The 57671-nt window shown below is 43.2% G+C and carries 59 protein-coding genes, 1 pseudogene and 1 riboswitch (2 of these 61 running past the window's edge); of the genes and pseudogenes, 30 read left to right on the forward strand and 30 right to left on the reverse strand.

The genetic code is table 11. The features are described 5' to 3' along the window. The 9 genes and pseudogenes from CYCPU_RS11785 to CYCPU_RS12135 form a co-directional block, all read left to right on the forward strand. A protein-coding gene (locus tag CYCPU_RS11785; protein ID WP_096910809.1) for a YgiQ family radical SAM protein crosses the window boundary here: on the forward strand, nucleotides 1-411 show its end. It extends 1749 nt beyond the left edge of the window; the window shows 411 of its 2160 coding nt (coding positions 1750-2160); the start codon falls outside the window, past its left edge; its stop codon occupies nucleotides 409-411. 78 nt (nucleotides 412-489) lie between these two features. Continuing rightward, nucleotides 490-900: a type 2 periplasmic-binding domain-containing protein gene (locus tag CYCPU_RS0110970; RefSeq protein ID WP_015006930.1), complete on the forward strand. Its 411-nt coding sequence runs from the start codon at nucleotides 490-492 to the stop codon at nucleotides 898-900. Next, the gene (locus tag CYCPU_RS0110975; protein ID WP_015006931.1) at nucleotides 875-2083 is read left to right on the forward strand and encodes a porin family protein; all 1209 of its coding nucleotides are present in this window, start codon (nucleotides 875-877) and stop codon (nucleotides 2081-2083) included. The genes CYCPU_RS0110970 and CYCPU_RS0110975 overlap by 26 nt, the downstream gene beginning before the upstream one ends. Before the next feature lie 27 nt (nucleotides 2084-2110). Then, nucleotides 2111-4552, forward strand: a complete 2442-nt coding sequence (locus CYCPU_RS0110980; RefSeq protein ID WP_015006932.1) for a bifunctional diguanylate cyclase/phosphodiesterase — start codon at nucleotides 2111-2113, stop codon at nucleotides 4550-4552. 19 nt (nucleotides 4553-4571) lie between these two features. Beyond that, complete coding sequence (locus tag CYCPU_RS0110985) at nucleotides 4572-5954, forward strand: SLC13 family permease (protein WP_015006933.1); 1383 nt, start codon at nucleotides 4572-4574, stop codon at nucleotides 5952-5954. A 208-nt stretch (nucleotides 5955-6162) separates the two neighbouring features. Beyond that, the gene (locus CYCPU_RS0110990) at nucleotides 6163-6414 is read left to right on the forward strand and encodes a DUF4212 domain-containing protein (RefSeq protein WP_015006934.1); all 252 of its coding nucleotides are present in this window, start codon (nucleotides 6163-6165) and stop codon (nucleotides 6412-6414) included. Continuing rightward, nucleotides 6389-8245, forward strand: a complete 1857-nt coding sequence (locus tag CYCPU_RS0110995; protein WP_232228638.1) for a sodium:solute symporter family protein — start codon at nucleotides 6389-6391, stop codon at nucleotides 8243-8245. Before CYCPU_RS0110990 ends, CYCPU_RS0110995 begins: the two co-directional genes overlap by 26 nt. Nucleotides 8246-8260: 15 nt before the next feature. Further along, nucleotides 8261-8719, forward strand: coding sequence for a YaiI/YqxD family protein (locus CYCPU_RS0111000; protein ID WP_015006936.1), 459 nt, complete (start codon nucleotides 8261-8263; stop codon nucleotides 8717-8719). 51 nt (nucleotides 8720-8770) lie between these two features. Continuing rightward, a pseudogene (locus CYCPU_RS12135) lies at nucleotides 8771-8890 on the forward strand (IS3 family transposase); the annotation flags it as partial. Between the two features lie 229 nt (nucleotides 8891-9119). Here CYCPU_RS12135 and CYCPU_RS0111005 read toward each other — a convergent pair. Next, entirely contained in the window at nucleotides 9120-11402 is a 2283-nt protein-coding gene (locus CYCPU_RS0111005) for a bifunctional diguanylate cyclase/phosphodiesterase (protein ID WP_083923792.1), read from the reverse strand. 292 nt (nucleotides 11403-11694) lie between these two features. On the opposite strand from CYCPU_RS0111005, the gene CYCPU_RS0111010 reads away from it, so the two are divergent. The 4 genes from CYCPU_RS0111010 (at nucleotide 11695) to dbpA (ending at nucleotide 14906) form a co-directional block, all read left to right on the forward strand. Continuing rightward, nucleotides 11695-12522: a DNA ligase gene (locus CYCPU_RS0111010; protein ID WP_020162730.1), complete on the forward strand. Its 828-nt coding sequence runs from the start codon at nucleotides 11695-11697 to the stop codon at nucleotides 12520-12522. Between the two features lie 85 nt (nucleotides 12523-12607). Beyond that, nucleotides 12608-13174, forward strand: coding sequence for an elongation factor P-like protein EfpL (gene efpL, locus CYCPU_RS0111015; RefSeq protein ID WP_020162731.1), 567 nt, complete (start codon nucleotides 12608-12610; stop codon nucleotides 13172-13174). 13 nt (nucleotides 13175-13187) lie between these two features. Continuing rightward, nucleotides 13188-13517, forward strand: coding sequence for a HopJ type III effector protein (locus CYCPU_RS0111020; RefSeq protein ID WP_015006939.1), 330 nt, complete (start codon nucleotides 13188-13190; stop codon nucleotides 13515-13517). Between the two features lie 6 nt (nucleotides 13518-13523). Next, nucleotides 13524-14906 carry an ATP-dependent RNA helicase DbpA gene (gene dbpA / locus CYCPU_RS0111025; protein ID WP_015006940.1) on the forward strand — a complete coding sequence of 461 codons (1383 nt, stop codon included), beginning with the start codon at nucleotides 13524-13526 and terminating at the stop codon, nucleotides 14904-14906. Nucleotides 14907-14945: 39 nt separating this feature from the next. Here the strand turns inward: dbpA and CYCPU_RS0111030 are convergent, their stop codons facing one another. After that, the gene (locus tag CYCPU_RS0111030) at nucleotides 14946-16661 is read right to left on the reverse strand and encodes a bifunctional ornithine lipid synthase OlsF (protein WP_020162732.1); all 1716 of its coding nucleotides are present in this window, start codon (nucleotides 16659-16661) and stop codon (nucleotides 14946-14948) included. A gap of 292 nt (nucleotides 16662-16953) precedes the next feature. On the opposite strand from CYCPU_RS0111030, the gene CYCPU_RS0111035 reads away from it, so the two are divergent. After that, nucleotides 16954-18510, forward strand: a complete 1557-nt coding sequence (locus CYCPU_RS0111035) for a SulP family inorganic anion transporter (protein ID WP_015006942.1) — start codon at nucleotides 16954-16956, stop codon at nucleotides 18508-18510. 15 nt (nucleotides 18511-18525) lie between these two features. On the opposite strand, the gene recQ is transcribed toward CYCPU_RS0111035, so the two are convergent. Then, on the reverse strand, nucleotides 18526-20640 hold the full coding sequence (recQ, locus tag CYCPU_RS0111040) for a DNA helicase RecQ (protein ID WP_020162733.1): 2115 nt from the start codon (nucleotides 20638-20640) through the stop codon (nucleotides 18526-18528). A 186-nt stretch (nucleotides 20641-20826) separates the two neighbouring features. On the opposite strand from recQ, the gene CYCPU_RS0111045 reads away from it, so the two are divergent. From CYCPU_RS0111045 to CYCPU_RS0111060, 4 genes are all read left to right on the forward strand, one after another. After that, on the forward strand, nucleotides 20827-22710 hold the full coding sequence (locus CYCPU_RS0111045) for an ATP-binding cassette domain-containing protein (RefSeq protein ID WP_026362677.1): 1884 nt from the start codon (nucleotides 20827-20829) through the stop codon (nucleotides 22708-22710). Between the two features lie 142 nt (nucleotides 22711-22852). Beyond that, nucleotides 22853-23086 (forward strand): VF530 family protein, encoded by a 234-nt coding sequence (locus tag CYCPU_RS0111050; protein ID WP_016390824.1) that lies wholly within the window; start codon nucleotides 22853-22855, stop codon nucleotides 23084-23086. Between the two features lie 89 nt (nucleotides 23087-23175). Next, complete coding sequence (locus CYCPU_RS0111055) at nucleotides 23176-24258, forward strand: NAD(P)/FAD-dependent oxidoreductase (RefSeq protein WP_020162735.1); 1083 nt, start codon at nucleotides 23176-23178, stop codon at nucleotides 24256-24258. Then, entirely contained in the window at nucleotides 24239-24808 is a 570-nt protein-coding gene (locus tag CYCPU_RS0111060) for a tRNA 5-(aminomethyl)-2-thiouridylate-methyltransferase MnmM (protein ID WP_015006947.1), read from the forward strand. Before CYCPU_RS0111055 ends, CYCPU_RS0111060 begins: the two co-directional genes overlap by 20 nt. A gap of 116 nt (nucleotides 24809-24924) precedes the next feature. Here the strand turns inward: CYCPU_RS0111060 and CYCPU_RS0111065 are convergent, their stop codons facing one another. The 16 genes from CYCPU_RS0111065 to CYCPU_RS0111145 form a co-directional block, all read right to left on the reverse strand. Next, nucleotides 24925-25329 carry a VanZ family protein gene (locus tag CYCPU_RS0111065; protein ID WP_232228639.1) on the reverse strand — a complete coding sequence of 135 codons (405 nt, stop codon included), beginning with the start codon at nucleotides 25327-25329 and terminating at the stop codon, nucleotides 24925-24927. After that, on the reverse strand, nucleotides 25304-26179 hold the full coding sequence (locus CYCPU_RS0111070; RefSeq protein ID WP_015006949.1) for a dihydroorotate dehydrogenase electron transfer subunit: 876 nt from the start codon (nucleotides 26177-26179) through the stop codon (nucleotides 25304-25306). Before CYCPU_RS0111070 ends, CYCPU_RS0111065 begins: the two co-directional genes overlap by 26 nt. Continuing rightward, a complete protein-coding gene (locus CYCPU_RS0111075) occupies nucleotides 26179-27450 on the reverse strand; it encodes a dihydroorotase (protein ID WP_020162736.1) in 1272 nt (423 codons plus the stop codon). Before CYCPU_RS0111075 ends, CYCPU_RS0111070 begins: the two co-directional genes overlap by 1 nt. Next, entirely contained in the window at nucleotides 27447-28460 is a 1014-nt protein-coding gene (locus CYCPU_RS0111080; protein WP_015006951.1) for an aspartate carbamoyltransferase catalytic subunit, read from the reverse strand. The genes CYCPU_RS0111075 and CYCPU_RS0111080 overlap by 4 nt, the downstream gene beginning before the upstream one ends. A gap of 5 nt (nucleotides 28461-28465) precedes the next feature. Next, a complete protein-coding gene (pyrR, locus tag CYCPU_RS0111085) occupies nucleotides 28466-28978 on the reverse strand; it encodes a bifunctional pyr operon transcriptional regulator/uracil phosphoribosyltransferase PyrR (RefSeq protein WP_015006952.1) in 513 nt (170 codons plus the stop codon). Between the two features lie 2 nt (nucleotides 28979-28980). Next, nucleotides 28981-29406 (reverse strand): Holliday junction resolvase RuvX, encoded by a 426-nt coding sequence (gene ruvX, locus CYCPU_RS0111090; protein WP_015006953.1) that lies wholly within the window; start codon nucleotides 29404-29406, stop codon nucleotides 28981-28983. Then, entirely contained in the window at nucleotides 29406-29969 is a 564-nt protein-coding gene (locus CYCPU_RS0111095; protein WP_015006954.1) for a YqgE/AlgH family protein, read from the reverse strand. The genes ruvX and CYCPU_RS0111095 overlap by 1 nt, the downstream gene beginning before the upstream one ends. Nucleotides 29970-29994: 25 nt before the next feature. Beyond that, a complete protein-coding gene (locus CYCPU_RS0111100) occupies nucleotides 29995-30846 on the reverse strand; it encodes an energy transducer TonB (protein ID WP_016390818.1) in 852 nt (283 codons plus the stop codon). A gap of 2 nt (nucleotides 30847-30848) precedes the next feature. Further along, entirely contained in the window at nucleotides 30849-31790 is a 942-nt protein-coding gene (gene gshB, locus CYCPU_RS0111105) for a glutathione synthase (protein WP_016390817.1), read from the reverse strand. 43 nt (nucleotides 31791-31833) lie between these two features. Further along, nucleotides 31834-32406: a hypothetical protein gene (locus tag CYCPU_RS0111110; protein ID WP_016390816.1), complete on the reverse strand. Its 573-nt coding sequence runs from the start codon at nucleotides 32404-32406 to the stop codon at nucleotides 31834-31836. 502 nt (nucleotides 32407-32908) lie between these two features. Further along, nucleotides 32909-33640: a 16S rRNA (uracil(1498)-N(3))-methyltransferase gene (locus CYCPU_RS0111120; protein ID WP_020162739.1), complete on the reverse strand. Its 732-nt coding sequence runs from the start codon at nucleotides 33638-33640 to the stop codon at nucleotides 32909-32911. Nucleotides 33641-33642: 2 nt separating this feature from the next. Further along, nucleotides 33643-33939, reverse strand: coding sequence for a YcgL domain-containing protein (locus CYCPU_RS0111125; RefSeq protein WP_015006959.1), 297 nt, complete (start codon nucleotides 33937-33939; stop codon nucleotides 33643-33645). Next, a complete protein-coding gene (gene metF, locus CYCPU_RS0111130) occupies nucleotides 33936-34784 on the reverse strand; it encodes a methylenetetrahydrofolate reductase [NAD(P)H] (RefSeq protein WP_020162740.1) in 849 nt (282 codons plus the stop codon). Before metF ends, CYCPU_RS0111125 begins: the two co-directional genes overlap by 4 nt. Nucleotides 34785-34786: 2 nt before the next feature. Next, entirely contained in the window at nucleotides 34787-36190 is a 1404-nt protein-coding gene (gene ahcY, locus CYCPU_RS0111135) for an adenosylhomocysteinase (RefSeq protein ID WP_020162741.1), read from the reverse strand. Nucleotides 36191-36230: 40 nt separating this feature from the next. Next, nucleotides 36231-37394, reverse strand: a complete 1164-nt coding sequence (gene metK, locus CYCPU_RS0111140; RefSeq protein ID WP_015006962.1) for a methionine adenosyltransferase — start codon at nucleotides 37392-37394, stop codon at nucleotides 36231-36233. A gap of 127 nt (nucleotides 37395-37521) precedes the next feature. Next, a riboswitch (S-adenosyl-L-homocysteine riboswitch) is annotated at nucleotides 37522-37598 on the reverse strand. A 72-nt stretch (nucleotides 37599-37670) separates the two neighbouring features. After that, entirely contained in the window at nucleotides 37671-38393 is a 723-nt protein-coding gene (locus tag CYCPU_RS0111145) for a methyltransferase family protein (protein ID WP_020162742.1), read from the reverse strand. A 114-nt stretch (nucleotides 38394-38507) separates the two neighbouring features. Between CYCPU_RS0111145 and CYCPU_RS0111150 the strand changes: the two genes are divergently transcribed. The 7 genes from CYCPU_RS0111150 (at nucleotide 38508) to CYCPU_RS0111180 (ending at nucleotide 44249) form a co-directional block, all read left to right on the forward strand. Then, nucleotides 38508-39065 (forward strand): DUF4202 domain-containing protein, encoded by a 558-nt coding sequence (locus CYCPU_RS0111150; protein WP_015006964.1) that lies wholly within the window; start codon nucleotides 38508-38510, stop codon nucleotides 39063-39065. After that, on the forward strand, nucleotides 39065-39679 hold the full coding sequence (locus CYCPU_RS0111155) for a hypothetical protein (RefSeq protein ID WP_020162743.1): 615 nt from the start codon (nucleotides 39065-39067) through the stop codon (nucleotides 39677-39679). Before CYCPU_RS0111150 ends, CYCPU_RS0111155 begins: the two co-directional genes overlap by 1 nt. 24 nt (nucleotides 39680-39703) lie before the next feature. Then, nucleotides 39704-40618 (forward strand): MBL fold metallo-hydrolase, encoded by a 915-nt coding sequence (locus CYCPU_RS0111160; protein WP_020162744.1) that lies wholly within the window; start codon nucleotides 39704-39706, stop codon nucleotides 40616-40618. Between the two features lie 136 nt (nucleotides 40619-40754). After that, nucleotides 40755-41660, forward strand: coding sequence for a phospholipase A (locus tag CYCPU_RS0111165; protein WP_020162745.1), 906 nt, complete (start codon nucleotides 40755-40757; stop codon nucleotides 41658-41660). Nucleotides 41661-41714: 54 nt separating this feature from the next. After that, nucleotides 41715-42104, forward strand: coding sequence for a peptide-methionine (R)-S-oxide reductase MsrB (gene msrB / locus CYCPU_RS0111170; protein ID WP_020162746.1), 390 nt, complete (start codon nucleotides 41715-41717; stop codon nucleotides 42102-42104). A gap of 1 nt (nucleotide 42105) precedes the next feature. Next, complete coding sequence (locus tag CYCPU_RS0111175; RefSeq protein ID WP_015006969.1) at nucleotides 42106-43392, forward strand: M18 family aminopeptidase; 1287 nt, start codon at nucleotides 42106-42108, stop codon at nucleotides 43390-43392. 5 nt (nucleotides 43393-43397) lie between these two features. After that, entirely contained in the window at nucleotides 43398-44249 is an 852-nt protein-coding gene (locus tag CYCPU_RS0111180) for a 2-keto-4-pentenoate hydratase (RefSeq protein WP_020162747.1), read from the forward strand. A 43-nt stretch (nucleotides 44250-44292) separates the two neighbouring features. On the opposite strand, the gene CYCPU_RS0111185 is transcribed toward CYCPU_RS0111180, so the two are convergent. Beyond that, complete coding sequence (locus tag CYCPU_RS0111185; RefSeq protein WP_020162748.1) at nucleotides 44293-44853, reverse strand: cytochrome b; 561 nt, start codon at nucleotides 44851-44853, stop codon at nucleotides 44293-44295. A gap of 80 nt (nucleotides 44854-44933) precedes the next feature. Here CYCPU_RS0111185 and CYCPU_RS0111190 point away from each other — a divergent pair, with 80 nt between their 5' ends. Further along, nucleotides 44934-45743, forward strand: a complete 810-nt coding sequence (locus CYCPU_RS0111190) for a DODA-type extradiol aromatic ring-opening family dioxygenase (RefSeq protein WP_026362680.1) — start codon at nucleotides 44934-44936, stop codon at nucleotides 45741-45743. Between the two features lie 118 nt (nucleotides 45744-45861). On the opposite strand, the gene CYCPU_RS0111195 is transcribed toward CYCPU_RS0111190, so the two are convergent. Genes CYCPU_RS0111195 through CYCPU_RS0111230 form a run of 8 tightly spaced genes read right to left on the reverse strand, consistent with a single transcriptional unit; the run spans nucleotide 45862 to nucleotide 52443 of the window. Beyond that, nucleotides 45862-46680, reverse strand: a complete 819-nt coding sequence (locus CYCPU_RS0111195; protein WP_020162750.1) for an SDR family NAD(P)-dependent oxidoreductase — start codon at nucleotides 46678-46680, stop codon at nucleotides 45862-45864. Beyond that, on the reverse strand, nucleotides 46677-47435 hold the full coding sequence (locus tag CYCPU_RS0111200; protein WP_015006974.1) for an SDR family NAD(P)-dependent oxidoreductase: 759 nt from the start codon (nucleotides 47433-47435) through the stop codon (nucleotides 46677-46679). Before CYCPU_RS0111200 ends, CYCPU_RS0111195 begins: the two co-directional genes overlap by 4 nt. A gap of 30 nt (nucleotides 47436-47465) precedes the next feature. Next, nucleotides 47466-48008 carry a 3-phenylpropionate/cinnamic acid dioxygenase subunit beta gene (locus tag CYCPU_RS0111205; protein ID WP_015006975.1) on the reverse strand — a complete coding sequence of 181 codons (543 nt, stop codon included), beginning with the start codon at nucleotides 48006-48008 and terminating at the stop codon, nucleotides 47466-47468. Continuing rightward, the gene (locus CYCPU_RS0111210) at nucleotides 48001-49356 is read right to left on the reverse strand and encodes an aromatic ring-hydroxylating oxygenase subunit alpha (protein WP_020162751.1); all 1356 of its coding nucleotides are present in this window, start codon (nucleotides 49354-49356) and stop codon (nucleotides 48001-48003) included. The genes CYCPU_RS0111205 and CYCPU_RS0111210 overlap by 8 nt, the downstream gene beginning before the upstream one ends. Before the next feature lie 50 nt (nucleotides 49357-49406). Then, entirely contained in the window at nucleotides 49407-50066 is a 660-nt protein-coding gene (locus tag CYCPU_RS0111215) for a glutathione S-transferase family protein (protein ID WP_020162752.1), read from the reverse strand. Between the two features lie 25 nt (nucleotides 50067-50091). Beyond that, nucleotides 50092-50871: an SDR family NAD(P)-dependent oxidoreductase gene (locus CYCPU_RS0111220; protein ID WP_020162753.1), complete on the reverse strand. Its 780-nt coding sequence runs from the start codon at nucleotides 50869-50871 to the stop codon at nucleotides 50092-50094. Continuing rightward, nucleotides 50868-51218 (reverse strand): hypothetical protein, encoded by a 351-nt coding sequence (locus tag CYCPU_RS0111225; RefSeq protein ID WP_015006979.1) that lies wholly within the window; start codon nucleotides 51216-51218, stop codon nucleotides 50868-50870. The genes CYCPU_RS0111220 and CYCPU_RS0111225 overlap by 4 nt, the downstream gene beginning before the upstream one ends. A gap of 1 nt (nucleotide 51219) precedes the next feature. Continuing rightward, entirely contained in the window at nucleotides 51220-52443 is a 1224-nt protein-coding gene (locus CYCPU_RS0111230; RefSeq protein WP_016390799.1) for an aromatic ring-hydroxylating oxygenase subunit alpha, read from the reverse strand. Between the two features lie 308 nt (nucleotides 52444-52751). Here CYCPU_RS0111230 and CYCPU_RS0111235 point away from each other — a divergent pair, with 308 nt between their 5' ends. From CYCPU_RS0111235 to CYCPU_RS0111245, 3 genes are read left to right on the forward strand one after another with little or no spacing between them, the layout of a single operon-like run. Continuing rightward, nucleotides 52752-53378: an FMN-dependent NADH-azoreductase gene (locus CYCPU_RS0111235; protein WP_015006981.1), complete on the forward strand. Its 627-nt coding sequence runs from the start codon at nucleotides 52752-52754 to the stop codon at nucleotides 53376-53378. Beyond that, nucleotides 53378-54166, forward strand: coding sequence for an SDR family NAD(P)-dependent oxidoreductase (locus tag CYCPU_RS0111240; protein WP_020162754.1), 789 nt, complete (start codon nucleotides 53378-53380; stop codon nucleotides 54164-54166). The genes CYCPU_RS0111235 and CYCPU_RS0111240 overlap by 1 nt, the downstream gene beginning before the upstream one ends. Before the next feature lie 17 nt (nucleotides 54167-54183). Further along, nucleotides 54184-55071: a prenyltransferase gene (locus CYCPU_RS0111245; RefSeq protein WP_020162755.1), complete on the forward strand. Its 888-nt coding sequence runs from the start codon at nucleotides 54184-54186 to the stop codon at nucleotides 55069-55071. 25 nt (nucleotides 55072-55096) lie between these two features. On the opposite strand, the gene CYCPU_RS0111250 is transcribed toward CYCPU_RS0111245, so the two are convergent. After that, complete coding sequence (locus CYCPU_RS0111250; protein ID WP_020931891.1) at nucleotides 55097-55609, reverse strand: disulfide bond formation protein B; 513 nt, start codon at nucleotides 55607-55609, stop codon at nucleotides 55097-55099. 617 nt (nucleotides 55610-56226) lie between these two features. Between CYCPU_RS0111250 and CYCPU_RS0111255 the strand changes: the two genes are divergently transcribed. Beyond that, nucleotides 56227-56910 (forward strand): PhoH family protein, encoded by a 684-nt coding sequence (locus CYCPU_RS0111255; RefSeq protein WP_015006985.1) that lies wholly within the window; start codon nucleotides 56227-56229, stop codon nucleotides 56908-56910. A gap of 259 nt (nucleotides 56911-57169) precedes the next feature. On the opposite strand, the gene CYCPU_RS0111260 is transcribed toward CYCPU_RS0111255, so the two are convergent. Next, on the reverse strand, nucleotides 57170-57671 hold the end of the coding sequence (locus CYCPU_RS0111260) for a nucleotide sugar dehydrogenase (RefSeq protein WP_020162757.1). 674 nt of this gene lie beyond the right edge of the window; only the last 502 of its 1176 coding nucleotides appear in the window; the start codon falls outside the window, past its right edge; the stop codon is at nucleotides 57170-57172.

Genomic DNA, 57671 nt, shown 5'->3' on the forward strand with positions numbered 1-57671 from the left:
GTCAACCTAGCTTTATGGCTGAAAAAAAATAAATTTCAAGCCGACCAAGTGCAAACCTTCTATCCATCGCCGATGGCCACCGCAACGGCGATGTATCACACTGGGAGAAACCCGCTTAAAGGCCTCAGCTATAAAAGCGAAAAAGTGAACACCGTCAGAAAGATTGAGCAGCGTCGTTTACACAAAGCACTGCTTCGTTATCATGACCCTGCTAACTGGAAGGTCATCAAAGATTTACTGTTAAAATCTGGCAAAAAACACCTCATTGGCGAAGCCCCCAACTGCTTAATACCTAGCAAACCTGTTGGCACAAAGAACTTTAAAAAGAAAGGTGTGCAGAAGTTTGTTACTAAGCACACTAAACAAGGTTACAAACCATTGACTACTAAAAAAGGAAAAAATAAGCTTTAACCCCTTTCCTTTGGCCAAGCATTGCCAAATCTATAAAACGTACTACACTGAAAACTAATACTTTCAAGAACCGTGTTCATGGAAAGAGTACGTTTTATTATATTTTGCCTTATTTGCCAACTATCGCCCCTTTCTCAGGCGGTTGAACTTATTGCGCACCCTAGCGTACCTGTTGATACGCTATCCGCTACAGCAGCCCGTAACATCTTTACCATGCGCACCCTATATTGGCCCAGTGGCCGCCCCATAAAAGTTTTTGTGTTGAGCGATGAAAACGCTCTTCATCAACAATTTTCAAAAACAAGCCTACATGTTTTCCCTTATAAACTTAGGCGTATATGGGATAGAAACATTTATTCTGGCACAGGGGAGGCCCCCATCACCGTCGACAGTGAAGAAGAAATGCTGAAAGCCATTTCTTCTTCTCCCGGTGCCATTGGCTACGCTAACAAAGGAAATGATAATGTGCGTATTATTAAAATCGATTAAACATCGTTGCTGGGCTTTACTGGTTATTAGTAGCCAACTGCTAACCAGTTTCAGCCCCGCTCATTCTTTTGAGCCGTTAGACGACTTTCAAATACATGGCTTTGCGAGTCAAGGTTATTTTTTAACTACTGCAAATAATATATATGGTCAAAGTAGTAAACACCGTGGAACCTTAGGCCTTACAGAAACTGGCATTAATGTTTCCTTTCGCCCCCTAGATAACATACGAGTAGCTGCACAAGGGATATATCGACATGCTGGTGATGTAAGCGAAGAAGCGGGGATCGATTTTGCCTTGATCGACTGGACGATTATAGATAGTTACAGTCTGCGCATGGGTCTTCGCTTAGGGCGCATCAAAAACCCTTTTGGCTTTTATAATGAAACGCGTGACGTAGCCTTTACACGACCTTCAATAACCTTACCCGGCATAAACTACGAACGCTCTCGTAACCTACTTCTAAGCACCGATGGTGCTCAAATTTATGTCGATAAAACTCTAGATATTGGTTACTTTTCGTTTCAACTTAATGCTGGAGAATTAGGTGATGATTTAGACGAGCTTGAAATCGCTATTTTGACATTCGATGCCCCCGGCCACTTAGAAAATATGCCTAGCTACATCACTAAAATTGGCTATGAAAGTATCAGTGGCGCAACACGTTTAGCATTTAGTTATGCGAATGCTGATATGGAGTACAAACCCAGCGGGCTAGGCGACTTTTTTGACAATGGTGATTTAGATTTTGAACAGTTTATCTTGTCTGCCCAACAACGTTTTGGCGATATTACCTTAACTGGGGAATACCTTAGACAAGAAAATACTTTCAAAAACTTTGGCCCTTTCTACCCTGATGCATCGCCAGTAACTGAAAGTTACTACCTTCAAGGGGATTATTATTTCACCAACCGTGTGAAAGGCTATGCGCGTTATGATGCTTTATTCTTAGACAAAGATAACCGAAACGGTAGAACCAGCGTACCTAATTCACTTCGCAGTGCTGCTTTTACTAAAGATTATATGCTCGGCCTAGAGTGGAGCCCCTCAAGCCAATGGATGATTCAAGCAGAGTATCATCGCCTCAATGGCACCGCCATTTTGTCGTTTGCCGACAACCCAGACCGACTAGCCACAAAAAAGCATTGGAGCCTGTTTGCGCTGCAAGTCTCGTATCGCTTCTAATTTAATTAGCAAAGCAGCCAAAATCTTATGCGTCGAAAAAATAACTTATTTTTTAGCATCAAATGGAAAGCTCTATTACTTTTCGGCCTGTTGCTCAGCATTACCCACGCCATCCAATATGGCACCAGTTATAAGCAAATTACTGAGCAGTTTGAACGCCAGCATCATCAGGAACAACAATACCAATTATCTATCGTTAAAGCACTCATCGGCCAATCTGCAAGGCTTATCGAACAAATAGCAGAATTGAACACCACACAGCGTAGCAACACTCCCACTCAGTTTGAAGAACAGGCTATTAAAGCTATCACTCAGCAATGGGGGAGCCTACAAACCAACTGGGGCTTAGTGTCTATATCGTTTTACAACCAAGAAAGCCAACTAAAGGCACTCTGGGGGTCAAACGTGACGGCGGTCATACCCAATGAAGACTTAACGAACGTCCTAAGACTAGAAAAACCCAGTTATAAGCTATTTTGCCAAATCCAATGCTACCAAATTGTCTACATCCCTGTCCTTGCTGATTCAATGGGCGAGCAGAACGCTTTATTTGTCTTTGTTCGCTCGTTGGCCGACATTATCATTACATTTAAAGAAGCAACACGTACAGATATCGCCATCCTAAGCCGCTCTTCAACTACTGAGGACAATGAATACGGGCCGCTCAATATTGTGGCTAGTACTAACCCATATAAGCTTAAGCAACTTCTTACAAATTTTTATAAGGCCCACCCAGAGCAAAACCTTGCCGATACCAACGGCAGTCATTTAGATCTAGGGCAGCAGCAATTTAGCTTACGCCTGTTTAATTTAGTCGAGCCTTCTCATTCAAATAGCCCACAGCTTCTAATCGCTACCGACCTTTCTGAAGACTATCTCTTAATTGAGCAATCTAAAAAAGAAGCGCTTTATGCCATCTTACTGGCGCTAATCGCCTCTGTTGTGATTCTTTTACCTATTTTGCTGAAGGCTACTCATCGATTAATAACGGTCAGCAATGCATTGCCTGCTCTATCTAAAGGGAACTTCCATCAAGCAAGAGTCTATTTGCAACAAACGCGTAGGCATAAATATAAAACTCAAGACGAGTTAGTCACACTCGAGCAATCAGCCACTATGGTGATTGATCAATTAGAAAAAGGCAGTCAGTTAATTAGAGAAAAAGAACAAAACCTTGTTTGGCTCGCAGACCATGACTCTCTCACCAAGCTCTTTAATCGCCGCCGCTTCCAACTTGAGTTTGAGCAGCAATTAAAGATTTCTCAACGTTATAGAAGCAACGGCGCTATTCTTTATTTAGATCTCGATCAGTTTAAATACATTAATGACACCAGTGGCCATGGCGCCGGCGACCTTTTATTAAAACAAGTCGCTGAGACCATACAACAAACTATCCGCTCATCCGATATCTTAGCTCGCTTAGGGGGCGATGAATTTGCCTTACTGTTACCCAATATTGATGCTCATGGCGCCACTCAATTCGCTCAAAAAATTATAGAAAAACTGCGTTTAATGCGATTTGAATACAATGGCACGCAACATAATATTAGCGCCAGTATTGGTATCGCTATGTTCCCCGAATATGGTTTGACTGTTCAGAATTTTATGTCAAATGCCGATATCGCAATGTACCAAGCTAAAGAAAGCGGCCGTAGTAAGTCACACCTATACTCCCAAAAAGAACAAACCAAAGAATTACTAAAAACACGCATTTTATGGAAAGAAAAAATTGAAGCGGCTCTTGCAGATAAGCGGCTTTGCCTACATTTTCAACCAATTTTAGATATTAAAACTAATCAAATCTCTCATGCTGAAGCTCTCGTTCGAATGATCGATTTGGACGGTGAAATTATTATGCCTAACAGCTTCATCCCCATTGCCGAACAGTCTGGACTCATCAACCAAATTGACTTAGCTGTTTTACAGCTGGCCTTTGAAACATTACGTTTCTTACAGACACAAAACAACCCTTTAAAACTATCGATTAACCTGTCGGGCAAAGCTTTTAACAATACCCTCCTTATCAGCACCCTTAAAGAGGGGCTCAAGCAGCACGATATTAACGCTAAAAAACTAATCATAGAAGTCACCGAAACCACCGCTGTGGCGAACATCAATACAGCCGTCAACCTAATGAACGATATCAAGGAAACCGGTGCTAAGTTTGCACTTGATGACTTCGGCGTTGGCTATGCGTCCTTCTTTTACCTACGCCAATTACCCGTTGATTATATAAAAATAGATGGCTCCTTCATTCAAACACTTGAAAAACATAAGGAGGATCAAGTGTTTGTTAAAGCAGTGTCTGAAATATCCCAACTATCTGGATTAAAAACCATTGCTGAGTTTGTTGAAAATCAAACCATTTTAGATTTGCTTGCATCGTATAATATTGATTATGCTCAAGGCTACCATATAGCAAAGCCCTCGGCGACGCTCCCTAATAACAAACTAATCCTCAGTCACTAATCAGCCTAATATCTATACATTGACCTCGCCCTTATCGTTAAAAACCTTAAGCTTAATCGCTGGCCCAATTCTATCTTGTGTGCTGTTTTTCAGCTTTCATGGAAAGCTGCCTGAGCCTCTTATCATTACAGCAGCTATCGCTGTTTGGTGTATTACTTGGTGGATTTTTGAACCAGTGCCGATCCCCATCACGTCACTGTTACCAATTGCTATTTTTCCACTAACAGGCGTCTTAACAAGTGAGCAAGTAGCTGCCGCTTATGGCAATAAGCTTATCTTACTATTACTAGGCGGCTTCTTACTGTCTACGGCTATTTCTCATTGTGGCGCTCATCGCCGTATAGCACTTACCATGGTCCATTGGTTTGGTAACAACAACCCGAAACGATTAGTATTGGGGTTTATGGTCGCCTCGGCCACACTTAGCATGTGGATTTCCAATACAGCTGCAACGATCATGCTACTTCCCGTTGTGCTAGCCGTCGTTGATAGCACTGACAATAAAAAGCTAGCCATTCCTTTATTACTAGGCCTCGCTTATTCTGCCAGCATCGGTGGCATCGGCACACCCATTGGTACCCCTCCAAATTTAATTTTCATGCAGGTTTATGAAGAGAACACCGGCTTGCAAATTAGCTTTACCCAATGGATGAGCTGGGCGCTACCGTTAGTAATCACTTTTATTCCCATCGTCTGGCTTTGGCTCACCCGACACCTACAGGGTACAGGCGAATTTTCCTTACCTGCTGTGGGCGCATGGACAACACACGAACGACGAGTCACACTTGTCGTTGGGCTTACCGCGTTGCTATGGATCACTCGCCGAGAGCCTTTTGGTGGTTGGAGTGGTTGGCTAAATTTACCGCACGCTAATGATGCATCTATCGCATTACTGGCCGTTATCGTCTTATTTATTACCCCAAATGGCAACAAGCAAAAACTCTTAGACTGGAAAGCAGCTCAGCAAATACCTTGGGGTATTTTATTATTGTTTAGCGGAGGCATTTGTCTGGCCAAAGCTTTTGTTGCCTCGGGTCTAAGCAACCAACTAGGTGAACAACTATCCGCTGTCACCGCCTTTAGCCTTATAGTGATGATAGCCATTATTGCGTTAAGCGTGACCTTTATGACCGAAGCGACCAGCAATACCGCCACCACAGCCATGCTGATGCCCATACTCGCCGCCACCGCCATTAACGCTGACATTGACCCCTTATTATTAATGGTTCCCGCCGCATTCAGCGCCAGCTGCGCCTTTATACTCCCTGTTGCTACTGCCCCGAACACCATTGTGTTTAGTAGTGGGTACATCCATGGTGATCAGATGGCAAAAGAAGGCTTTATATTAAACTTGCTTGGCACCCTTGTTATAACAGCCATCTGTTGGTTCGTTTTACTCTAAATTGCGCCTTGCTATATTGCAGGTTCCGCCATTAAAACGTCTACCAAAATGATGAGAGAAACATTCCAGTGATGACATTCTCTTCATTCATTGCATCGCACCGCTTAATCCTCAATAATACAACACAATAAAAACACTTACCCTACAAAGGGGATACACACCAATCAATTCACACACGGTGTCATTAAAAATAACTTGGAGGGGTGTTATGTCGGCTAATACTGACCATTACTGGACGGATAATATTCGTCTCATTTTGAAGCTGCTATTTATTTGGTTTCTTGTCTCTTTTGTGTTCGGCATCATTTTAGTTGAGCCACTTAATAGCATTGAATTTGCTGGCTTTAAGTTAGGCTTTTGGTTTTCTCAGCAAGGCTCCATTATTTCTTTTGTTTTTTTAATTTTTTATTACATTAAAAAAATGAGCGCACTAGATGCTAAATACGGCGTGGATGATTGATATGGAATTACAAACACTTATTTACTTAGTAGTTGGGGCCACATTCGCGCTGTATATCGGCATTGCTATTTGGGCCAATGCAAAAACAACAGGCGATTTTTATATTGCTGGCAAAGGTGTTCACCCTATCGTTAACGGCATGGCGACAGGAGCTGATTGGATGTCAGCGGCGTCGTTTATCTCAATGGCTGGTTTAATTTCATATTTAGGCTACGAAGCCGGTGTGTATTTAATGGGTTTGACAGGTGGCTATGTACTTCTTGCCATGTTACTGGCGCCATATTTACGTAAATTCGGCAAATTTACTGTGCCTGAATTTATTAGTGATCGCTATTATTCACGTGCCGCTCGTGTCATTGCTGTTCTGTGTTTAATTTTTATTTCTTTTACCTATGTCGCGGGGCAAATGCGCGGTGTTGGTATCGTCTTTTCGCGCTTTTTAGAATTACCTATAGATCAAGGTTTATACCTTGGCATGGGCATTGTGTTTATCTATTCGGTCATTGGTGGCATGAAAGGCATCACCTACACGCAGGTTGCACAGTATATTGTGTTGATGTTTGCCTATTCTGTACCGGCTATTTTTATGGCCATACAATTTACAGGCAACCCTATTCCACAAATTGCGTTTGGCAGTCAAATGTCAGATGGCTCTGGGTTTTTATTAGATGCCTTGGATAAAACACTACTTGATTTAGGCTTTGGTGCCTACACCGAGCCGTTTAACGATAAATCAATGATCGACGTTGCCGCTATTACCTTAGCCTTAATGGTCGGCACGGCTGGTTTACCGCATGTTATTGTGCGCTTTTTTACCGTTCCTAAAGTCTCTGATGCAAGAAAATCGGCTGGCTGGGCGCTTATTTTTATCGCCTTGTTATATACCACCGCGCCAGTTGTTGGCTCCTTAAGCCGTTTAAGCATTATCAACAGTATTAATGGACCTGATAACGCCGGCACCGCCTACACTGATATGCCCAGTTGGTTCCAAACGTGGGAAAGCTCAGGCTTACTCGGCTGGTTTGATCATAACGGCGATGGTAAATTGCAATACGCTGCAGGCAAGGCGTTTGCCGGCGAAGGAAAGCCTGTATTCGATGCTGAACAACGTGGCGCTTTAGGTGAACGCATCATTACTAATCCGTCTGAAGGCAAGGTAGTGAATAACGCACCATTTGCTAATGAAATTTACGTTGATCGCGACATTATGGTACTGGCTAGCCCAGAAATCGCCCAATTACCCAATTGGGTCATTGCATTAATCGCTGCTGGTGGTGTTGCCGCTGCTTTATCCACGGCTGCTGGTTTATTATTAGTTATTTCCGCCAGTATTTCGCACGATTTATTAAAAAGCACCTTTATGCACAAGATCAGCGAGAAAAATGAATTACGCGCTAGTCGAATTACCTCGGCCTTCGCGATTCTCGTTGCTGGTTATTTAGGCTTGCACCCACCCGCTTTTGTTGCTCAAGTCGTTGCGTTTGCCTTTGGCTTAGCTGCATCGTCCTTGTTCCCGGTGCTGATTATGGGTATTTTTAGTAAGCGCATGAATAAATACGGCGCCATTTGCGGCATGCTCACCGGGCTGGTGTTCACGATGGGCTATATCATTTATTTTAAAGGCATTTTTATAGAGCCAATGGCGGCTAATACCGCTGAAAACTGGCTGTTTGGTATTTCACCGGAAGGCATTGGTGCGATTGGTATGTGCTTGAACTTCTCCGTCGCCTTTATTGTGTCCAGCCTAACGCCTGCACCGCCTCAAAGTGTACAGAATATGGTTGAACGAATTCGGCTGCCCAATGCAGCCGCTGCCGCTCACGATCACTAAGAAGCGATAATAACGATGCTTAACACTATTTGGGTAGATGCCGACGCCTGCCCTGTTGTCATAAAGGACATTTTATTCCGCGCCGCAGAGCGCACAAACACTCAAATGACCTTGGTGGCCAACCAAGCCATCCGGGTGCCGCCTTCTGCTTATATTTCTTTTTTACGCGTTAATCAGGGTTTTGATGAGGCCGATAATGAAATTGTTAAACGAATGCAAGCGGGAGACTTAGTGATTACTGGCGACATTCCGTTAGCTGCTGATGTCATAGAAAAAGGTGGCACGGCCTTAAACCCGCGTGGTGAGCTATACACAAAAGAAAACATTAAAGACCGTCTTAATATGCGCGACTTTATGGAAACCATGCGTTCCAGTGGCTTAGAAATTGGTGGCGGCCCACCGCCTTTAAATAATACCGACCGACAAGTATTTGCAAATCAACTCGATAAACTTTTAACTCAAGCCAAACGTTGACGTTAGTGTTTTTTTATTGTCTTACTACAGGTCTTACTGAATAGAAAACAGCCGCTTAGCCGTTATCGTGCAGATCGGTTGATGAAGCCCTATCAATTTAATAGCTGCCAGCAACCTAAACATGCTTATAAACGGGCTACACAAGAGCATGTGGCGATACCTAATTACCTTAGATGCTAAAAAGTATATAGGAAGAGATAACCATGAAAAGTAGATATACAATTTAGTAAAAGAGACTTTCATATCACAGCATGCCTTTTAGATACACATAACGTTTAATTTAAAGGTTGGCGTCCTCTTTAGCTGTGATGGCTTCATTGGTTTAGCATTCAGCCTTATCCTTTCTAATCACCAAAAGTCATTCATCTCATACACGATGGGCTATTAATATAGCCCGTGCTCACTTTGACATAAATACAATAAGATCCTTTTTATTAAGTGGTTTTGAAAAGTAATACCCCTGAAAAAGGTCACAACCATTTTCACTTAAAACGTCCACTTGCTCCACTTCCTCAACACCCTCAGCGATAACCGACATGCCCAGGCCGCTCCCAAGCTTAATAATACTTTTTATTAACTGGAGGTCTTGATTGTTATTAAGGATATTCTCAACAAACACTTTATCTATTTTCAGCTCACTAATGGGCAGCCCGCTCAGTACGCCTAAGGATGAGTAGCCCGTACCAAAGTCATCTAAAGAGGTGAGGATGTTTTTTTCCTTTAATGCTAAAAGAATTTTTTTTGCCTGCCCAACATCTTCGATGAACAAACTCTCTGTCACTTCAATCATCAGCTCTATACTAGAGCAATCATGTCGTCTCTGTAGCTGGAATATAGACATCAAGAAAGCTGGGTGAAAAAGTTGCTGAACCGACACATTAATCGACAAGCGTAATTTCTTCTTATTTTTTTGAACTGAACGACAAACACTAATAAATTCGGCCAGTGCCGTTTCAAATACAAATAAACCAATCTCATGAATAAGCCCTATTGATTCGGCTATCATAATGAATTCATCAGGAGGAACTAAGCCTAAACTTGGGTTATCCCAACGCAACAACGCTTCAACCCCTATAATTTCTTTTGAATAAGCATCAACCTGTGGCTGATACACGACAAAGAGCTCTTCTCGTTCTACCGCATGAAGCAGTTCTTTTTCAATCATGGCTGTGCGTTGCATTTTTTCTTGCAAGCCTTCGGAGTAAGAAAAGAAGCCGCACCGCAATCTTTTAGCTTCATACATTGCCATATCCGCTTTACTCAATAACTCATCCAGCTTATCCCCATCTTTGGAGTGTTTTACCACTCCTATACTCGCTTGAATAGAAAACTCAAGCCCATCCAGCACAAAGGCCTTATTCAATTGAGTTAAAAAGTGTCGGCATAAGTTAAGGTTGTGTACGTTGTCACGTGAGCGTGTAAGAACAATAAACTCATCTCCTCCTTGTCTAATGCACAGGCAATCATCAAAGTTGGCTGTTACTCGAGCGGAAACCTCAAGTAATACCTGATCTCCTATAGAGTGCCCGTATAAATCATTAATCCCTTTGAAGTTATCAAGGTCAATAAAAAAAATAGCGAAGCCCTTTGGATGTTTCTGTTTCCATGCATCAAAACTTTCTAACAAATAGCGTCTATTCGGTAGTTTTGTTAATTGGTCGTGCGTCGCTTGAAACTCAAGTGCTTTTTTCGACCTACCTTGACTAGAAATATTCATCCTAAAAAGAAAGTACAAAGTGAGGTTGAAAAGCAACAAGAGGGAGATATACCAAGCAAGCCTCTGGCATAATTTATTTAATACAAGCGTTTTATTAAGGCTTGTAGCTGAAAAGAAGTGGTATTTATCATTATAAGACAAAGACGTTATAACCTTTTCCCCTTGGTAATTTTTTGTCTGCAACACTACAGGTTTGCCGCTGCCCTCACCTTTGATGAAGTTATAACCAACTTGATCTATCATACCCTCCGTAAAATGCTGGATAATTTGCTCCGACACAGGCATTTTAAATAAGTAGTCGTAATCACTTTCGTCAGCATATGAAACGTAATAACGATAATACTCATCACTAATAAGGGTCACATCTGCACCAGGAACACTTGATTGGTCAGCCAGCATTTTTTTTAAGAAGCTTAATTTAACACCACTCGTCATAACGGCGACAACGCGCCCATCTGCATCTAAAATTCGTTTTCTTAATGGGATAAGCCACTGCTTCAAGGATGTCATATAATAGGTCCGGCCCATCACCATTTCATCCGAATGCCGGGCTGCCTTAAATGATTTACGCGTATCTTCTTTATCTAACAAGTTTGGTAGCTTGCCTGAGGAAAAGTTCGAGCTCGTTACAATCAGCTGACCGGAAGGAAGCGCTAGCCCTAGGCCTGCTAACTCAGGATTACTCTTCAACATAGCATCCAGTAGAGTGGATGACTTAGCTTTATTCATAATGCCTGCTTTTACTAGTTTCTTACCTAGTGCGTCTAACAATAGCTCCTGCTTATCGAGCAAATTATGAATTGAGTGCGTGACAAGGGCATTCGAATATTTAAGCTCATTTCTAGCACTCTCCTCAATGCGTTGATAGTCAACAAAAGTAGCCGCTGCAGTAAATAAAACAGACATTGAAGCAATAAAAAAATACGTTTTCCATAGCGGATTGATTCTTAAGGAGGATCTGTTCATTTGGACCTTGAGTTAATTGTCAGGCAAACTAAATAATAACGTAGAAAGTGTATTTTTCATACGCTTGTACTGGTAACTCAAACAAGGCACATTAATTAGAGATTTTTCATAATTAATCAATACCCCCATTCCAAGTACACAGCCGATCAAGGTTGTAATATTTCATATATACAGCTATATCTTGCTAAACAGAAACAACCTCACTTGCAGTGTATCTACTATAAATACTAGAGTATATGGGCAGAATCATCGTCCATACATCAATATCACCAACGCTAGGAAGCAATGGAACATGAAAAAACGGATCTTTTTTATATTAATAAGCCTTATATCGCTAACTGCTTACGCAGCTAAACCGGCTATATTTTTACTTAAAAACTACCATCAAGATATTCCTGTGACGGGTTGGCTTATGAGCGAAAAACTCGATGGTGTGCGCGGCTATTGGGATGGAAAAAACCTCATTAGTCGAGGGGGAAAAATACTTAGCCCACCAGCATGGTTTACCCAGAACTACCCACCTTTCCCAATAGATGGCGAACTATGGACCCAGCGAGCCGACTTTGAAAACATCAGCTCAATTGTTAACAGCCAACATGCTGGTGAACGATGGAAACACATCACCCATCAAATATTTGATGTGCCCAATCAAACAGGTAATTTACATAAACGGCTACAGGTTTTACAAAACTATCTAGATAAGAACCCTACGCCGTACATTCAGATCATTCAGCAAACAACCGTTAACAATAAAAAACAATTACAGCGCTTTTTACACTCTATTACTGCTAACCAAGCTGAAGGCGTTGTGGTTAGGGACCCTAATCAAGCCTATCAAACAGGTCGTTTATCTTCAGCATTGAAACTAAAGGAATACACCGACACAGAATGTACCGTGCTAAAAGTCCTCCCCGGAAAAGGACAATATCAAGGCAAAATGGGCTCTATACTCTGCCTGACTTCACAGGGCAAACAGTTAACCATTGGTTCTGGTTTTTCAAATAAAGACAGAACTAACCCGCCCCTTATAGGCAGTCAAATCACGTTTAAATATTATGGCCTAACCAAAAAAGGGCGCTATCGATTTCCTGTCTATTTAAGACCGTTTAACAAACCTTAGTAATCAGTAAATCAAACAGAAGAGTTTTCCATTGCGCTTTTCATGTTGGCGTATAATTACGCCTAATCAAACACATGGAACACACATGCCTAAAGCCAGCGATTTAAAATGCGGAATGGTTGTTGAAGTCAATGACGAACCTTATGCGGTTAAAAGTATCGACGTACGCAATCCATCATCTCGTGGAGCTTCTACCCTTTATAAAGTTCGCTTTAATCACCTTAAAACCAAGCAAAAACGTGATGAAACGTTAAAAGGTGATGACTTTCTGAAGGATCTCGATTGCGAAAAAGCCAATTTACAATTTTCTTATCAAGATGGTAACGCCTATACCTTCATGAATTTAGATACCTATGACCAATACACATTAGACGGCGAAGACATTGAAGAGCAAGTTAAATACCTAAGCGAAGGGCTCGATAGCCTAGTGGGTATTTTACTAGAAGAAGCCCTGGTTGCTATTGAATTACCGGCCACTATTAGCTTACAAATAGTGGATACCGCGCCCGGTTTAAAAGGTGCCTCAGCCTCTGCTCGAACCAAACCAGCTACGCTAACCACTGGGCTAGAAGTTCAAGTGCCGGAATATATCGACACTGACGAATTTATAAAAATAAATACCAGCACCGGCAAATTTATGTCACGTGCTTAACAAGGAGAAACCAATGAACCGTATTGAAGCTATCAAAAACAACCCTTCTATTGATGTTGAAACCGTCATTGAGCTGATCGACACCCTCTATGATTACCACCCTGTGGATTTTAAAAATGGAGAGGTCTCTAATGCAGCCGGCACCAATGATATTACCTGCAAATTATTTGCTTTTGCAAAGCTCAATGACTTCACGCAAGAGCAAACCCTTGCCTGTTTCGGGCATTACTACCAAGATGTTCTCAACACCCCTGATGCGGATGATCACCAAAATATTCGTAACTTTATGCAACATAGTTGGGGTGGCGTCAGTTTCTCAGGCACCGCATTAACTGAAAAATAAAAACTCATGCCAAATAAAAACTTTTCCACGTTAGCCATTGCCCCTGCTCAGCTTAAAAACTTAGCGAGCCTAGGCTATCAACAGATGACACCCATACAAGCCCAAAGCCTGCCTCAGGTCTTAAAAGGCAAGGATGTTGTTGCCCAAGCTAAAACAGGTAGCGGCAAAACCGTTGCCTTTGGGGTTGGTTTACTGGAAAAAATAAATCCGCGATTTTTTGGCACTCAGGCTTTAATACTCTGCCCTACCAGAGAATTAGCCGATCAAGTCGGTAAAGAGCTTCGTAAACTCGCCCGTAGTGTGCCTAATATAAAACTGGTACTGCTGTGTGGAGGCAAACCTTTTGGACCACAAGTCGGTTCATTAGAACATGGCGCACATATTGTGGTGGGTACACCCGGCCGTATTCAGGATCATCTGAAAAAACGTACTTTAAATATCGGTCAGTTGAAAACCTTAGTATTAGACGAAGCCGATAGAATGCTAGACATGGGCTTTGCCGACGTGATGACAGATATCATTGGGCACACGCCTAAGTCTCGTCAAACATTACTCTTTTCAGCCACTTACCCAGATGAAATTAAGGCCATGTGCCGCTCTATTCAACGTGACCCTGTCGCCATCACCGTTGAATCAGATCATCAACAAAATGTGATTGAGCAGTTGTTCTACCAAGTTAAAAAACACGAGCGTAATAATACGTTGCTTGCACTGTTTGAGCACTACCACCCAAATACAGCCGTTGTTTTTTGCCATACCAAGGCGCAGTGTAGTGAGATGGCTGAGTTTTTACGCGAGCATAATATTGAATCATTAGCGATACACGGCGACCTTGACCAGCGTGAGCGTGACCAAGTACTGGTTCGCTTTGCTAATAATAGTTGCTCCGTACTGGTTGCAACCGATGTGGCTGCTCGTGGGCTCGATATTAAATCCATCGGCATGGTCATCAATTACGAACTGCCTCGCGATCCTGAAATTTACGTGCATCGTATCGGAAGAACCGGCCGTGCCGGCGAAACTGGGCTCGCCATGAGCTTATTTGCTGAACATGAGCAAGTGCGTGTGAAAGCAATTGAAGAATATCAACACAAACCTTGTTTAATAGATAGCCCTTTATCGTTGGACCGCGATAGTAGCTACAAGCTCTACCCGCCAATGGTTACCATTCAAATTGATGGCGGCCGTAAAGATAAAATTCGCCCCGGCGATATTTTAGGGGCACTAACCGGCGATGCTGGCTTAGAAGGCAAGCAAATCGGCAAAATAGATATTTTTGACCGCTCCAGTTATGTGGCGCTTGAACATGAGGCTGTGCGACAAGCACTGAACTACCTCGCCAATGGGAAAATTAAAGGCCGCCCGGCTAAAGCACGGAAGGTTCGCTAATTAAAACGGATGTCTACTCTTGTAGAGCGGTTAGTAGCATTAACCGCCTACATAACGTAAACGCTTTTTAGCTTTTAGTTTATGCATATCGGTCATGATCAGCCCATCTATACAGTGTCCAAAGTTCGCATCTACATTAAAATCAATGTAGCGAACACCGCCTTCATCACATAAATCGGCGTATTGCTTGTATAAGGTTGGTACGGTGACATTCATATGCGCTAAGTGTTCTTTCATGACTCTAAAGTCGTCACTTTGATTATTGCCAGTCAGCACATTTGCCACCTGCTTTTTTATTTCTGGCCTCATAATATAGGGCGTTCGAGAGGTGGCTAAGCAATCGGCATCAGGAAAGTAATGCTGATAGAACGTCACAATCAACGCTTTAGCTAGTTCAGGGTAAGCATCACTTAAGCTAACAGGGCCAAATAAGTAGCGTGTTGATGGGTACTTCCTAAGGTAGGCGCCAATGCCATACCATAAGTGGTCTAAGCTGCGTTTACCCCAATACTTAGGGCTGACAAAACTACGGCCAAGTTCTATACCCTGTTCAAAATAAGGAGCAACTTTCTGCATGTTATAGTCAAAAAGTTCTTGGCTATAAATGCCTCGACCCTTGTCTAAATCCATTAAGCGTTTTACTTCAGCGAGTCGATAAGAGCCTACAATTTCAAGTTCTTGCTCATCCCACAAAATAATATGGCGATAATGCTTATCATACCGATCAAGATCTCGGCTTTTGCCTGTGCCTTCACCGACACGCCGAAAAGTCATTTCCCTTAAGCGCCCAATTTCATTCATGACCGCAGAGTCCGGTCGATAATCAAATAAGTATATTTTCTTTTCATCGGCTGTTTCGCCCAGTAACTCACCCTCTTTTAACTCATTTTTCAGGGCCTTTCGATCACGCGGGTGAATAATGGTCTGTTCTGTTTCCAGCAGGCTCTTTTTTCCTTTACCTAGCAAGTAAGCATGGCGACGAACCAATCGCGCAATTTCTTTACGTTTTAATGGCAAACTATCTATAAAACGGTATGGGATGGGAGCGCCCACCTTGAAGCTTATCGTTTTCGAGTTTTTATTAAAAACCTCATGCGCTAACAACATGCTTGATAAAGGCTTGTAGAACATTGAACTGCTATAAAAAAGAGATGAGTTCCGCGCCTTAACGTAAATTGGCAAAATAGGAGCTTGGGTTTTCTTAGTAAAACTTAAGAATCCGCTCGACCATTTTCCGTCACGTACTCCGTTCGGTCTCATTCTTGACACTTCGCCTGCAGGAAAAATAATAACGGCTTCTTCATTATTTAAACTCTGCAAAATACGCGAAATACTACTCTTTTGCGTTGATTTTCTTAAATTATCAACGGGTAATAATAGACTGTCTAGCGCCTTAAACTCCATTAACATGTCATTAACCACTATTTTTACATCGCGGCGCACCTCACCAACAAGCTTTAATAACGATAATCCATCGAGCGCACCCAGTGGGTGATTAGCAACAATAATTACGCGGCCACTGGCGGGGATATTAGCCCTGTCACTGTGTGATGCTGAGTAACTAAAGTTAAAAAATGCAAATACTTGATCAATAAAATCAAACCCCTCGTCATCTTGATGATCTTCTAGGAATTGATTCACTTCATTTTCATGCATCAGTTTTTTTAAAAAACCAACCGTTGGTTTTTTAAACCATGAGCCACGTTGCTCAAAATTTGGGAATTTTTGCTCTATTGTTTGCTCAATATTTAGCATACTGCTTAATCGTCCGTTATTTTTACTAAAATTTTCGAGGGCTAGCCAGCAAAAACGTGCTTATAAAGCATTAGCGATGGCATCAAACCTTGATCCGTTTTCATGAGGGTTTTCCTAGTTCATATCACTATTTAGTTTTTAATTTATCGCTAGAATAATCTTTGTTTATGAACGTTTTATAACAATTTCTTGACGCTTTAATGAATGCTGCAAATGCACACTCTCTGCTATAATGTTCGATTGAATGTTTCCATTATGTTAATGCTCCTTATATAACTGTCTGCAAATCCCTATGTTTCAACTTATCCTTTCTCGTTCTCAAAGCCTAAAAAGTGACCTTCTTTCTGGCCTTACCGTTGCACTAGCTCTAGTACCCGAAGCCGTTGCCTTTGCTTTCGTAGCAGGGGTTGAACCCTTAGTCGGTTTATATGCTGCTTTTATGGTCGGTTTAATTACCGCCGCTATTGGCGGCCGTCCGGGAATGATTTCTGGCGCAACCGGCGCACTGGCTGTTGTTATGGTGAGCTTGGTGGCAACTCATGGGGTTGAATATCTATTTGCAACCGTTGTCTTAATGGGTGTTTTACAAGTGCTGGCTGGAGTTTTTCGCTTAGGAAAATTCATTCGCTTAGTGCCACACCCTGTGATGTTAGGCTTTGTGAATGGTTTAGCGATTGTTATTTTTATGGCCCAGCTGCAACAATTTCAATTCCTTGATCCGGTCACCGGCGAGCTTGCTTGGCTACAAGGTGAGCAGATGACATTAATGTTAGGCATGGTGGCACTGACCATGGCCATTATCTATTTCTTACCCAAATTAACGAAGGCCATTCCATCATCATTGGCTGCGATCTTAACCATCGTTGCCATTTCTATTGGCTTAGATATGGACTTACGTACCGTTCAAGATGTGCTTGTCGATATGACTGGCGATCCGGTGGCGACTATTGCTGGCGGCTTACCGCAATTCCATTTCCCTAGCGTGCCGCTAAATCTTGAAACGCTGAAAATTATTTTCCCTTATGCGCTGATTCTTGCTGCCATTGGTTTAATTGAGTCTTTATTAACCTTAACTCTGATTGATGAGATAACTGAGACACGTGGCCGTGGAAATAAAGAATGCATTGGTCAAGGCGTTGCCAATGTGGCTACCGGTTTTTTTGGTGGTATGGGTGGCTGCGCGATGATTGGTCAAAGCATGATCAATATTAATTCTGGCGGCCGTGGACGCGCCTCAGGCATTTCTGCTGCGCTATTCTTACTCGCCTTTATTTTAGTTGGCTCATCACTGATTGAAATGATCCCCGTTGCCGCGTTAGTCGGCGTGATGTTTATGGTGGTACTGGGTACATTTGAATGGGCCAGCTTCCGCTTATTGGGCCGCATCCCAACTTCCGATACGCTTGTGGGTATTACTGTTGCGGTTGTTACCGTGCTAACTGATTTAGCCATTGCGGTTGTCGTGGGAGTCTTAATGTCTACCTTAGTGTTTGCTTGGAAACATGCCAAAAACATGCACTTTGATATTGAAGAAAAAGATGGCGTTAAGATCTATAAGCCAACTGGACCACTCTTTTTCGCTTCAATCCACCACTTTCGTGATCAGTTTGACCCCATTAACGACCCACAAGAAGTGATTGTTGATTTTGCACGTTCACGCGTGTCTGACCATTCAGGCATTGAAGCCATTGACGCCTTGGCAGAGCGGTATATGAAGCAAGGCAAAACACTGCATTTACGTCATTTAAGCCCAGAGTGCATCAAATTATTACACAAGGCTAGAAAGCTAATTGAAGTTAACGTGATTGAAGACCCAAAATATTCAATTGCTGATGATGAACTAGGCTAACAATGTTAGCCTGCCTTACATAGAGGCTTGAACGCATTTAATAATGCCGTATTCATACTCTTCATCCAAGGCCTCATAGATAGGTTTAATGCGGCCTTTTGACTCATCTTCCAAAGACTCTATAGTCATGATGATTTCTTGATATTCACTGTCGTCTAAATCGAGTACCTCTTTGACATCCAGTAGCCCTACTTCAATTGCATCGGCTAAATGTCCATATACCGTGTTTTCTTTCATATCGCGCTGTGTTGCAATCGCCTTTATATCTAAACCCTCTTGATACAACATGAGCGTCTCATTAACCGTTGCGCTAAGCCGATTATTCAATAATTCTGCTAACGGGTACTTTGCAATTTCTGCCAAAAAAACCTGGCCATAACGCTTTATTTTTTGATCACCCACGCCACTGATATACCGCATATCGCCAATCTCAACCGGGCGCTTTTTAATCATTTCCATTAAGGTTGCATCATGAAAAATGACATAGGGCGGCACACCACTGTCTTCCGCTAGTTGCGTTCTCAAAGCTCGTAAAGCGTCCCATAACGGCTCGTCTTGTGGGCGAACAGGGCTTTTCTTCTTTTTTTCTGTTGCCAGCTTTTCTTCTTTTGTTTGCTTTCTTAGCGCCAGTTTTTGTTCACCACGTAACACTGGTCGGCATTTTTCTGTCAGTGTTAGCGAGCCATGGCTTTCTGCTTCAACATTAATAAAGCCAAGCGCTATCAACTGCCTAAAAATAGTTCGCCATTCCATCGTTGAGAATTCTTTACCAATGCCAAAGGTACTTAACTGCTCGTGCTGGTTTTGCCGGATACGGTCATCAGCCTTGCCCATTAAGACATCAATAATATAATTAACGCCAAAGCGTTGCCCTGTACGATAAATGCTCGATAAAATCTTTTGCGCCGCTTCAGAACCATCCCATTTTTCAGGCGGTGTTGTGCAATTATCACAGGCACCACATGGCTGTTCTAAACGCTCATCAAAGTAGCCTAGCAAGGCTTGCCGCCGACAAGCAATCAGCTCGCAAAGCCCCAGCATAGATTCTAATTTATTATGCTCAACACGTTTATGCGCCTCATCGGCATTGGAGTTTTGCATAAATTGTCGCAGCGTCAATACATCTTGCAAGCCATACGCCATCCATGCATTTGCAGGCTCGCCATCACGGCCTGCACGACCGGTTTCTTGATAATACGCCTCAATACTTTTTGGTAAACTTAAGTGCGCTACAAAACGTACATCCGGCTTATCTATGCCCATACCAAAGGCGATTGTAGCGACAATAATCACCCCTTCATCGCGTAAAAAACGCTGTTGGTTTTTTTGCCTAAGCTCTTGCGATAAGCCCGCGTGATAAGGCAATGCGATACGCCCTTGTTCTGTTAACCATTCGGCAGTCGCTTCTACTTTCTTGCGTGATAGGCAATACACAATGCCTGCATCTTGCGCATGATTTTCCTGTATAAAGCGCCACAACCGTAATTTCGGGTTATTACCTTCAGAAATAGCATAGTGAATATTCGGCCGATCAAAACTATTGATGAATACCCGCGCCCCTTCAAGTTGTAATTGCGCAATAATTTCATCGCGCGTACGTTGATCAGCTGTGGCGGTTAATGCAATACGCGGCACTTGTGGAAAACGCTCATGCAGCACACGTAACTTTTGATATTCTGGCCTAAAGTCATGCCCCCATTGCGATACACAATGCGCCTCATCAATCGCAAACAAGGCAATATGGCAGCGCTCCAACAACGACAGCATAATAGGGTTCAACAACCTTTCTGGCGCTACATACAATAAATCTAAAGCGCCATTTAATAATTGCGCCTCCACTTCTCGCGCCTCAGCGACATCGAGTGTTGAGTTTAAATAGGCTGCTTTAATACCCAGTTGATTAAGCGCATCCACCTGATCCTGCATCAGCGCAATCAATGGCGATACAATAATCGCAGTGCCATCACGCAATAAGGCTGGAATTTGGTAGCACAGCGACTTACCGCCGCCAGTGGGCATCAGCACAAAGGCATCGCGCCCTTGCTCTAACTCATGAATAATCTCACCTTGTGGCTCACGAAAAGCGTCGTAACCAAACGTTGACTGTAAAATAGATTGCGCGCGATTCATCAATTCAAGGGCTAATAAAAAATATAATTATCGCATAAACAAGCCTATCCGCAGCTAAACGAATCGGCTCACATTCAATGACATTATCAATACCAGAAGCAAATTAGGCGGTGCTTACTTGTCGTTTAAGCAGCGCTCTCAGGCTTTAGGTATAATGCCATCTTTCCCATCTGTACGACCCAAAACATGTTGAAGTTAAGCAACGTATCGCTCCGCCGAGGAACTAAAGTATTATTCGAGAATGTTTCCTTTACCGTGCACGCAGGTCAGCGCGTTGGCATTAGCGGTGCCAATGGCTGTGGTAAGTCCAGTTTATTTGCGATGGTGTTAGATAGTCTCCAGCCCGATAGCGGTGATTTTTCTATTCAATCGGGTTTTGTGATTGCCCACGTTGCCCAAGAGTTGACCGCCACTGAGCAAGCGGCTATTGAATTTGTGATCGATGGCGATAAAGAACTCCGCGATATTCAGCAAAAAATAGCCCAAGCAGAAGAACAACACGACGGCCACCGTGCCGCCGAGCTGTATGCTGAACTAGAAACCATTCAAGGCTACACCGCCAACTCGCGGGCAGCTATTTTAATGAATGGACTGGGCTTTAAAGCCACCGATTTAAACAACCCTGTTACCAGCTTTTCGGGTGGCTGGCGCGTACGTTTAAACCTTGCAAAGGCGCTCATGTGCCGCTCCGATCTGCTATTGTTGGACGAGCCAACCAATCACTTAGACTTAGATGCCGTTATTTGGCTACAAGAGTGGTTACAAAGTTATGCTGGAACCCTGTTACTTATTTCGCACGATAGGGACTTTTTAGACGCCGTTGTCGGCAATATTCTACATATTGAGCAACAAAGTGCGATGCTTTATAGCGGCAATTATTCTCAATTTGAACGCGCTAGGGCTGAACGCTTGGCGCAGCAACAATCTAATTTTGAACGACAACAAAAAGAACGCGCACATATTCAAAGTTATGTTGATCGGTTTAAAGCGAAAGCTACCAAAGCCAAACAAGCACAAAGTCGCTTAAAAGCACTGGAGCGGATGGAATTGATTTCTGCCGCACACATTGACTCTCCTTTTCACTTTGCGTTTTTCAAGCCTGAACGAGTCTCAAACCCACTGATCAAAGTTGAAAAGACAACACTGGCCTACAGCGACAATGTCATTTTAAATAATGTGTCTCTGTCTATAAAACCCGGTGATCGCCTTGCATTATTAGGCCCAAACGGCGCCGGTAAATCGACATTAATTAAGCTTCTCGCAGAAGAAAACAAGCCAACAAGCGGCAGCATTGAATGTGCCGAAAGCCTTAAAGTTGGTTATTTCGCACAGCACCAGTTAGAGCAATTAGATCCTAATGCATCACCCTTATTGCATTTGCAGCGATTAGATAAAAAAACCACCGAACGTGATTTAAGAAACTTTCTTGGTGGTTTCGGCTTTCATGCTGACAAAACTCTAGAAGCCATCGCGCCCTTTTCTGGAGGCGAAAAAGCAAGGCTAGCTCTCGCACTTCTGGTTTATCAAAAGCCTAATTTATTATTGCTTGATGAACCGACCAACCATTTAGATATAGAAATGCGCCATGCCTTAAGTGCCTCCTTACAAGAGTTTAGTGGCGCAATGATTATTGTTTCCCATGATCGACACTTGCTGCGCACCATCACTGATCAGTTTTTACTCGTCTCTGGCGGCAAAATAACACCCTTTGATGGCGACCTAGGTGACTACGCCGACTGGGTAAAAAATCAAGCCAAAGAAAATGACAGCGCCCCCTCTAGCGACAAAAACGTTAATGCTCGTAAAGAACAAAAACAGCAGCAAGCGAATAACAGGCAACAGCAAAAACCACTACGCGACGCCCTAAGAAAAGCAGAAAAACAACTCGATAAATTGCAGGAGAAACAACAACAGCTTGAAGCCAAACTGGCTGATAGCGATTTATACCATCAAGATAAGAAGCAACAATTAGCCGACATTATTAATGAAAAGAGCAGCATTGATGAACAACTAGCCAAAACCGAAGAGGCTTGGCTGACGGCACAAGAAGCGCTCGAAGAGCTTATATAATCAGTTAAAGAGCCTAGCCCAGTTTGTGGCCGAAAAAACAGTTAACTAACCATAATAAGCCTCAATTTTATATTGGGCACGCTTGATTAACGCTTACAAATGCGTAACATCAGCACCTATTACGTGAATGGACAACATTGGAATGAGCGAAAAAACTAACAAAGACCCTCTACACGGCCTTACACTTGAGGCGATTGTTACTAGCCTTGTTGAACATTATGGCTGGGAGAGTTTAGGCCAGCAAATAAACATTCGTTGTTTCATCAGTGATCCATCTGTTAAATCTAGCCTTAAGTTTCTTCGCAAAACACCTTGGGCTAGGAAAAAAGTGGAGACGCTTTACCTTGCAACACAAAATAGCGTTTGGAAAAAATAATTCCTATTAGATACTGCAAATAGCCGCCCATTCCAGCCTAATTGAAAGGTAGGCACCGCTGACACTATTCAAGTTTAAAAAAGGCTAAATTGACCCCTAAGAAAAAAGTTGAATTCCTGATTATTGGCCAAGGGCTAGCCGGTAGCTTGTTGGGCTGGCGACTTATTCAACAAGGCCACTCTGTTTTACTCCTTGACCCTTGCCTTACGCACACCGCATCGCGCACCGCGGCTGGCTTAATTAACCCGGTAACGGGCAAAAGGTTAGTTAAAACTGACCATGTCGAACAATACCTTACAGCAGCAAAAGAACTTTATGCAGAACTGGCTAATTTCTTTGGTCTCACCTTTCTGCATGAAAGGAAACAGGTTCGCCTATTCCAATCAGAGGCTGAGCTAAACCAGTGGAACAAGCGAAAAAATCAGGCTGAGTATGCACCTTTCTTGGCTGAACGTTTCAATGCAAAAGATAAAAAATACCTAAAAGAAACATCCTTGGGTGGTTTCAAGCAACAGCAATGTGCTTACCTTGATACTGTTGCTTTACTCGATCATTTGCGTGATTTTTTCCTGCATCAAGGCTGCTTCATCAAGGCACAAATTGACTTGAGTGAACTTAACATCAGTTCATCATCAGTTGAATGGCATGACCACACTGCCGATAAAATAATTTTTTGTGATGGCTATCACTTACAATATAACCCATGGTTTTCATGGCTTCCTTTGCAGCCTGTACAAGGTGATATTTTAACCCTGAAAACAGATCAGCCTTTGCCAAATGAAATTGTGCAGTTTGGCAAATGGTTACTGCCCCTTGCTAACGGGCAACTCAAATTGGGGGCCAGTTGGCAATGGCAACCACTGGATGAGAAACCTAACGAAAAAGCTGCTCTTGAGTTACTCGATGCCTGTTACCCGTATTTTCCGCACTTAAGGCAAGCTCAACGATTAGAACACAACGTTGGTATTCGCCCTGGCACTCGCGACAAGCAACCCTTTTTAGGCCAGCATCCTGAGCAGTCTAACTTACTCGTTTTTAACGGTTTCGGCTCCAAGGGCTCACTCCTCATTCCGTGGCATGCAGAACGCTTTTTACGTTACTTAACTCACGCTGAGCCGTTACCAACATCCGCTGATATTAATAGGTATACACATGACTATTTCACTCGTTAACCAAGCACATAACAATATTGCGAATTATCTTTCAGAGGGCGATATTGCCGTTGATGCCACAATGGGTAATGGCTTTGATACGCTCTTTTTAGCCAAGCAAATTGGTGAGGCAGGAAAAGTCTACTCGTTCGACTTACAAGCCGCCGCTTTGCACACAACAGAGCAACGGCTAAGCAAAGAAAAACTATTACACCGGGTTTGCCTGATACAAGATGATCACTCACAATTATCAGCTTACTTAACGAAGGACGATGTTCATTCGATTCGTTGTGCGATGTTTAATTTAGGCTATTTACCGGGTAGTGATAAATTACTGCAAACGACGCCAAACTCTACGCTTCAGGCATTAGAGTCAGCGATTGCCCTGTTGGCACAGCCAGGTATTATTTCTATACTGGCTTACACAGGACATACTGGTGGTCGAGAGGAAACTGAGTCTGTAAAAAGTTGGGCGAAGACACTGCCAAAAAAACAATACGAGGTGACTATTCAAATACCTAGTGCAACAAAAAATAGCCCACCAGAACTTATTTTGATAGAGCACCTGTAATTAATCATGCCATAACGTTTAAGACACGCGTCGCCTTTATACACGGTTCTTTTTATTATCTTTCAGTGGGTTTTAGTATTTTCCAAGCCTTATCTACTTTAGCCAAGCTATTACCCTTAGGGATTTCGCCCGCTTGGTTTCACCTTAAAAAAGCACCACCGAGTAACGATTAGCAAGGACAAACCGGCCCCTAAGATATCAGCAAACCAATCATACAAATCCGACTCACGCCCTGATATAAATGACTGATGCCATTCATCACTGGCCGCATAGAGCGCTGAAAAAATAAAGGCCACAATGAGCGCTCGTTGTTCGTTTTTGATTACTTGGGTGAAATAAGCTAACGCAAAGAAACCTAAAACAGCATAGGCAATTGCATGAATAACCTTATCTTGATGTGCAAATAGCACTGGCGTTGGTAACGCTGACTGATGGGATAAGTAAAAAATAAGCCCACAATAGCCCACCAACAAAGCCAAGCAAACGCCTTTCACGTTAGGCGAATACCGTACTGGCTTCAAACACGGGGCCATCGACACAGACTCGTTTCATCGCCTCACCCTCTTTTGTCTTCACCTTAACAACACAACCGGCACAACCACCAACGGCGCATGCCATATATTCTTCAAGCGACACTTGGCATGAAATATTAAATTCTTTGGCCAATGCAGCCACCGCTTTTAACATCGGCGTGGGGCCACAGGAATATATCTCTACCTGTTGCCGCTGTGCTTCACTAAGGGCATTCAGCCAATCGCGTGCTAGGTCGGTAATATAACCTTGATAAACACCATCATAATTTTGCAAACTGGCTAAACGGCTGGGAATCCCCCACTCTTCTAATAATGGTAAACCATCACTAACGCTTGCTTCAATACCATCAAGCGCCAATGCCGATGCCTTTCTTTGAAACGGAAAAGGAACTTCTGAGCCCATAAAAACAACCGGTGTTATCTCAGTTTGATTGTCTTTTATATACTCTGATAAACAAATCATGGGAGGAATACCGACGCCACCACCCAACAGCAAGGCCCTAGGTTTGTTGGTGTTTAACTCAAATGGTCGACCAATTGGCCCCATCACGTTAATTGTCTCACCCACTGCGCGTTTTGCGAGCAATTCTGTCCCTGCACCCACCGCCTTATATAAAAACTCAACCCAACCTTCTGAAGCGCAAGCACGCATAATCGATAATGGGCGACGCATTAAACGTTGGGGGTCACATTGAATGTGTGCAAACTGTCCTGGCTGTGCTGAGGCTGCACACTTAGGCGCCTTCACGCGTAAAACGTATTGCTCTTGTTCAAACGCCTGTTGCGCCAAAATTTCAGCATCTTCTAAAAAGATGGTGTTTCGTGTATTTTCTTGCATTATTCCTCGAAAACTAAGTGGCCATTAACCAGTGTATGCGTTACTTTGCCTTTCATTTGATGCCCAAGGTAAGGCGTGTTTATTCCTTGGCTAAACCAATGTTCCTCATCAACTAGCCAAGTTTTATCAGGGTCAACAATACAAAGGTCTGCTGGAGCGCCTTCCGACAGACGCCCTGTTGCCAGCCCCAGTGTCACTGATGGCCCATCCGTTAAACGACTCACCATTTGAGATAAATCCAATATTCCCTCATCTACCAGTGTCAGCATTAATGGTAACACCGTTTCTAAACTTGAAATGCCCGGCTCAGTTGATGGGAAGGGGGCTTGTTTAGCTTCTGCCTCATGCGGTCGATGACCTGAGCTAACACTCAATATTCCTTTTGCAACACCCGCCACTAACGCATCTCTGTCTTCTACTGAACGCAGTGGTGGTGAAGTATGATAGTTTGCGTCAAACGTACCCACATCAAATTCAGTTAAGCTTAATTGGTATGCATGTACATCTGCCGAAATGGCATCATTAGTAGCCTGCGCTCTTGCAATCATCGTCACAGCCCTTGCTGAAGACACGCCCGTTAAATGAATTCTCGCACCCGTTTCTTCGGCTAATTCAATCATCTGTGCGATAGCTACTGTTTCTGCTGAAACAGGGATGCCCGATAAACCCAATTTAGAACTCACCGAGCCATCATGAATACAACCATCATCTTTAATCGATATATCTTCTGGTTTGAGTATCACCAGCAGGTCATGGGTACTGGCATACTGTAAAGCACGCCTTAATATTTGGTTATCAATCGTATTATTGGGTGCTTGGCTTACGGCAACACAACCTGCTTTTTTCAAGGCATACATTTCACTCAGCGCCTTACCTTGTAGCCCAACCGTTAAAGCGCCTAATGGCAGTACTTTTGCCGAACCAGCCAAGGCCGCTTTGTCCAAAATCAGTTGCACAACAGAAGGGGTATCTAATACTGGCTGGGTATCTGGCAAACAACAAATTGAGGTATAACCGGCCGATACAGCAGCTTTTGTTTCGCTCTGTATTGTTGCCTTATGTTCATAACCCGGCTCTCTTAGACTGGCATTTAAATCTACAAAGCCCGGTAACACCCATTTATTGCTGGCATCTATACTCTGTTGTGCAACAAAGCCCGCTGGCTTCTCACCCACCGATTGAATTTGACCGTTGGCAATATAGACATCCTTAACTGCATCACAGGCATTAGCTGGGTCAACGACTCGGCCATTTTTGATGTGTATCTTCATCCCTTAACTACCTTATTTTGACCCAGCGTAAGTGTCATCACCGCCATGCGGATAGCAATGCCATTCGTCACTTGCTGCAAAATAACCGAATTGGCACCATCAGCAACGGCAGCTTCCATTTCCACGCCACGATTAATCGGCCCTGGGTGCATCACGGTGACATCCGGCTTGGCATACGCCAACTTTTCTTCCGTCAGGCCAAAACACTCAAAATACTCGTGCTCACTGGGTAAGAGTGCAGCGCCCATTCGTTCACGTTGCAAACGCAGCATGATCACCACATCTACATCATCAAGCCCTGTACGTAAATCGCCATACACGTGCACACCTAATGAATTAACATCACTCGGTAACAACGTCTTCGGAGCAATAACTCGCACCTCTTTAACCTCTAGCGTATTAAGCGCATGAATTTGCGAGCGAGCAACTCGTGAATGCAAGATATCGCCAATAATGGCAACTTTCAAATGCTTAAACTCCTTCTTTACTCGACGAATAGTAAACATGTCGAGCATCGCCTGAGTGGGATGTGCGTGGCTTCCATCGCCAGCATTAATAACGCTGACATGTGGCTCTACATGTCGCGCGATAAAATGTGCCGCGCCACTATCGGAGTGCCTCACCACAAACATATCGGCCTGCATCGCTTCTAAATTACGAATCGTGTCGAGAATGCTTTCGCCTTTAGAGGTTGCAGACGTTGCTATATTTAAATTAATCACATCCGCAGATAAACGTTTTGCAGCTAAATCAAACGTCGTACGTGTTCGCGTGCTGTTTTCAAAAAACAAATTAACAATCGTTTTTCCACGCAGTACGGGGACTTTTTTTACCGCCTGATGACCTACGCTCGAGAATGACTCGGCGACATCCATAATCTCTATCAGGGTTTCTTTAGAAAGACCCTCGGTGGTTAGAAAGTGGCGGAGTTGTCCCTGTTCATCAAGTTGTAAACGGGAACTATCGGGTGCTTTGAAGGACGTACTAGCAGGTTGCTTGCTAGAGCTCATATCAGTCAATTCCGGTTAGTTTCTAGCGCTAAAGGCGCCGGGCCGATCAATTTTACCTGTTTTTCAGGTAACAAATCCAGTTTCACACCGACTATATCTGCATGAAGCGGCAATTCTCTCGCCCCACGGTCTACTAAAACCGCCAACGTAACACTATCAGGGCGACCGTAATCAAAAATTTCATTTAATGCTGCACGGATCGTTCGGCCTGTATAGAGAACATCATCCACCAAGATAATGTGCTCGTTTTCAACCTTAGCAGGGATATTACTTGGCTTAACCTGTGGATTTAAGCCTATGCGTGAAAAGTCATCCCGGTAGAATGAAATATCAATTTCACCAAGCGGTTTATTCAACCCTAGTTTCTGATGTAACTTTTCTGCCACCCATAACCCGCCGGTATGCACCCCTATCATCAGTGGCTCAACTATTTGCTTGCGCTCCATCATTTGTGCCAACTCATCTGCCATTGTGTTTATGATGGCATCAATATCAATAGCTTTTAACTCTGTATCCATACTTATTGCTTGTGTTGTTGTGTGTTTAACCAGCTTTGTAAAATCAACTGCGCAGCGACTTGGTCTTGAACTTCCCATAACTTATCGGCACTCACCTGAACCTCATCAAACAATATTTGTTTTGCTTCAAATGTTGTCAGCGCCTCATCAAATAATTCAACGGGGCATTGATACCGCCCTTCTAACTGTCTAGAAAACCGCTCCATTTTTGGCGTAACTGTATTATCACTACCATCTTCTTGGCGAGAAATACCAACTATCATTTTTGTTGGCTGCCAGGTCTCAATAATTTTTGTTAACTCGTCCCAGCCGGTCTTTTGTCTCACTGCTTTAACCGTTGTTAAGGCATTGGCAATGTGTGTCTGTGTATCACCCACAGCAACACCTATTTTTTTTACACCATAATCAAAACCTAGGCATACCGCCATTAGCAATGACCCACATCAGAACTCATCAAACTAATATCAACACCTATTCTATGCGCCGCCAATTCCCAGCGTTGCGGGAGAGGCTCATCAAAAATAATATGTGGTTCAGCTTGGCCATGTAACCAAGAATTCCGCTGAATTTCCTGCTCCAATTGCCCTGCAGCCCAGCCCGCATAACCCAGCGCAACCATCCATTTCTCGGGCCCTTTACCTTCGGCAATTGCTTCTAAAATATCTTTTGAGCTGGTCAGCGCAAACTCATCATTCACCGTTAACGTAGAATCCCAGTTGCCTACCGGCGTATGCAACACAAACCCTCGCTCAGGTTGAACAGGACCACCCATAAATAAAGGCGTTGCCGCTACTGCTGGGTTAACTGCAGTAATTGATAATTGATCAAAAATGGCTTTCATGGTCATCGTGTGTGGTTTATTAATCACGATACCCAGCGCCCCTTCTTCATCATGCTGACATAGGTAGGTGACCGATTTAGAAAAGTCATCACCTTCCATTCCTGGCATTGCAATTAGGAAATTATTAGTGAGATAGTTTTTTTTATTCATAAATAAAATTTCATCGTTGTGGTCTTTAGCGTGTTAGCAAAGAGCCTTCATTTAAAAATTGCCAGGTCCTCGTGATGACCAAAATATCAATATCTTTTTGCAGATCAATAGGGAGCGGGGCAAATGGTGCCGATAGTTTAACAATATTGACTGCTGCATCATCAATAATTTTATGACCAGAACGGCGATTAATTATGATTTTCTTTAAATTACCATCGGCATATAATTCAACGCTCATTACTAATGTGCCCGACAAACGCTTACGCCTCACCTCCCCTGGATAATTCAAATTGCCCACTCGCTCAATTTTGCGTTGCCAAGCCGCTTCGTAACTGGCCGCTTTGTATTTATGCGCATTAATTGAGTTGATGTGTAATTTTCGAGGTCGTCGTGAATAACTGGTAACCGCTTCATTAATTTCTGCCTGAAGTTTTGCAATTTCCTCACTTTGACGCAATAAATCAGCCGTCGTTAATGCCTTGCTTTGCTTTGGCACTTTTTTATTGCTAGCCTCAATTGCCACATCCGCTTCAGTTTGCAAGAGCGCCTTTTGAGCCTGAGCCAGCGATTGCTGCTCTTTCGTATGCTCAGATTGTGCTGACTGCTTTTTCGGCTGCAACGCTGCTTGCTGTTGATTAACTGCCTTTTCTTCCGCTTCGCCACTACCAACTTGATCTTCTTGGGCTAAAAAATCAGCTTTTTCAGGCCGCTCTTTATCCGGCGATACCACCAACACAACCTCTAGTGCTTGACTAACGGAACGCGAGATATCAACATCAAAACTAATACCCAAAATAACCAAGGCATGAATAATGCCCGCCATAAATAACGTTAAACCCAGCTTATCCGCTGATGATATGGCAGCTGGAGCAGCCACCTCTATGCTAGTTGCTCCTCAATGCAATCCATCAGTAAAGCACTTATGTTTAAACCAAATTGATTGTCCAACTCTTGTACACACGTTGGGCTTGTCACATTTATTTCCGTCACATAGTCACCAATCACATCTAAGCCAACAAAAAACAGCCCCTTTTTAACCAACGTAGGGCCAATTTGCTCACATAACCAACGGTCTCTATCGGTTAATGTTCGGCCCTCACCTGTCCCACCAGCGGCCAAGTTCCCTCGCGTTTCACCTTCGGCAGGAATACGGGCCAAGGCGTACGGTACGGGTTGACCATTAACAATTAAAATACGTTTATCGCCCTGCTTAATTTCAGGTAGATAGCGCTGAACCATTGTCAATTCTTTTCCATGATTAGTCATCGTTTCCAGCACAACGCCAAGGTTATGGTCCGCTTTTTTAAGTCGATAAATGGACGCGCCGCCCATCCCATCTAAAGGTTTAACAATAATATCTTCATGCTCAAGCAAAAAGTCTTTAATCCGTTGAGTTTGCGAAGTCACCAAGGTAGGCGAGCAACAGTCTGGAAACCATGCCGTAAATAACTTTTCATTGGCATCACGCAAAGACTGCGGTTTATTCACCACCAATACACCATCGGATTCGGCTTGTTCTAAAACATACGTCGTATAGACAAAGTTCATGTTAAAAGGCGGGTCAACACGCATTAAAATAGCATCCATTTGACTCATAACATCATCAATAGGCTCACCTAATGTAAACCAACTTTTTTCATCGCGCTGAACAGTTAATGGTTTATAGGTCGCCTTCGCAGTACCATTTATCAGGTACAGGTCTTGTTGTTCCATATAAAACAACTCCCAGCCCCTGCTTTGCGCTTCAAGCAACATAGCAAATGTGGTGTCTTTTTTGATATTGATTGACCCGATAGGGTCCATTACAACGCCTAAACGCATGGGTCTCTCCGCTTGTAAGTGTTTTCTCTAATATTATAACGTGTCATGTACATATAGATTTGTTATGAATTTCTTCTGTTAAGTTACTAATTGCATTTCGAAACTCAAGTAGTCCGCTCAATTCAATTCTAATACGGTCATTTTCAATTTTATAGCTGTCAGGATGGCTAATAGCTACTCGCTTCAAAGCATCTTTGTGTTTAGATAAAGGCACTCTACCAGCTATATGTAACAAAGCATTTCTAACTTCTTGAGCATTGATTATTATTGAATACGCAGAATTATCTCCCAGCTCCCCCAATATATCTTTAATATAAGATTTGAATTTTTTTATCCCATAACCTCCGTCTTGTTGAACCGAACGAGGGTTTTTATCTCTCCATAATAAATACAACATTTCTTCTAGATGACCAAACATTAACAGAAAAGATGTTTCACGAAGCTTTTCAGGGAAGTGTTTTTCTAGGTTAATCCTCAAATAAGCTTTATCTACACCAGATGAGTCCGCGTCTTCATCTATTAAAGTTGCTCTTAAAGCATCATCGATATAGTCATGAAACCTTGCTATACAACCAAGGTTTTGCCTAAGCATCAATTTAAAAATAGCATTCCCCATATCATTCTTACAATTCAAATAACAACCTCAAAACATAGTAAATTATCGTTGTCATTTAAACACAACCAGATTTCTTCATCTGTTTCGCCTTGAAAGGCGAGTGACTCTTTTGTCAGTAGCAACAAAAGAGTAACCAGAAAAATGCCACCCACTGCTCTCACCCTGAAGGGTGCCTTCAAAAATAACCAATAAAATAGCTACTGTGGAACTCGCCTAAAGAACGGGCTCAAACAGCCACAATAGAAAACTCTATTTTATTGATTAGTTTTTCAGTGAGAGCAAGAGGGTTTATAATCAAAGTCACTCACTTTTGACTTTGGTACCCTTTTATCGCGCTAGGAATTATTTCTTTTCGGATAAGAGAGCGCGTTGTCTGAGCATAGCGAGTTTAGCGCGAACCCGAAAATAATTCATTACTGCGATTTGGGCGACCTTTTCTTTGGTTCTGTTTCTTTTTGTCGCAAAAAGAAATGAACACCCTAGCGGCAGCAAAAATGCAAACCTACCCCATATCTCCCCAGAGAACTTGCATCGCTGCAATGGAAGCAATCGCTGCTGTTTCGTTACGGACAACCCTTGGCCCAAAACCCAAGGCCGAAAAATTTACCTCTTGCGCATCCAACACTTCTTGTTCTGAAAAACCGCCTTCTGGCCCAATCAGCACGGCTACCGCATCATTTGGTTTTGGATAATCTCTTAACGTATCTGCCTTACCCGGCTCAAATATAATACGGCTTGCCGCCAACTCTGTATTTAGCCACTGCGCTAAGTCCATCGTTACATTTAAGATCGGTGGCTTATTTCGACCACACTGCTCACAAGCCCGATAGACAATGTTTTGCCAATGTTGATGGCGCTGCAAACGACGTTCTTCGGTGAGTTTAACAACACAGTGTTGCGTAATAACGGGGGTAATAACCGCCACGCCCAGTTCTGTCGCTTTTTGAATCGCTACATCCATCCGTTCGCCCCGGGAAACACTCAGGCCCAATTCAATCTGAAGCGGCGACTCTAATTCTACATTTCGCCAAGCACCCAGTTCTAGCACCACCGCCTTACGATGGACCTCGACCGCTATCGCAGAATATTCACCGCCTTGGCCATTGAAAACGGTTAATTGGTAACCTTTTTTTAAACGCAATACATTGCGTAAATAATGCGCCGCATCTGCTTCGAGTGTTACAGCGGCTCCTTCGACTAAATCTTGCTCAACAAAAAGGCGTGAAATACGCATCGCTAGCCGTGCAAACTATCCGGTAATGTTATGGTGTCGATCGGGTCTTCATTTTTAGGCGGCATTTGCAAGTGAAAACCCTGCGTTTCAAGGTTCTTCATCACGACTAATACATCTTCTCGTGCTAATGAACGCTCCGCAGATAATTCTAAATCAAACACATGCTCAGGCACTGGAAATTGCTGCATCACTTCAACAGGAACATCTGAAAAATCATCCTGCTCTTTGACATATAAATATAAACCATCACGCTTAGCCGTTTTGTAAATGGCACAGGATATTTCTTTTACACGACTCATTTCGCGCTGATCCCTAAATTGCGGCAAATAGCCAAACTCGCTTCTGCCTGATTCATGCTGTAAAAATGCAGTCCCGGACAACCATAGTCAAGCAATGTTTGACTTAACTCACTGACCACATCTGTCCCAAATGCTTTAATCGATTCGCGGTCATCGGCAAAGCCTTCTAGGCGTTTACGTATCCAACGGGGGATTTCAGCACCGCACATATCAGAAAATCTCGCCAACTGTGAATAGTTTGTTATTGGCATAATTCCCGGCACAATCGGTACATTTATAGCCATTTTGTCGCAATCTTCAACAAACCGGACATACGCCTCAAAATTAAAAAAGTATTGTGTAATGGCACTATCTGCGCCTGCTTCTACTTTTTGTTTAAAGTTAGCTAAATCCGCTTGAGCATTAGCAGCTTGCGGATGAACTTCGGGGTAAGCGGCCACTTCAATATGGAAGTGGTCACCTGTTTCTTCACGAATAAAAGCCACTAGCTCATTGGCATAGCGAAATTCACCAATATCCAAGGTGCCTGATGGGATGTCCCCACGTAAGGCAACAATGCGGTCTACGCCGTTATCCTTATAATTTGATAAAATTTTACGGATGCTTGCTTTTGTAGACCCCACACAAGACAAATGTGGCGCCGCTGAGAAACCTTGCTTTTTAATATCCAGCACGGTATCAATGGTACCTTGTTGAGTACTACCTCCTGCGCCAAAGGTGACAGAAAAATATGCTGGGTCAAGTTGGCCCAGCTCTTTACTGACATTTAACAGCTTAACTCGCCCTTCTTCGGTTTTTGGTGGGAAGAATTCAAAGCTAATTTTTTGATATGACTCTAAACTCATAGTTAGTAACGGTAGTGATGTGGTTTATACGGTCCTTCAACAGGGACATTAATATAGTCAGCTTGCTCTTGCGTAAGCTCGGTTAAATTTACGCCAATTTTCTCTAAGTGCAAACGCGCTACTTTTTCATCTAAGGTTTTAGGTAACACATAGACTTCATTTTTGTAGTTATCTCCATTTGAGAAAAACTCAATTTGCGCCATGACTTGGTTGGTAAATGATGCCGACATCACAAAACTTGGATGTCCTGTTGCACAGCCAAGATTAACCAAACGGCCTTTTGCTAACAGCGTAATTCTCTTGCCATCGGGGAAAATGACGTGATCCACTTGTGGCTTTACTTCTTCCCACTCGTATTTTTCAAGCGACGCAATATCTATTTCAGAATCAAAGTGACCAATATTACAAACAATCGCTTCATTTTTCATCGCCAGCATATGGTCGTGATTAATTACACCCAAGTTACCCGTTGTTGTCACAAAGATATCACCTTGGTCGGCCACATCGTCCATTCGTACGACGCGATAACCTTCCATCGCTGCTTGTAATGCACAAATAGGGTCAACCTCGGTCACCCAAACACTTGCACCCATGCCTTTAAAAGCTTGCGCGCAACCTTTACCAACATCACCATAACCCACCACAACGGCGATCTTACCCGCAATCATCACATCAGTAGCGCGCTTAATGCCATCTAATAATGACTCACGACAACCGTACAGGTTATCAAATTTACTTTTCGTCACAGAATCATTCACGTTCATTGCTGGAAAAAGCAGCTCACCAGCTTCTTGCATTTGGTACAAACGATGTACACCTGTGGTTGTTTCTTCTGTTACACCTTTAATACTGCTAGCCATGTTTTGCCATCTATTTGGTGCTAGCGGTAAATTGCGACGTAAGACCTCTAGAATGGCAACCCATTCTTCGTTATCACCTGCTTGTGCATCTGGTACCGCACCCGCTTTTTCAAACTCAACGCCTTTATGCAGTAACAAGGTCGCATCACCACCATCATCAAGAATCATATTCGCTTCTTGCCCTTCTGGCCAAGTCATCATCTGCTCTGTACACCACCAATACTCTTCAATCGTTTCACCTTTCCAAGCAAACACTGGAATATTAAGGTCGGCAATTGCCGCTGCTGCATGATCTTGTGTAGAAAAAATATTGCAAGAACACCAGCGAACCTCAGCTCCTAAAGCGACTAAGGTTTTGATCAGTACCGCCGTTTGTATGGTCATGTGTAGACTGCCTGCAACGCGCGCACCTGCTAATGGCTTACTCTCACCAAACTCTTCTTGTAAGGCCATTAAACCCGGCATTTCGCTTTCAGCAATGGCTATTTCTTTATGACCCCATTCAGCCAATGACATATCAGCTACTTTATAATCTGTAAAACTCATTTTTTTATCTCTCTAAATTGTTGTGTGTCGGTGCGCCTGACTATTTAGCCGCATCTCTTAATAGCTCGGCTTTATCTGTGCGCTCCCAAGTAAATTCGGGTAATTCACGGCCAAAGTGTCCATAGGCTGCGGTTGGACGATAAATCGGACGCAATAAGTCCAATTCTGCAATTAAGCCTTTCGGGCGCAAATCAAAATGTTCGCCGATCAGTACAGCTATTTTGTCGTTGTCGATAAGCCCAGTACCAAATGTTTCAACCGCAATGGATGTTGGCTTGGCGACCCCAATCGCATACGAAACTTGTATTTCACAACGTTTCGCCAAACCCGCTGCAACAATGTTTTTAGCAACATATCGACACATATAAGCAGCAGATCGGTCTACTTTACTAGGATCTTTTCCAGAAAATGCGCCGCCGCCATGGCGTGCCATGCCACCATAGGTATCTACAATAATTTTACGACCTGTTAAGCCGCAGTCCCCCACAGGGCCACCAATAATAAATTGGCCTGTCGGGTTAATATGAATATTTTCAGACAAACAACTGGCAAACCACGCATCTGGCAATACCGGTTTAATAATTTCTTCAATCACCGCTTCGCGTAAATTGGCCAAACTGATCTCGGGTGCATGCTGTGTCGATAACACGATCGCTTCTACACCCACTGGTTTATTGTTTTCATAACGCAGGGTCAGCTGGCTTTTCGCATCAGGGCGCAGCCACGGTAATACGCCATTCTTACGCACCTCTGCTTGGCGCTGTACCAATCGGTGAGAATAGGTGACCGGTGCCGGCATTAAAACATCAGTTTCATCACAGGCATAACCAAACATCAGCCCTTGGTCGCCAGCGCCTTGCTCATGCTCTTCGCTTTCATCCACACCAATAGCAATATCGTGAGACTGCTTGCCAATAGCATTTAGCACCGCACAACTTTGCCAATCAAAGCCTATCTCTGGTTTGTCGTAACCAATATCTTTAACGACTTGACGTACTAGCTCTTCGGTATCGACCCATGCATTTGTCGTTACTTCACCGGCTAAAATCACCATTCCGGTCTTAACCATTGTTTCAACGGCGACTCTCGATGAGGCATCTTGTTCTAATAAGGCATCTAACATCGCATCTGACACTTGGTCAGCTACTTTGTCTGGGTGTCCTTCAGATACCGACTCAGATGTAAAAATAAAATTCTTGCTCATAGTAAACTCGCCTCTTCGGTTTAAAAATAGGCACTAAAAGTTGGGCTATATGGATGTTGCCAGTTAGGCAGATGATAAAAACTCACCGTTTTATCTAGACACCATGCTCATTATTTCAGTTTCCTGTTAATAATGAACGCAGTTAAAATTTGACTGTTTGAATAAGCCTAGCAGGAAGATCCTGTCGCAGCGTTCCTTATTCAAGGTGAAGCTATTTTAGATCATATATTAAAAATTTCAAGGGCTTAGCTTAGCAATGCCCTTAAACCACCTTTGCTAATAAATTGTTGGCAGAATTCTCGCTGTTCTTTGCTGGTAATCTGTGTAAGACCGACCCAAGGTTCTAGCCAGATCTTTTTCTTCATAGTAAATCCCAATAAAAATGTAGGCTGACATGCCAATTGAGAACACGATATTCCCAATAGTCATCGTTGGTAAGGACCAAAATACTACTAACAAACCTAACATCATTGGGTGACGAACCCATTGATAAAATAAACGCTCTTTAAATTTAACCTGAGTGTATGTTTTATTAACAAAAAACAACCACGTTTGACGCAAGCCAAATAGATCAAAATGGTTGGTTAAAAATGTTGAAAGAAGAGCCACCACCCAACCCAAAGCAAACACCGACCACACTAGTGTTATGGCAGCTTTGTTTGTTATTTGCCAGACAATGCCATTCATTGGCTGCCAACAAATCATAAGCATCGCCAACACAAGGCTTGAAGCCAGTACATAGGTGCTTCTCTCTACTTGATGCGGCACCACTGACGATATCATGTCTTTAAACCAGCCACGCGCCATAACACTGTGTTGCACTCCCCATATGAGTAGTAAGCCAATATTCACCACTAAGGCATAAGGGGAGTATTCTGTCGACTGTGTTGCGAGACTCTTCGAGACACCTAAGCCGCCAACAAATCCTATAAAATAGACAAAGACCGCACAAAATAGAGCATAACTAGCCACCCCATATAGCATCACCCAAGATCTCATCAGCTTCTCCCATTTAAATTGAATTTTCTTGCTATATTACCTTTATGAGAAGTAAGAATACACGCCTACGATCGGCACCTACGCTAACCCCATCAAACAGCAACTCAACACACTATGACAACTAAATTACAACAAACACTGCAACGCATTGACCTCGCAAATGCTAACGACCCAACAAACGGCACAGAAGCGCTATATTCACAACGCATGCTAAAAACCCTTCAGGCTTTTGAACCAAACGCATCTGACGCTCTCACCTTAGCTTGCTATGCCCAGCATGTGTGTCGTTGGAAACTAGCTCGAAAAGATTACCCTGCCGGTTTAACGGGCTATTTAACGTGGCGCACAGAGCTGGCGAAATTACATGCAAAAATTTTAGTCGACGCGATGCAAGAAAGTGGCTATGACGACGCCGACATTGAACGAGCAAACAGTATTATTCAAAAAAAGAGGCTTAAATCTGACCCTGAGGCACAAACATTGGAAGACGTGTCTTGCTTGGTTTTTTTAAACCATTATTTCGATGCCTTTGCCAACAAACATAGTGAAGAAAAAATAATTGACATTGTGCAAAAAACTTGGGGAAAAATGTCGGATAAGGGCCGCCAAGCGGCGTTAGCCTTAACCTTACCGCCTCATTTAGAAAAATTAGTCGCTAAGGCATTGGCTTAATGCACAAACCTGCGCTTACCTCTTTTATTATCGGGCTTGGCTTTTTAACCCTACTGGCCGGTTGCGCCTTGCCAAAAAAAGAACTGGTGACAGTACCCGCTGACGCCTTTGAGGTGTGTTATGGCTATGGTTGCAAAACAGTTCAGACTGTAACACTCGACGACGCTCAATGGTTCACCATTGAGCAACTTTTTTCACCTAAAGCAGCATCAGCTAAAATAGAACGCCAGCAACTATCACTGGCCATTGCTCAAATGGAAACGTTTATTGGTGAGATAACACACACTCAAGACGACTTGCCGGGTACGTTCGCCGCTTTTTTTCAAGACCGGAGCCATCAAATGGACTGCGTTGATGAGGCCACAAACACAACTTTATACCTAAGGCTCTTTCGTGAGCGCGGGCTAATGCGCTTTCATAAAGAAGGCTATCGTATTAACCGCGGTTTCTTCCTAAACGGTTGGCCGCATACATCTGCGGTCATCGAGCAGTTGGACTCTGGCAAACGGTTTGCTGTTGATTCGTGGTTCCATAAAAATGGTATCGAGCCTGAAATAATCCCTATTGACTTATGGTATTCTGGGTGGCATCCAACACCGGATGATGACTCATAAAACAAAAAATCTCGGAGACAATAAATGAACGTAGGCAACAAGATTTTTTTATTCTTCCTTTCTGCATTTCTTTTTAGCCAATCTTATGCAGGATCTACAGAAGACGTCTTTTCAAACATCACACTTAAAACAACGCATGTACGCGGTAATATTTATATGCTTGAAGGAGCTGGAGGCTTTGCCGGCGGCAATATTGGCGTATCGGCTGGCCCAGATGGCCTTTTATTGGTCGATGACCAACTGGGGCCAATGTCCAAAAAAATTGATGCCGCACTAAACGATATCAGCAAAGGTCAGCTGCGCTTTATTCTTAATACTCACTGGCACGGTGACCATTCTGGTAATAACGCTTATTTTTCAAAAGATGCGACCATTATTTCGCATACGAATACTAGGAAACGTTTAATGACTGACCAAGAAAACTTCTTTGGGAAGTCACCGGCCTCACCAAAAGAAGCGTGGCCCATCATCACCTTTGAACAAGCCATTAACATTCATTTTAATAATGAGGAAATTCAATTTATCCACCATGCACATGGTCACACTGATAGTGATGCTGTCATCTATTTTCCAAAAAGCAATGTTGTTCACTTAGGTGATCATTTTTTTAATGGTTTTTTCCCTTTTGTAGACTTAGACACCGGAGGCAATGCCTTTACCTTGACACACAATATCAGCGAAATAATTGAGTCATTACCTGAAGATGCGCTTGTTATCCCAGGCCATGGCGAACTATCGGATGTGAAAGGGCTAAAAAACTATTACGCAATGCTAACCGATACAACACAGTTCGTTAAGCAGCAAGCCGCTTCAGGTAAAACACTTGATCAAATCCAACTGGCCGGATTACCTAGCAAATGGGCCGCTTGGGGTGGTGGTTTTATCAACGAAGAGAACTGGATTAAAATAATCTTTAATAGCCTACCCAAACAGCAATAAACCACCCTCACAATACAAAAAAAGCGGCTGACCTTTTTTCAGCTGCTTTTTTATTACCCAAATCATGACTATGAAAAAACTTCTTACCGTACTGACTTTATTCTGTACTCCGCTATTTGCTGCCGAAGACAATCCGATGACAACTTGCTTGTCCAATTTACTCAATACGGCAGAAAACACTATGACCGTGGGCGAACTGAAACAGCAATGCCAAGACACAATGGCTTCAGAGGAGGAGCATTTTTCTGCATTAAAGCGTCGCCAACTGCAAGAAAAAACTGCCAGTTGGAATGCTTTTTCTTTGCTGCCACATAAACCTAATTACATTATTGCCAGCTATAACACCAGCGATCCTAGCACAACACCATTTGAAGCCGCTTACCCAGACGTTAACCCAGATCTTCAGCACCTAGAAACAAAGTTTCAAATCAGCATGAAACTGCCCATCGCTCGAAACCTTATCTTTGGGCAAGGGGATTTATATGCCGCATACACCAACCGGTCTTTCTGGCAGCAATTCAATAAAACTCACTCTTCCCCCTTTCGTGACACCAATCATGAAGCTGAAACATGGCTTTCGTTCGACACCGACTATACAATTTTAGGGTTCCGCAACTCTGCCATTTTGACGGGGTTCACCCATCAATCGAATGGCCAATCAGGCTTATTATCAAGAAGCTGGAACCGCCTCTATACAGACTTTATCCTAGAAAAAGGCGACATCTACCTGTCATTTAAACCCTGGTACCGTATTCCTGAAAGTGAATCACAAGATGACAACCATGATATTGACGACTTTTTAGGTCACTTTGAATTAAGGGGCGTGTATAAAAAACAACAACATAGTTTTTCACTTCTATTCAGAAATAACCTCAAAACAAGCAGCAATAAAGGTGCTATCGAACTAGGCTGGAGCTTCCCGATACATAATAATGTTCGCGGCTATGTGCAATGGTTCAATGGTTACGGCGAGAGCCTTCTCGACTATAACAACCACACCAATAGCCTAGGCTTTGGAATCCAACTGAATGATTGGTTATAAACCAGCACTTTTTTGTCAGGTATAATTTATTCATCAACATCAAAGGGTCAACGCATGCAAACAGACTGTGACAACGACTGGAAAGCTAAATTAACCGCAGAAGAATATAATATTTGCCGCCAAAAGGGCACCGAAGCTGCTTTTTCTGGCATTTATGTAGACACTAAAACCGAGGGCCTCTATCTCTGCAAGTGCTGTGACGCGCCTTTGTTTGAGTCCGACAGCAAATACAACTCGGGTAGTGGCTGGCCAAGCTTTTGGAAGCCCATCCACTCAAATGCTATTAAAGAAAACCGAGATGAAAGTCACGGTATGGTCCGTATTGAAGTGGTCTGCGCTCAATGTGATAGCCACCTTGGACACGTCTTTCCAGACGGCCCGCAACCAACAGGCTTACGCTATTGTATTAATTCCGCATCACTCAATTTAGACCCCAAGAAATAACATGTTAACTGCCCAACAACACGCCCAAGCCTTACTGCAATATATCGATGCTAGCCCAAGCCCTTGGCACGCTGTTCACACGAGCAAAGAAATCCTAGATAACAAAGGTTTCAGTGAACTATTAGAGGGTGATACATGGGCATTACAACCGAATGGGCGTTATTATGTCAAACGAGACGACTCTAGCATCATCGCCTTTACCGTCGGTTCAAATAACCTTGCTCAAGAGGGGTTTAGGCTGATCGGCGCCCACACTGACTCACCAGGGTTACGGGTAAAACCTAAACCAGACCAACAACAAAGCGGTATCAACCGTTTAGCTGTAGAGATTTATGGTAGCCCATTGCTAGCCACCTTTACCGACCGCGATTTAAGCCTAGCAGGGCGCGTACATATCAACCAAAACGGCACCTTACTCTCCAAATTAGTATATTTTAAAAAGCCTTTTCTACGCCTCCCAAACCTTGCTATACACATGAATCCGCAGGTTAATACCGATGGCTTAAAGCTTAATAAACAAACCGAGCTGCCCTTATTGCTGTCACTCGATAATGAACAACCGGCTCTTGTTGAGCTGTTAGCAACGGAGCTGGGCATCAATAGTGATACTATTTCTGCCTGGGAGTTACATGCTGTCGACACGCAGGCAGGCTCCCTATACGGTTTGAATGATGAGTTTTACACCAATAGTCAACTCGATAATTTAGCCTCCTGTCACGCTGGTCTCAGTGCGTTAATATCTGACGCCTCCCTGCATTCGCAACAATTTAATATTTGTGCATTTTTTGACCATGAAGAAATAGGTAGCAACAGCCATAAAGGGGCCGATGGCAGCTTCTTACCCGATGTACTCGAACGCATTGCAGGCTCACTAAACCTATCTACCGAGGACTATAAACGCGCTTTATCTAATAGTTTTATGATTAGCGCCGATATGGCTCACGCTTATCAGCCTAATTTCCCTAATGCTTATGAACCTGAGCACAAGGTATTCGTTAATCAGGGTCCCGTTATCAAAGTAAATGCGAATATTCGCTATGCCTCAAACAGTGCCTCTCAATCTCGATTTATTCATTTGTGCGAACAGGCTAAAGTCGCTTATCAGCAATATTCCCACCGAACCGACCTAGGTTGTGGCAGCACTATTGGCCCCATGACATCGGCACAACTAGGCATCCAAACCGTTGATGTAGGTTGCCCAATGTGGGCAATGCATAGCATCCGCGAAAGCGCAGGGGTCGCTGACCATCACGACATCACTCATGTATTTACTCAATTCTTCAGTTAAAGCTTATGAAATTTAAATTTACCTTTTTAATCTTTGCCGTGGCCGCCGTGGCTATCTTTTTTATGCGCCAAGAAAACTTTGTACCACGTACAGCGTTGGATATTTATCAGCACTTTACTGATAACACTGAGGCCGATGCCATTCCCGGACTGACAACAGAAACGGCGCTAGAAATTCAAAAACACGTTGTCTATGCCTTATCGGAAAATTGGGGCGGCATCGCTGGGTACAAAGCGGCTATAACAAACCCGGACATTCAACAAAAAATGGGCATTGAGCATCCGTTGCTAGGCATATTTTTAAATAAAATGTTGCTAGAAAGCCCAGCCGTAATCAACATAAACGCCGCCACTCACCCGTTTGCAGAAGCTGACTTATTGGTACGAATCAAAGATTCCGCCATCAATAACGCAATAACCGATCAAGAAATACTCGCCTCTATTGACCAAGTTATTCCCTTTATCGAGGTACCCGATAGACTTTTTTCAACAGATAAACCGTTAACAGCCGACATGCTGATGGCGATTAATACCGGCGCTCGTTATGGAGTAATGGGGGAACCGATTCCAATGGAATTGATTGAAAACCTAAACCTCTGTCAAGTCGGCATCGTCTACGAAGAGGACCGCAGCCATTTAAAAACTGGCGCCTGTTCCTCGCTGATGGGCAACCCAGTTAATGTTATTCGTTGGCTAAGAGATCGCCTATTGGCTTTAAATTACCCTCTAAAGCCAGGCGCTTACTTATCACTTGGTAGCCTTACTTCGCCAGTACCTATAAAAAAAGGTCGTTTAACTGCCATCTATACAGGACTTGGAAATCAACAGCACGTTAGTGTATCGGTGTTGTTTAAATAAAATCAAACAAATAAAAAAGGGCGGTTTCCCGCCCTTTTGATGTTTAGTCTATGCGCTGACCAAGCATTCTTTTCAAAGTACCATCTTTATCCATAAAGTGGTGCTTTAGTGCACCTGATACATGTAAAAGAAATGCTACAAACATTAACTTACCAGCAATTTCGTGTGTCTCGTGCGCCACCCCTGCAATAGGCCCATTAATAGGGATCATTTTTCCAGCCTCATCAGGATTTGGTGTTGCAGCCAAGAGCTCTAAGCCGAAAACAGAAAGCCCATGCCCGCCTAGACCCGACATTAACATTCCTGAAACAGGCATCACTACTGTCGCAATAATAAGCGTCCAATGTACCAGTTTAGACAGTGCATGCTCCCATGATTTATAGGTACTTGCAGGCTCCGGCCAACCTTGCTTCACACGCCAGACCACACGTGCAAATATAAAGATAAAAACAATCATTCCTACCGACTTATGGATAGGATACAAGGCATACACCTTGTAATCGGTCATGTACACACCAACGGCTACCAACATAATTATTGAAATGCCGACAATCCAATGCAGCGCAACGGATACACACGACAGCTTAACTCTCGAATCACTCATTTAAACCCCCTCTTTTTTTAGTTACTTAAGCGTTAGATGATATATCATATCTTACCTAATTCAATAGTTATTTAAGGCTTATGTCCAACCCAATTTTTCCAACTATTTACATCCCTCATGGAGGCGGCCCTTGTTTTTTTATGGATTGGACGCGTGGCCCTGCAGATACGTGGGACACCATGAAAGGATGGTTACAAAATCTTCATAAAATTCTTCCGAGAAAACCAAAAGCCATTATTGTTATCTCTGCGCATTGGGAAGAAGACGTTATTAGGATCAACTCGCAGCCTCACCCGCCGCTATATTTTGATTACTACGGTTTTCCACCACATACTTACGAACTGACTTACCCTGCTCCAGGCTCGCCAGAGCTTGCTAAGCAAATACAAGCGCTTTTAAAAAATGCAGATATTGACTGTGCACTTGACCCCGATCATGGCTATGATCACGGCACCTTTGTGCCTTTAAAAGTGATGTTTCCAGATGCGGATATTCCGGTTGTTCAAGTGTCCTTACAACATAACTTAGACCCCGTTTACCATATTCAAGTTGGCGCTGCACTTCAATCTTTAAGAGAACAAGATATTTTCATTCTCGGCAGTGGTATGAGCTTTCACAATATGGACACCTTAATGCAGGGGCAAGATATTGGTAATCATGCCGGCACATTTGATCATTGGCTAACAAACACCTGTGAGTCTAAACCCGACGAACGAAACAAACGACTTGGCAACTGGCTCAACGCACCTTCCGCTCGACAAGCACACCCACGGGAAGAACACCTACTGCCGTTAATGGTCGTTGCTGGAGCGGGCGGAAACAACCAAGGCAAAAACATATTCCAAGACAATGTTATGGGCGTTAACGTTTCAGCCTATCAATTTGATTAAGCTAACTATTAGCGCACGTTTAATGCCGCTAAAGCTCAAGCAAGGCAATACAAGCGCTGTATTAGAATACTAAAAAGGGGTGCGCTATCAGCCCTTTTTTATTATCGACGTATTAAATTTACCAAGCCGTCCAACCACCATCATGCGCAATCACTTGCCCCGTCATAAAAGAAGCCGCATCGCTAGCTAGGTACACCAATAAACCAGCCAACTCCTCAGGGTCGCCTGTTCTATTCAACGGCGTTAACCCGTGCAGTTTCTCTACCATCGCAGCAATATCAGCCTCACTTAACGGCAATGCTTCACGGCCTAGCTGCGTACCCAAATGCCAGCCTGGCGCTATCGCATTACAACGAATACCCTCATTCCCATATTCCACAGCAATCTGTTTGGTCAACGTTGCTACCGCCCCTTTAGAAGCAGAGTAATTCGCAGCCACCGCAGACAAATCATTTGATACACCACCCAAACCAGCCACCGAAGAAATATTAATAATAGAACCTTTCTTTTGTGCCATCATTTGTGGAAGCACTGCTTTAGTACACAGAAATACCCCCCGAGTATTAACCGCGTTCACACGGTCCCAGTCTTCTACTGGCATCTCATGTATTCGATCTGCTGGACTGGCGATACCTGCATTATTCACTAAAATATCTAGCCTGCCATATGCCTGAAGTACCGCCCTATTCATTGCCGCCACTGAATCAACATCACTGACATCAACCTCAACTGATAAAGCCTTACCACCCAACAGGCGAACTTCTTCAGCCGTTTGTTCCGCTGATGCCAAATTAATATCTGCCGACACGACCGTTGCGCCTGCTGAAGCCAAGGCGCGCGCAAATACATTACCTAACCCGCAGCCCGCGCCAGTAACCAGCGCGATCTGCCCATCTAGGCGAAATAAATCTAACGAGAAGGCTGGATATTGACTCATTGTGCCGTATACCCACCATCAATGGGGATAATCGCCCCAGTAATAAACTGTGATTCTTCACTTGAAAGAAACGCCACTAAATTGGCAATTTCTTCTGGCTCCGCCCCCCGACCTAACGGTGTCATACCAGAGGCTGCCTCTATAAACTCTGGACCAATTCTCTTAACCATAGAGGTTAACACAAGGCCTGGGCAAATAGCATTTGCTCTTATTTTATGCTTCGCATACGTGACGGCCCATGAACGAGTTAATGAGATAACCGCCCCTTTTGAAGCACAGTAAGAATGCAGGCCGCCGGGTGTACCTATCAGCCCACCAATAGAGGATGTTGTTGTGATCGAGCCGCCTTTGCCACCCGCTATCATACTTTTAAGTGCATATTTAGCGGCCAAAAATACACCTCGTGTATTAATTGACTGCACTTTTTCCCAAGCATCAACGTCCAGCTCATCGGTATTGCCATCACCGTCTTCAAAACCGGCATTATTAAATAAGATAGAGACCGAACCAAAAGCCGCTTCTGCCGAGGCGGTCATTTCTTTTACCAGTGTTTCATCTGACACGTCACAGTATTGTGCAATGGCACGCCCACCTTGTTGTTTAATTAATTCCAGCGTTTCGGCATTACCTTCTGTATTAATATCTGCCAAACACACACTGGCCCCTTCTGAAGCTAAACGAAGTGCTGTTGCACGCCCCATTCCCGATGATGAACCTGTCACTATGGCATTATGCCCTTCCATTCGTGCTGTCATTATGACTCCTTAATTAAATTAGTTTTATGCTTAGAAAAACATGTTTAAGTTTTTGTCGACGATCACCCGCGCAGGTAAAAACACCGTTCTTGCGACTAACTTCAGGCCATCACCAGTATCACGCAACAAATCTTTACGTGTACCGGTATGGCTAATATGGTCTTTATCGCGTCTTGCGCGCAACAAGGTAAATTTACTTCGTACATCGTAAACACTCGCCTCATCGGTACAAAACGACTCAATATTTGTTACGGTACGAACATGGTGGGTCGCTGGGTCGTTTAGCCAAACCATGCCGGTATCTTCTCTGGCTGCCCGTTGCTTTAACTTTTCAAAGTTTTCATCGTAGATCATCGTTTCACAAATGGAACTTTTGCCTAGCCTGTTCCTTCGATAAGTATTCATTGGAATAGGCATTTTATAAGCAATGTTTTCATCCAACATGGTCAGCCAATCATCGTAACGTTCTTCATCCAAAACACGTGCTTCAGCTGCCAAAAACCGTTCTATTCGATAAGCTGTTTGCATATCTGTGTCTTTGCCCACTGGCGCTATTTTTTGTTTTCTAGCCATTGACAGACTCCTTCTGTACCGGTGCTTGCGGCAAAATATCGCTGGCTGATTCAGCCAACATAGTTCGTTGCCACTGCGCATAAAACTCTCGCTGACAAAGCTCATTAACAATACCCGGGGAGGCTTCTCCAGGCCCATCCCAATTCATTGTTCGCCCCTTAGCCATACCCAGCCAACCCTTCATTTGCCTAGTTGCATACCCATTGGGAGAGTGTGTGATCGCTTCGGTAAAATCACCATCATCACCTTCTAATATACCTGCTGAACCAAATGTTTGACCGACATGTTTAACGATAATATCTTTCACCTCATCAGGTGTGTTTTTATCCGCCATAGAATAGGTTGCCACCTCAAAAGCACCAGGGCCTTTCGGATGAATAACCCGCAGCAGGTTTAAACCTTGAATAATTTGCAAGTTAGGGAAAACCCCCATATGTGTTTCTGAGCCTAGTAGTTGCTTGCCACGCACCTCACCTAAACGCTCGACAACACTTGGCCTCACTTGCTCAAGGTACTCTATACACGGCCCAGGGTTATCGTATAGCGCATAACCGGATTGCCCATCTAACGTCGATAAAATAGTATGTGGCGGTATGGCCACTTGCATTTGTCCTGAGTCATCAAAGCCTGTGTTATCTTTGCCAATACCAAGAACCGATTCACTCCGTCCTTGACCAATAGTGCCCACCACTCGCATAGCACCCGCATGCGCCCAAGCCACGTGGTAGCCATCACCAATCGCATTTTCTACGGGTAACTTCCAGTTACCGGGTATTTCTACTCGGTATGGCGTGCCGATAAGCTCCATCCCTTCTGGTGAAGCATCGAGTACAACATCTAGGTAATAGGCCATGTCGCCTAAGTATTCCACTAGGTCCGGGCCTTCTTCGGCAAAGGTACCAAAGATCATTCCCTTGTAGTTTTGTACCCGAGCCACCGGTACCAAACCTAACTTACTACGATCCAAATTGTCATAGATTGATTCTTCTAGCGGCACGGCAGCCAGCTCACCCATATTGTCATACGCCCAACCGTGATAGGAGCACGTAAAGGCTTTTGTTTTACCCCACTCTGCATGACACACTTTATTACCTCGGTGACTACAGGCATTCAAAAAGGCTCTTACCTCACCATCTTCACCACGCACGACAATAACATCGTCTTCGCCCATGTAAGTTCTTAAAAAGTCGCCTGCTTCAGGTAATTGGCTATCGTGTCCCAAAAAAAGCCAGCAGCGATTAAAGATCTGCTTTAGCTCTTCTTGATAAATCTCTGGTTCCCAAAAAATACTGCGTGATTGCAGCGCCGCTTCATTATCTATTAATTTATTATAATCAAACTTACTCATCTCTTATCCTCCCTAAGCGCTATACCTTGGCTAAGCACTCGAATTGACTATTAACCAATTTGTTCTTTACCAGCCTCCATATCCGACATTACCGCTGGCGCTGCTTGCCAAGATGGTTTTTCACGCAAACGAGCTAACCAAGATAAAATGTTCGGGTAGGGTGATAAATCAAGACCAAGAAGAAAAGATAGCGAGGTAATCGCGCCAATAGCGATATCGGCAATGGAGTAATAACCACAGATATAGTCTTGCCCTGCTAATTGCTTATTTAAAATACCTAACGTTCCTAGGAAAGCTTCTTTGGTACTGGCAACAGTTGCTTCATCTGGCTCAGGCGCGGTCATGGCGAAAAAGAAGTTGAGTAAAGCCGGCGCAAAGGATGCTCCTTCCCACGCTACCCACTGTAGAACTTTGGCACGTTCTTTTAAATCTGTTGGTAATAAGCCAGATGACGGATTTGCATCGGCTAGATACTGAAGAATAGCGCCTGACTCCCAAAGAATAAAACCATTATCATCTATCGTGGGTGTGACACCATTTGGATTTATTTGTCGGTAAGGCGCATCGGCAGGTCGACAATCAGCCATCCGATCTAATGCATTGATTTCATAACCCACACCAATTTCTTCTAATGCAATAACGGCTTTACAACCGTTTCGTGAGCCACCGAAGGGATCCCCTTCAGCTTCTATATGATAAAGCTTAATCATGTTCATTCCTTATGTGATTGTTTAATTAAATAGCCGTGAGGCCACCATCGATACAAAAATTTTGCCCCGTCGCGAAGCGGGATTCTTCTGAGGCCAAATAGAGTGCGCAATAAGCAATATCTTCAGGCTGCCCTAATATATCCATCAGCTGTAGTTTCATAATGTCATCGATCATTTTCTTCAACAGCGCTTTATCTGGGAAAACAGCAAATGCGGGGGTTTCAATTAATCCTGGGGAAATACTATTAACGCGTATTTTGGCATCGGCAAACTCTGCCGCTAATGTTCGCGTCATCGCAATCACCCCGCCTTTTGTCATGGAATGTGCAAATTGATGGATATGACCTGCAAAAGTAGACCCAATAACACCTGCGGCAGACGCAGTATTGACAATACTGCCACCCCCTCGGCGTTTCATAATTGGAAAGGCATGTTTGATCGCGTAATACACCAAATCCAGCTCATTACGAACTAGCCAGTGCCAGTCTTCGGTTGAAAATTCATCAATCTTGCCATAACGTACGGCGGACGCATTGTTATATAAAATATCAAAATCACCGTAGCTTTCTACTGCAAAATCTATCCAGCTTTTTACTTGATCTTCGTCGCCTAAATCAACAACACGGCTGACCATTTCACCACCCGCATCAACAACCCGGCGAACTGTTTCCTCGTGCTCGCCTTCTTTTACGTCACAGCCAACAATTTTTGCGCCTTGTGCGGCAAACATTTCTGCCGCTGCACGGCCCTGACCACCTGCGGTACCTGTTATTAAAGCAACCTTTCCTGCTAGACGACCGCTCATAAGATAACCCTGTCGCTAAAGCCTGACTTTTTAACCATTCTCAACGTATCGATGCCGGTGTTTAAAATCGGTGCTTTCCATTTATACACCGCATTATCAACCTCACACATGGCAAGAGCTGCTCTTGATAGCTTAAGGTCCTCTTCTGATAAGTCAGCCAATTTAAATTGGTTTAAGTAATCAATGATCGCAGGCAGCTTTGGTAACATTGCATAATGGAATGAATTAATCTCATCCATTGTGCTATTCATTCGCTTTACCAGCCTATCTTCTGTGGTTGGAAGCGCCCATTTGTTTATTTCAGCCTCAATATCACTGGTATCTGGGCGTGCTATCGCGTTGCTCATTTTATTCTCCTGTTCCTTTCATTGCGCTCATAAGACGATGGTAATAAGCACGAATAGGGATTTCCTGCCTATTAATATGGATCTCTTTTATGATGCCTGCATTAAAGTTCATCTGAATGCCTTCAGCCGTGTACAAGTCTTCGGTTAATACATCCCTAATCTGAATACGACCTTGTTCAGAATTGAACAATTGGCCAAAGTTTTCTATTTCACCGGTGTGGAAGAAATCTACTTCCCAAAGACACTTATCGGGCGAAATAGGCAGCGTTCTTTGAACTAGAATTTGGCCTTTCTGGATAAATAAAACGACGTTAGGAAATAATAAATAAGCATCAAAAATCCACAACGGATGATCATCATTTAAAACACCCGCGCCATCATCTGCGCTAAACTCATTTTCAGACTTTGTGTACAAAGAAGTGGCTCCGTGCTTGGCCGACAATAGAGCAACGTCTGTTTGTATACCCATCATTTCCTCCGGCCGGTATGCACAAACTCTTGCCGGCACGCCAATACTGTCTGGATAAACATCAGCTGGCGCATAAGTACCCGGGATAGCACCCGCGATGGTATTACGGTGTGTCTGATCAACGTGGTAGCCTTCGATTTGTGCATCCACCAATAATTTCCAGTTGGCATTAAATGTAGAGCGCCAGCCATAGCTCCACGTCCAATCTTTATTGCCTAGGTACTTGTCAAAAGACTCATTAAGCGGCTGTAGATATTCTTTCAGAGGAACACTTGGCTTGGGGTCAAGGTTAATAAAAACAAACCCACCCCATACATCAACAGATACTGGCTTAAGGCCCAATTTACTTTTATCAAAGTCAGCAAAAAGATCTTCACCCGGCACATCTGCTAACTGACCTTCAGCGTCAAAGACCCAGCCATGAAAGCCACAGGTCATAAATTTTGCTTTACCGCATGGTTCAGTCAAAACATGCGCCCCTCGGTGTGTACACGCATTATAAAAAGCGTTCACTTGCCCATGCTTATCTCGAGTGATGACGATGGAGACTTCTAAGGCATCAATAAAATAAGTAATATAATCGCCATGCTCGGCAACATCACTTTCTCTGCCTACCATCAACCATGTTTTCTTAAATATGTTTTCCTTTTCCTGCTCAAAAAAGGCTTGCGACGAATAATGATCGGACGGAATAGCTTCCGTACCAAGTTCATGTGAGCCCAGTGGCGGTATCGCCATAACACTTGCATTTCCCATTCTCTTTCTCCGAAGTTTCTCCGACCTATGAAGGTGGGATTTATGTTTACCCGCAAAATTCTAACGAACGTTAATTAGTAAATCATAATGCTTCGTGGCTGTCTATGAAAATTTTCTATTGGCAAGCTATATTTTCAGTCATCTAATTTTTACCTATAACACCATGCTATTTCTGAGATTTTTAATCGTTCGACTGAAATAAATTTTGTAAACCCCGTCGCAAATTAGCTTCATCTAATATGAAAAAATTCACAGCTTCGTTAAGGGATGTTAGGGTAAATATCAACTCAATAATTTACGAGGACACCATGAGCAAACTACTTTATATTCAAGCATCACCACGCGGTGAACGCTCAAGTTCTACTGATGTTGCGAATACATACATTCGTGCCTTTAAATCAGTTTCAGCAGACAATACTGTTACCACATTAAATATTTGGGATATGAACTTGCCTGAGTTTGATGGCGATCGCCTGAATGCCAAATACAGTGTTTTACACGGCCAAAACCCCAATGAAGCTGAGGCCCTTGCATGGCAACAGATCGTTACGCTTATTGAGCAATTTAAAAACGCAGACTGCTACTTGCTTAGCGTTCCTATGTGGAATTTTTCCATCCCCTATAAGTTAAAACACTATATTGATATCATCACTCAACCTGGCCTTACTTTTAGCGTTAACCCCGAGACCGGCTTCTTTGGGTTAGTGACAGGAAAACCGGTTACCGCCATTTATTCTCGTGGTGGCGAATACAGCACTCCTGAGGCGAAGGGCATGGATTTTCAAAAAACTTACCTAGAAATGGCTTTAGGCTTTATTGGCTTTAGGGAAATAAATAGTGTCTTGATAGAACCCACTTTAGCCGACCCAAACTCAGTGAACAATGCCATTGCTATAGCGAAGGAAAAAGCAACAACACTCGGAGAAAACACATAATGGATTTACAAATTAAAGATAAAAAAGCCCTCGTTTCAGGCTCTAGCCAAGGCATTGGTTTTGCCATCGCCAAAACGCTCGCAGCAGAAGGCGCACAGCTTATTATTAACGGCAGAAATGAAGCCAAATTGGTCGCGGCTAAAGAAAAAATCCTATCTGAATATCCGCAAGCACAGATTGAATATATAAGCGCTGACCTTTCAACCAGCAAAGGCTGTGATCAACTAACCGCCGAGCACCCTCACATAGATATTTTGGTCAATGCCTTAGGCATTTTCGAGCCAAAAGACTTTATGGATATTCCTGATGAAGACTGGGAACGTTTTTTTAACGTTAACGTTCTCAGCGGTGTCAGACTATCACGTGCTTATTTACCCTATATGCGAGAAAAAAACTGGGGGCGAATTATCTTTATTAGTAGTGAAAGCGCCATACAAATTCCGCAAGAAATGATTCATTACGGTACCACCAAAACAGCCCAGCTGGCAGTTTCACGCGGCTTAGCTGAAACGTGTGCCGGTACCGGCATTACTGTTAACGCTGTATTACCTGGCCCCACACGCTCAGAAGGCGTGGTTGAGTTTGTCGATCAGGTCAGCGGCGGTCAAGAGTTTGAAGCATTCGAAAAAGAGTTTTTCCAATCTATGCGGCCTTCGTCACTGATCAAACGTTTTGCTGATACACAAGAAGTCGCCAACATGGTCACCTATTTATGCAGCCCGTTAGCCTCGGCAACCACCGGCGCTGCCGTACGCGTTGATGGTGGTGTTGTAAAATCTTGCGTCTAATTTAGCATTCTGAATCCATGATGCTCGCCGTCGCCACTTTATCGATGAGGTTGCCGTTCTTGATTTTAACGATGGCTTGTGTGTTCCTAGGAGCCAGTATTGCGATCTCTAGCCAGCCAGACATTAGCATTCCCATTCTGTTGCTGGCACTAACCGGCGCTTTATTGACCCACATCAGCGTCAACACCCTTAATGAATATTTTGATTTCAAAAGCGGGCTAGATTCAATCACGATAAAAACACCTTTTTCAGGTGGCAGTGGTGCCTTACCTCAACACCCTGACAATGCCAATATGGTCTTCTATATTGGTATTTTTTCTCTCCTTCTAACCACTTTGATCGGCTGTTTTTTCCTCTCGCACTGTGGCATTCGATTATTGCCGATCGGGCTGATTGGAATAGGCTTAATACTGACATATACTCAATACATCAATAAACGACCCATCATTTGCCTCCTCACACCGGGGGTAGGCTTTGGCATTTTGATGGTCGTGGGCACCCAGTTTGTATTAACCGGCGAATATTTGGCTAAAAGCTTTGTCATTGGCGTAATTCCTTTTTTACTCGCTAATAACCTATTACTGCTTAATCAATACCCCGATATACAAGCCGATGCTCAAATAGGGCGCAACCACTTTCCAATTGCCTACGGCTTTAACCTAAGTAATTTTATTTACGGTTTATTCACACTTTTAACAATGTTAATAATTACTGCTAATGTTTTGATTGGTTATTTGCCCAGCCAAAGTTGGATTGCCTTAACGCCTATGCCACTGGCATGCGTTGCTTTATATGGTGCGATAAAACATAAAGAGTGCATTGGTAAACACCCACTTTATCTAGCAAGCAATGTTGCCGTTGTAGTATCGATACCCTTGTTGCTTAGCATCGCAATATTGCTCTAAACGATACACTATTGTTGATAAAGCCCTATTCAGCTGGTTTCGCAATAACAAATAATAAATAAACAATAAATAAGGCCATCACACTAAAAAAGGCCAATAAGGCTTCCGCCATCGTAATGCCAAACGCTATTTCAGGTGTATAACCACATGTCGTTTGTACTTTAAAAACAAACGGCAGCCATTCATCAAGCGCTAACCAAGCTGGCAAGCCTAAATCGAAACCACAGCTGCCAAAAATAAAGCCCCGCTCTGTGCCCAATAACATCCAAGAGCGCTCGATAGAAACACCACACACAGCTAACAAGGCCAATAAACTAACAAAGCGTGAAGACATATAAGCCCTTAATAACAGCCCTATTAACGAAATGACAATCATCGCAACAAGTAAAATTCGTATTTGAATACACACAACGCAAGGAGGGTAATCCAAAACATACTGATAAATTAACGCAACTGATTCCAAAAGAAGACTGAAGACAATAAGCATCAACCAAACTAGTTTTTTACTGGGCAATACCGCTGTACATGCTTTCATCATCTTGATATCTCAATTTTATATTCGTTACTAATCGTGCAGTTTAACGGCTGCTCTATATGCTTACTCAGTAAAATATCAAGAATAATACTTAGAATACCCATACTAAAGCTGACCATGCTTATTTCTTAGTCTAGCAAAAAAAGCCTTCAAGCTAAATAAGCCCAAAATCAACCGTCATGACGGCTATACAGCTTTAAAGAACTGTGATAAAACATCACTACATTAGCTATTTAAGTTTAATACTGGCTTCAGGGATTGTTCGAATGAATAGCGTGATTGCGTCAGGTAGTAGCAAAACTCAAAAAAACCAAGGTCGATGACATTGGTCGCTAATGCTCCCTCATCATTAGCTCACAGTGCCACCTTTGCTAAAAACTTGCGCGCAGATAACAAGCCTCAACCGATAAGCCATCACGGTGTATTTAATAGACCAAAGAAAAATAAAGTCAGGCATATAAGTCTAATAAGCTTAAACAATATGGATAAGGGTGCATTAATCGCGCTCTTCAGCTTACTTAGTATTTTCATATGTGCTGTAGCAAGCCATCTACTTATTTTCGACCTAATACTTAATCATCACTCGCTTTACCCCCCCTAAATGATCTGGAGATAACTTTATGAGCGCCCGTCGTAAAAAGGAAAAGTTCTATGTCGTTGATAACCGCCCGGAAATATTGGCTAAAAATTTCACCCAGAAAGAGTATATTCGAGCCATTTTTGAAAATGATATGGTTTGCGTGATGGGCCCCGCCGGTACAGGTAAAACATACATAGCGGCTACGCTAGCTTCACGTATGTATTTTGATGGCGAAATTAACAAAATTGTCTTAACACGGCCTAATGTATCTGCATCGGAGTCACTGGGGTTTTTCCCTGGCACGTTAACTGAAAAAATGGCGCCTTGGGTGGCCCCATTTACCGATGTTATTCGGCAGCAATTAGGCGACGGAACCTATGACACCATGCTTAAAAACGGCAACTTAGAAATAGCCCCTTTTGAAACCATGCGCGGACGATCGTTTAATGATGCATTTGTTATTTTAGATGAAGCACAAAATACTAGTCCGAAAGAAATGGAAATGTTTGTTACCCGTGTTGGCGACAATTCACGAGTCATCATCAATGGCGATATTATGCAATCTGACATCATGGGCTCCAATGGCTTACACAAAGTTCTACAACTGATCAACAAATTAAACTTACCGGTTCCTATTATAGAGTTTCAAGTTGAAGACATTGTTCGCTCACCACTATGCAAAATGTGGATAGAAGCCTTTATGGAAGACGCTCAATACAACTAAAACCGTCATACTTGCCGATAAATAGCTGATATGTATTTACTCATAGAGTACGTAGCCAGCTTTTTATCGGCTCTTTCATAAAAAAGCCTCTTCTCAGCGAAAACCAATATTAGCTCCAAACCCTTTGCGTTTTTGATCAATTGAAGCAGGCAACTTACCCACAACTATACGGTTCGGCAAGCTACCTGTGCTTAATTTTATTTGAAAGAACTGTGCGTTATAAATAAGCTTATATTGGCTGCAACGATTCTGCTCTCACCTATGCATCATTACCAAATAAATCCCTTGTATACACTTTGCACAGCACATCGTGTAAATCATTTGATAATCGATTGGCGACAATAAGATCCGCTTGGCTTTTAAAAGAATCCAAATTGCTCATGACCGGCGAATTAAAAAAACTCGTCTCCTCCAGCACTGGCTCATAAACAATCACCTCAATGCCTTTGGCTTTAATACGCTTCATAATACCCTGCACGGCTGAAGAACGAACGTTATCGGAGCCTTGCTTCATAATAAGTCTATATATACCCACTACCTTTGGCTGGGTTTTTATAATTTGCTCGGCAATAAAGTCCTTACGCGTATTGTTGGCATCAACAATGGCTTTAATTAAATTATTCGGCACTTGTTGATAGTTTGATAATAATTGCTTGGTATCTTTAGGTAAGCAATAACCACCATAACCGAATGACGGGTTGTTGTAATGCTTACCAATCCTTGGGTCTAGACCAACGCCCTCAATCACCTGACGCGTATCT

Source organism: Cycloclasticus pugetii PS-1 (assembly GCF_000384415.1).
GTDB lineage: Bacteria > Pseudomonadota > Gammaproteobacteria > Methylococcales > Cycloclasticaceae > Cycloclasticus > Cycloclasticus pugetii.

Coding starts and splice junctions, on each gene's coding strand:
- CYCPU_RS0110970 (WP_015006930.1), top strand. CDS start 490: ATGGAAAGAGTACGTTTTATTATATTTTGCCTTATTTGCCAACTATCG.
- CYCPU_RS0110975 (WP_015006931.1), top strand. CDS start 875: ATGTGCGTATTATTAAAATCGATTAAACATCGTTGCTGGGCTTTACTG.
- CYCPU_RS0110980 (WP_015006932.1), top strand. CDS start 2,111: ATGCGTCGAAAAAATAACTTATTTTTTAGCATCAAATGGAAAGCTCTA.
- CYCPU_RS0110990 (WP_015006934.1), top strand. CDS start 6,163: ATGTCGGCTAATACTGACCATTACTGGACGGATAATATTCGTCTCATT.
- CYCPU_RS0110995 (WP_232228638.1), top strand. CDS start 6,389: ATGCTAAATACGGCGTGGATGATTGATATGGAATTACAAACACTTATT.
- CYCPU_RS0111000 (WP_015006936.1), top strand. CDS start 8,261: ATGCTTAACACTATTTGGGTAGATGCCGACGCCTGCCCTGTTGTCATA.
- CYCPU_RS0111005 (WP_083923792.1), bottom strand. CDS start 11,402: ATGAACAGATCCTCCTTAAGAATCAATCCGCTATGGAAAACGTATTTT.
- CYCPU_RS0111010 (WP_020162730.1), top strand. CDS start 11,695: ATGAAAAAACGGATCTTTTTTATATTAATAAGCCTTATATCGCTAACT.
- efpL (WP_020162731.1), top strand. CDS start 12,608: ATGCCTAAAGCCAGCGATTTAAAATGCGGAATGGTTGTTGAAGTCAAT.
- CYCPU_RS0111020 (WP_015006939.1), top strand. CDS start 13,188: ATGAACCGTATTGAAGCTATCAAAAACAACCCTTCTATTGATGTTGAA.
- dbpA (WP_015006940.1), top strand. CDS start 13,524: ATGCCAAATAAAAACTTTTCCACGTTAGCCATTGCCCCTGCTCAGCTT.
- CYCPU_RS0111030 (WP_020162732.1), bottom strand. CDS start 16,661: ATGCTAAATATTGAGCAAACAATAGAGCAAAAATTCCCAAATTTTGAG.
- CYCPU_RS0111035 (WP_015006942.1), top strand. CDS start 16,954: ATGTTTCAACTTATCCTTTCTCGTTCTCAAAGCCTAAAAAGTGACCTT.
- recQ (WP_020162733.1), bottom strand. CDS start 20,640: ATGAATCGCGCGCAATCTATTTTACAGTCAACGTTTGGTTACGACGCT.
- CYCPU_RS0111045 (WP_026362677.1), top strand. CDS start 20,827: ATGTTGAAGTTAAGCAACGTATCGCTCCGCCGAGGAACTAAAGTATTA.
- CYCPU_RS0111050 (WP_016390824.1), top strand. CDS start 22,853: ATGAGCGAAAAAACTAACAAAGACCCTCTACACGGCCTTACACTTGAG.
- CYCPU_RS0111060 (WP_015006947.1), top strand. CDS start 24,239: ATGACTATTTCACTCGTTAACCAAGCACATAACAATATTGCGAATTAT.
- CYCPU_RS0111070 (WP_015006949.1), bottom strand. CDS start 26,179: ATGCAAGAAAATACACGAAACACCATCTTTTTAGAAGATGCTGAAATT.
- CYCPU_RS0111075 (WP_020162736.1), bottom strand. CDS start 27,450: ATGAAGATACACATCAAAAATGGCCGAGTCGTTGACCCAGCTAATGCC.
- CYCPU_RS0111080 (WP_015006951.1), bottom strand. CDS start 28,460: ATGAGCTCTAGCAAGCAACCTGCTAGTACGTCCTTCAAAGCACCCGAT.
- pyrR (WP_015006952.1), bottom strand. CDS start 28,978: ATGGATACAGAGTTAAAAGCTATTGATATTGATGCCATCATAAACACA.
- ruvX (WP_015006953.1), bottom strand. CDS start 29,406: ATGGCGGTATGCCTAGGTTTTGATTATGGTGTAAAAAAAATAGGTGTT.
- CYCPU_RS0111095 (WP_015006954.1), bottom strand. CDS start 29,969: ATGAATAAAAAAAACTATCTCACTAATAATTTCCTAATTGCAATGCCA.
- gshB (WP_016390817.1), bottom strand. CDS start 31,790: ATGCGTTTAGGCGTTGTAATGGACCCTATCGGGTCAATCAATATCAAA.
- CYCPU_RS0111110 (WP_016390816.1), bottom strand. CDS start 32,406: ATGGGGAATGCTATTTTTAAATTGATGCTTAGGCAAAACCTTGGTTGT.
- CYCPU_RS0111120 (WP_020162739.1), bottom strand. CDS start 33,640: ATGCGTATTTCACGCCTTTTTGTTGAGCAAGATTTAGTCGAAGGAGCC.
- CYCPU_RS0111125 (WP_015006959.1), bottom strand. CDS start 33,939: ATGAGTCGTGTAAAAGAAATATCCTGTGCCATTTACAAAACGGCTAAG.
- metF (WP_020162740.1), bottom strand. CDS start 34,784: ATGAGTTTAGAGTCATATCAAAAAATTAGCTTTGAATTCTTCCCACCA.
- ahcY (WP_020162741.1), bottom strand. CDS start 36,190: ATGAGTTTTACAGATTATAAAGTAGCTGATATGTCATTGGCTGAATGG.
- metK (WP_015006962.1), bottom strand. CDS start 37,394: ATGAGCAAGAATTTTATTTTTACATCTGAGTCGGTATCTGAAGGACAC.
- CYCPU_RS0111145 (WP_020162742.1), bottom strand. CDS start 38,393: ATGAGATCTTGGGTGATGCTATATGGGGTGGCTAGTTATGCTCTATTT.
- CYCPU_RS0111150 (WP_015006964.1), top strand. CDS start 38,508: ATGACAACTAAATTACAACAAACACTGCAACGCATTGACCTCGCAAAT.
- CYCPU_RS0111155 (WP_020162743.1), top strand. CDS start 39,065: ATGCACAAACCTGCGCTTACCTCTTTTATTATCGGGCTTGGCTTTTTA.
- CYCPU_RS0111160 (WP_020162744.1), top strand. CDS start 39,704: ATGAACGTAGGCAACAAGATTTTTTTATTCTTCCTTTCTGCATTTCTT.
- CYCPU_RS0111165 (WP_020162745.1), top strand. CDS start 40,755: ATGACAACTTGCTTGTCCAATTTACTCAATACGGCAGAAAACACTATG.
- msrB (WP_020162746.1), top strand. CDS start 41,715: ATGCAAACAGACTGTGACAACGACTGGAAAGCTAAATTAACCGCAGAA.
- CYCPU_RS0111175 (WP_015006969.1), top strand. CDS start 42,106: ATGTTAACTGCCCAACAACACGCCCAAGCCTTACTGCAATATATCGAT.
- CYCPU_RS0111180 (WP_020162747.1), top strand. CDS start 43,398: ATGAAATTTAAATTTACCTTTTTAATCTTTGCCGTGGCCGCCGTGGCT.
- CYCPU_RS0111185 (WP_020162748.1), bottom strand. CDS start 44,853: ATGAGTGATTCGAGAGTTAAGCTGTCGTGTGTATCCGTTGCGCTGCAT.
- CYCPU_RS0111190 (WP_026362680.1), top strand. CDS start 44,934: ATGTCCAACCCAATTTTTCCAACTATTTACATCCCTCATGGAGGCGGC.
- CYCPU_RS0111195 (WP_020162750.1), bottom strand. CDS start 46,680: ATGAGTCAATATCCAGCCTTCTCGTTAGATTTATTTCGCCTAGATGGG.
- CYCPU_RS0111200 (WP_015006974.1), bottom strand. CDS start 47,435: ATGACAGCACGAATGGAAGGGCATAATGCCATAGTGACAGGTTCATCA.
- CYCPU_RS0111205 (WP_015006975.1), bottom strand. CDS start 48,008: ATGGCTAGAAAACAAAAAATAGCGCCAGTGGGCAAAGACACAGATATG.
- CYCPU_RS0111210 (WP_020162751.1), bottom strand. CDS start 49,356: ATGAGTAAGTTTGATTATAATAAATTAATAGATAATGAAGCGGCGCTG.
- CYCPU_RS0111215 (WP_020162752.1), bottom strand. CDS start 50,066: ATGATTAAGCTTTATCATATAGAAGCTGAAGGGGATCCCTTCGGTGGC.
- CYCPU_RS0111220 (WP_020162753.1), bottom strand. CDS start 50,871: ATGAGCGGTCGTCTAGCAGGAAAGGTTGCTTTAATAACAGGTACCGCA.
- CYCPU_RS0111225 (WP_015006979.1), bottom strand. CDS start 51,218: ATGAGCAACGCGATAGCACGCCCAGATACCAGTGATATTGAGGCTGAA.
- CYCPU_RS0111230 (WP_016390799.1), bottom strand. CDS start 52,443: ATGGGAAATGCAAGTGTTATGGCGATACCGCCACTGGGCTCACATGAA.
- CYCPU_RS0111235 (WP_015006981.1), top strand. CDS start 52,752: ATGAGCAAACTACTTTATATTCAAGCATCACCACGCGGTGAACGCTCA.
- CYCPU_RS0111240 (WP_020162754.1), top strand. CDS start 53,378: ATGGATTTACAAATTAAAGATAAAAAAGCCCTCGTTTCAGGCTCTAGC.
- CYCPU_RS0111245 (WP_020162755.1), top strand. CDS start 54,184: ATGATGCTCGCCGTCGCCACTTTATCGATGAGGTTGCCGTTCTTGATT.
- CYCPU_RS0111250 (WP_020931891.1), bottom strand. CDS start 55,609: ATGATGAAAGCATGTACAGCGGTATTGCCCAGTAAAAAACTAGTTTGG.
- CYCPU_RS0111255 (WP_015006985.1), top strand. CDS start 56,227: ATGAGCGCCCGTCGTAAAAAGGAAAAGTTCTATGTCGTTGATAACCGC.